Origin of the sequence: Leptospira weilii serovar Ranarum str. ICFT (genome assembly GCF_000332415.1) — a bacterium.
GTDB lineage: Bacteria > Spirochaetota > Leptospiria > Leptospirales > Leptospiraceae > Leptospira > Leptospira weilii_A.
The window spans coordinates 57,305-101,185 of sequence record NZ_AOHC02000035.1 but is presented as its reverse complement, the minus strand read 5'-3'; the positions used below and the strand labels follow the sequence as shown (position 1 = coordinate 101,185).

The window sequence follows — 43,881 nt, the reverse complement described above, 5'->3', positions numbered from 1 at the left end:
ACACCTAGTATTACATCGGTCTTACGATTTTTTTGGGATCGGACGCGGCCAATCTTATCAATTTAGGATCCAGGGTCGGCGGGGAAATTCTCACCTTAGCCAACAGTCGTTCGGCGGAAGCGGAAGCGGACTCGACGAGTTTTGAATATTTGAAATCCACGAAATACTATCCGGGAGCCTTGGAATCTTTTTTTGTTCTCATCGAAAAAAAGGAAAAAGAGGAAGGGGGAACGGGACCGGATAAGCGTATTATAAAATTCTTATCCACCCATCCTTTGAACGAAGAAAGAATCGAAGAAAACGCCAAAAGACTGAAGACCATAGGGAATCCGAAACCGACTCCGGAAAATCTCTACACGGAACGTTATCAGGCTGCGATGAAAAAAGCGTTCGGGGATGAGGACTGACGAACTCGTTTACGGGAAATTTGAGAACCTACTCTTTAAAATCGAATTGAGTGAGGGAAAATAACATGAAAAAAGGTTTCAAGATATTATCTTTTGTATTTGTCACACTGACAATCATACCGGTTATTTTAGGCGCCGAGGCAGGTTTGAATTTTACGGAAATCGAAAAAGTTACGGCCATGAAAGGGCACAGGATGGGAAACGCAATGGGTGTCAATACATGGGCGGCTTTTGTCGGCAGTGATACGCAGGCTGTTGTAGACGGAGATTTTGCGATGTTGGAAAATGAACTTCAAGGAGTTTTGAAAACGCTCTTAGCGGCAAAAATCCGTATCGTCGCCATTCATAATCACATGACAACTGAAAATCCTAGAATCCTATTTTTGCATTTCTGGGGCGCGGGTAAAACGACTGACTTGGCGCGTGGGCTAAAAGCGGCTTTAGCCACACAGACAAAAGAATAAAAAAGAAGGACCTTAAACATGCGCTTGGAACAAAAACTAAAAAGATGGGTGGAGGCGGGGCTGATCCGGTCCGAACAATCGGACGCGATTCTGAACTTCGAAGGAACCCGAAAAACTCCGTATCTCTATTATTCGTTTCTCATTTTAGGTGTGATCGTCGTCGGAATCGGTGTGATCGCAATCATCGCCGCCAATTGGGAAGAAATTCATGATCTTGTAAAGTTAGGCGCCGGTCTTTCGGTTCTGGCGTTTGTCGCCGGACTTGCTTTTTGGAAAAGAGAAAATCCGAACTTGCTCACGGTCTTGATCGTTCTCAATTCGATTTTGATTTTGGGAATGATCGGACTTGTATCGCAGGTCTATAACTTGGAAGGTAAATATTACGAAGCGGCGATGCTTTGGTGTATTCTCACCTTTTTATTTTTGATCGCGACGGATTCCAAAACATTTCTCCATCTTTGGATCGTCGGATTTCAAATCTTTATAACGGGTTGGATCACGGATCAGAATTCCTTTTGGGAAAAAGAATATGTAATCAATTATTTCTATTTTTCTGCGGCGGTTTATTTGGGAATTTGGTTGGCTGCCGAGAAGTTTGTTTTAGAATCCAGAAAGGGGACTTTGTTTTTTTGGGCCGTATTGTTTTTGATCGCCGCAAGTTCTTTCCGAGGATTTTTTGCGGGTATGATTCCGGAGTTACCCGAAAATTTAGGATTCGTTCATTATACGGCCCCGTTCCCTTGGATGGTTCTCGGTTGTAGAATTTTGATTTTGGTTCCTGTGTTTTATCTTTTGATTTCGAACGCCGATTTTTCAAAGAACCAAAAGAAGTCCTTGGGTTTTAGTTTGTTCTTTATGTTTTTATTGTATTTTCCGCATCCGTTTCGATATGTTCCGATCGTTTCGCTTGGTTCTCAGATTTGGAATTATTTCGTTACTTTGATTCCTTCTTTTTTGTTTATCTGCTTCTGGTTGGGAATGGCCTCCGCGTTTCGAAATCACAAAAGAATTTTCGATCTTTCTTTGGCGATCATCGGAATTCGATTCTTATTCTTTTACTTCGACTTGTTCGGTAGTCTGACTTACACAGGATTCGGGCTTATCGTTTCCGGGCTGCTCATCATAGGACTTACGATCGGATACTTAAAATACAAATCCAAGGTAAGAAGTTTGTTAGGTGGTGAAGAATGAAATTTCTAAAACGAATCCTTCCGGTCGCATTGCTCCTTCCGATCGCATTTTTCGGTTCGGAAATCGTATATTTGGAATTTATAAAGAAGTCGGGAAAAGAATTGATTCTGCCGATTACCGGCTACGATCCAAGAGATCTTTTGGCGGGACATTATCTGCGTTACAATATAAACTACCAGGCGGATTCTCTGTGTACGTATTCTCAAACGGCCAATTCTTTCTCTAAGTTCAATAAAACCGAACAACACTGCGTATGTTATCCGTACTCGGGGAAAATGGAAACGGATGCGGGAACCTTTGTCGAAAGCTGCGATCCTGAGACGTTAAAAAATCGACTCCTTTGTAAGTTGTATCTTCGCGGTTACTGCCAGTATGGAAGATTCCAAATCGGTAATGAACGTTTTTATGTGAACGAAACAAAAGCGTTGGAATACGAAAAAAGGCTTCGGAAAGAAAAAGTGCATATTCGTTTGAAGGTCGATCGCGAAGGAAAGGCGATTACGGATTCTCTGATTTGGGAGGACGGATCTTCGCTGTGACTTCGTTTAAACTACAAAAGTCGTTTTCTCCAAAACCCGCATTCATTCCCGCGTCGTAGATCGCGGGAAGATTTTTACAAAGAGAAAGGTTCGTCTTGTTTTCTTTGGCGAGTTCCATCGCGTGGTAGACGTCCTTTCTCATGTTCTTCAACGAGAAGTGAGTTTCATAGTTTTCCGAAAAAACAAACGGAAACTTAAATTCTGCGATTCCGGATTTTGCGGCGGATTGCAGAAGAATGTCTTTTAAGATTCCCGGTTCTATTCCGCCATTTTTTGCGAGTTCAAAACCTTCCATATAAACCTGAAAGATTCCCGCTTGGATCAGGTTGAGCGCGAGTTTTGCCTTTTGTCCTCCGCCTAAAAAGCCGCAATAAACGACGTTCTTTCCGCATATATTAAAAAAGTATTGTATATCGGCTACTTCTTCTTTTTTCGCTCCCACCATAAACAAAATCTGACCGTCTCTCGCCGCGTTTTTGGAACCGGTCATCGGAGAATCGTAAAATCGAATTTTACGTTTGGAACATTCTTCGGCGAGTTGAAAGGTGAGTGCAAGAGAAGTGGTTCCACAATCCAGGATCATCGGAGGTTTTACTTCCAGAAGTCCGGATGTAACGACTTCTTTTTCGATGATCGTATCTTCGGTTAAACACAAAACAACGAGATCCGCGGTTTTGGCCGCTTCGACGGGCGAATCAAAAATTTGTACGTTATCTTTTTTTAAATCTTGGATTTTAGAAACGTTTCTTGCGTAGAGTCGAAGATTGTGGCCTTCTTTTGCGAGGTTGGCTGCGATTCCCCGGCCCATGATTCCGGTTCCTATGACAGATATGGTATATTGTTTCATTAGAATATAGAATTAAATTAATTTACAGCGCGTCCAAAACTTTAATTAACGTGAGTTCGACGTAAGAAATCTTGGGCGAATCGCTCGCGAATTTCATAGCTAAAATAGCTCGCGACCGCGCTTTTCGTTCCAATTCCTTCGGAATTTCCACTACAATCGCTTTCGCATTTGTTATACCGAATTCACGTTAATTAAACTTTATCAGAAAAATCAAGCTGGAAGAATCTGTCCCAATATTGGGACAGGTTTTTATAATATTAAAAAGCGCTTAAGGCCGCTCGGATAAAGCTCGTAACCGGGGTCTGTTCCCTCGTGTCTTCGAGTCCTTCTCTGAGTTCCCTTAGGACGATCTGTGCGTCGGTTAGAACCGTGTTTACGTTTTTATGAACGTCGTCGTTGTTGATGAGTCTACCTAAACTTCCGTCGCCCGTGTTGATTTTGGTCGTGATGTCCGCGATATTCGAAAATGTCTTACGAATGTCTCCCCTGTTTTCGGAAATCAATTCCGACAAACTCACCAAAGGATCTTGTAAGACCCTTCCTTTGAGAGCTCCGGCGGCTTTGTAGTCCACCATCGTAACGGGGGTGGATCTTGTCTTTAATTGTCTCGATTCGGGGTCCGTAGTGCCGGGGTCGATGGAAATCACACGTCCCGTCAAAAGACTTTCGTTTTTGATAATGATATCGTAGTTGTCGTAGAGATTGATTTTTTCCCTGAGAAGCATCGTGATTTCCACCCTGGTTCCGATTCCCGCTTCTCCGGCTTGAACCTCGATTCCGTTTTCGTCGATTTGGATCAACCGAATCGCGGAAACATAACCGAATGGAACTCCCTGAACCGTCACTTTATTTCCGACTTTGATTCCTTCCGCGTTTCGGAAGGTGGCCTTCATAAACTCGCCCTTTTTTTTAACCGGGCCGCCTTCGGTAATGATCGTAAAATAACCGACCACGGCGATGGCCGCGGTAAAAATGACTCCGACGAGCAGGTAACGTAACGAATTCATATTAGATTCTCCTCATATAATTACGATTTTACTCTTTGGTTTCCAGAATCATCGGCCCGGTCGTTTTTCCGTGTATGAATTGCTGGATCAACTCGTTGTCCGAGTTTTGAATCTCTTCCGGCGTTCCCGTAAACACGATCTTTCCTTTATAAACGAAGCTGATCCGATCCGCGATCCTATAAGCGCTGGACATGTCGTGTGTGACTACGACTTGTGCGGCGCCGGTTTCTTTTTGAATTTTGAGAACCAGTTCGTTGATCACGTTAGACATCACTGGATCCAGTCCGGAAGTAGGTTCGTCGTAGAGAATGATTTCGGGATTGGTCGCTATCGCCCTTGCAATTCCCGCCCTTTTTTTCATACCCCCGGAAATATCGTTCGGAAAATTATCCTTAGCGATCACCATATCCACCAATTTTAATTTTTGCATAACGATTTCTTGAATCTTTTCTTCCGAAGCCAATTTGTGTTCTCTCAAAGGAAGGGCCACGTTGTCGAAAACCGTCAGCCAGTTGATGAGTGCGCCGGATTGAAATAGAACTCCCATCCTGGCTCTCAATTTCTTTTTTACTTGGATGCCCACTCTGGAAATACTTTCCCCGAAGATAAAACAATCTCCCGCGTCGGGTTCCAAAAGCCCGGTGATATGTTTGAGAGTGACCGACTTTCCGGTTCCCGAAGGTCCGAGTATTACGAGTGTTTCTCCTTTTTTTACGTGGAGATTCATACCCGTCAAAATCTTTCTTTTGCCGAAAGTTTTATGGACGTTTTTGAGTTCGATTGCAAAAGATTCCATCGTTTAATCTCTGTAAAATAGGGCGGTGATCATATAACCCGTAAAGATCACCATCAAAAACGAAGTCACCACGGATTCTCTCGTAGCTCGTCCGACTCCGATCGCACCTCCCGAAGTTCTAAGTCCGTGGGAACAGGAAATCGCAGAAACGATGATTCCGAATATAAAACCTTTTAGGATTCCCACATACAAATCTTTCAGACCCGGAATCGACGCGATTCGATCGAACACATCTCTGAAATAGGTGATGTAATCGATTCCAAGTTGGAAATAACCGACGATCGCTCCGCCTAAAATTCCGAGAACGGTGGAATAAACGCATAACACCGGAACCATGACTGAAAAACCTAAAATTCTGGGAAAGATCAAATAACGCACCGGATCGATGGACATTACTTCGAGCGCGTCCACTTCCTCCGAAACCTTCATCGTTCCGATCTCCGCAGCCATCGCCGAGCCGATCGAAGCCGCGAGAATTAGCGCCGTCATAAACGGAGACATTTCTCTTGTCAGAGTGATCGTCATCAAAAGACCGATTTGGCCTTCGGCGCCGAAGTCTTTTAATCCCAGTCCGGTGTTAAGCGACATGATCATACCCGTAAAAACCGCGACGATCGAAACCACGGATATACTTCCGACTCCTGTGATGTACATCTGATCCAGGATTTCTTTTCTTTTAAAAAAACCGTAAGGGATGTTTAGAATACTCTCATATACCAAAAGGATCGTAAAACCGCTCGCATAAAAAAATTCGGTGAGTTTTTCTTGAATCGATCCGATCATATTTTGATAAACCAGAGGAGTTGTAGACTCCGGTTCGTTTCGATTCTTTCATAGCCGATGAGACCGTAAAGGAATTTCCAGGAAGTTTTTTCCGGAGTCAATGAAAGCTCCAAAACGAAGGGAATACTCGCGTGAAATTCGGTCTCCGTCCATCTCTGCGTATAAACTCTCATCAAAACCGAAACCCTTTTTTCTCCGTTCGAAAGTTTCTGATATTCCACGATCGACCAAAGAGGATCCCAGATTCGATCCACAACTTCGGATTTGATCGGAAATAAAGACAATACGTTCCAGACCACGTTTCCCTCTCTGTCCTTTTGGTATTTAAAAATGGGCCAGAGTTTCAGATAACTTTCGTCCCGATCCCATTGAACGTATTTTCTTTTGGAATGGAAAAAGAACGGAATCAAAAACGTATCGTCGGACTGGATATGATACGTGTCCGTTTGCAGATGAAAGTATAACGGAGTGATGAACGTCGTCTGTTTGGAAGCGAATCTATAATGCCCGAAAAAAGGAAAGAATATGAGTTTTCCGTAATCTTCGTCCTGGTTAGTTCCGTATTGAAACAGAAAGAATAACGCGTTGAAGTCTTTTTCTCCCGTTCGTTTATCGTATCCGTAACCTATAAACGAACCGAGTAAGGGAAGGATCAAAAGACCTCTGGACTTCATGTTTCCCGCTTCCGAATCCTTAAATCCGAACAAGGGAAAGAAAAGTTTGTAATGAACCGGTTCTTTTTTATCCTGAAACATGGTACCCCACTGAAAGATAGGCCACAAAATGGAATATCGTTCATACTTACCTCGGTGCACCTTTTTGGAATACAAAGGGAAGATCCTAAATTCTTCTCTGGTTTCGGATGACGCGGACAAGAACAAAGGCCAGAGAATCGCGGTCGCGTCGTAGTCCTTATACTTCCAGTTGGTATAAAGGGGGAATAGAATAAAACTCAATTCGGAATAACCGATCTTGTTTCTTAACTTTCCGGCGATCGGAAAAAAACCGAAGTATTTCTCTCTCGCGGTATCACCCCAACCCCAAAATAAAAGAGGAGTTAAAACGTCCGAATCCTCGCCCGCATCTTCGTGTAAGGTGGAAGTTCCCGAAAAAAAGAAGAGAAAGGTCCAGACCTTCCAGTATTTGGTTTCTTCGCTGTAATAGATCGGATAAAGAACGGTTTGAAATCGATACGCCGATTTTTCTTCTCTGTAACTCGAGTAGAAGGGACGGAAGATAACTTCCGATTCTCCGGCTCTCAGTTCTTTTTGATACAAAAACCAGAACTGATCATACGAGGATTTGAATTCTCCCACGGGTTTGGAAGGATATTCCGAAAAGATGTTTTCAGAGGAGAAGAGAAGAATTACGATGCAAAAGATTCTAAACTTCTTTAGGAAGTTGGAAACGAACCCATTCCTTTTGGAGAATTTCTTTTGTATAAGATCGCAGTTTTTTTTGGGGGTAGTTCTACGGAACACAGTATTTCGATTCGGACCGGATGTTTTATTTGTAAGACTCTGCATACGATGGGACATTCGGTCAAACCCATTCTCTGGACCAAGGACGGAGATTGGGTGGTTCCCTTAGAATATCGGATGTCGATCCCGTTTGAGTCAGCGAATTCTCCGGATTTGTTTCGGGAAGAATTTCAAAAAAGGAACGGCGTTTCGAAAACGGATTTTATTTCCGGTTTGGACGCGGACATCGTTTTTCTCGGACTTCACGGAGGTAAGGGAGAAGACGGAACGATCCAGGGTTTTCTAAGAGTTTTGGGAATTCCTTACACGGGTTCCGGAGTCGCTGCGTCCGCGATCGCGATGGATAAAACCAGAGCCAATCGGATTTTTTTGCAATCCGGTCAGAAGGTGGCTCCTTTTTTTGAAATCGGTAAGTTGGAATATATGAATTCTCCCGAGGCTGCCGTTCACAAATTAACCGACTTAGGTTTTCCTCAGTTTTTAAAACCGGTGGAAGGAGGATCGAGCGTTTCCACACATAAGATTACAAACAAGGAACAACTTTCCAAACAACTCGCTCTTATGTACGAATCCGACTTTAAGGTGATGAGTCAGTCCTTTTTAGAAGGAACCGAAGTTTCCTGCGGAGTTTTGGAACGATACAGAAACGAAAGATTGACAAGAATCGCGTTACCCGCAACCGAGATCGTGCCCGGTGGAGAATTTTTCGACTTCGAATCCAAATATAAACAAGGCGGCTCCCGCGAAATCACACCCGCAAGAATTTCCGAACAAGAGATGAAAAAAGTCCAAGAACTTGCGATAGCCGCGCACGAATCCCTCGGTTGCCGAGGATATTCCAGAACCGATTTTATCATCGTAAACGGGGAACCTCATATCTTGGAAACCAACACGTTACCCGGAATGACGGAGACGAGTTTGATTCCGCAACAGGCAAAGACCGCCGGAATTCCTATGGAGGAAGTTTTGACCGATCTGATCGAAATCGGACTCAAACACTCTCTGTATTAGAAAATTAGGATATTACAAAAAGCGCAAGTTTGGAAAAGAAATTGGGGCGGAACCGAACTTGGGAAAGATCCCGGAAATACGCCCTGTTTTCGATTTTAAATTTTTGAATCTCGCAAAATTCTATAAAATCCAAAACGGAAAGAAAGTGAAGGTTCGGAGTATTGAACCAACGATAGGGAAGCAGATCCGTAACCGGAGTTTTACCCGTGGTTAAGATCGTCCAACGAACGTTCCAATGACCGAAATTCGGAAACGCGACGATGACCTTCTTACCGATCCGCAGGGATTCCTTTAAAATTTCTCCAGGGTTTCTTGTTTCTTGAATCGTTTGGTTGAGAACCACAAAATCAAAACGTTTGTCCTGGTGATGTTCGAGACCTTCGTCGATATCCCCGTGATGAACGTAAACCCCTCGTTGGATACATTCCACGATACAGTCTTCGTCCTTTTCGATTCCCTGACCTCGGATTCCTTTTTCTTTTAAAAGATAGAGTAACGTTCCGTTTCCACAACCCAGATCCAGAACTCTGGAACCGGCGGGAATCAAATTGAGAATATAAGCGAAGTCGGGTCTTTCTTTCAAAACCAGATCGATGGACGTTTTTTTTTCAAGAGGAGTCATGAATTAATTCGGATTTTCCAAAAATCCTTTTAGGATTTCGATTTGTTTCGAATTTTTCAAAAGAAAAGAATCGTGACCTTCTCCGGATTGAAGTTCCAAGTAGAACACTCGTTTGTCCGCGGCTTCCAGAGACTTTACGATTTCCCTAGATTGAAACGGAGGATATAACCAATCCGAACTGTAAGACACGACTAAAAATCTGCAAGTCGCCGGTGAAAGAGCGGCGGTCAATTCTTTTCCTTTTCCAAGGCTGTAATGATCCAACGCTTTCGTAACGTAGATATAAGAGTTTGCGTCAAAACGATCCACAAAACTTTCTCCTTGATAGATGAGATAACTTCCCACCGCAAAGTCCGTGGTTAGGATGTTACCGCGAGGAGGATTCCTACCGAACTTCTCCCTCATTTTGTCGTCCGAAAGATACGTGATATGACCGACCATTCTCGCGAGAGCCAATCCTTTGCGCGGGGAATTTTCATCGTAGAGGCCGTTGTTCCAATTCGGATCGGAGAGGATCGCCTGTCTTCCCACTTCGTTGAAGGCGATTTGCATCGCCGAATGTTCCGATGTGGAAGCCATCACGATACAGTTCGAAAGGGAATCGGGATAGGCGATGCTCCACTCCAAGGCTTGCATTCCGCCCATAGAACCGCCCGCGACGCAGAAAAGTTTTTCGATGCCTAAAAATTCCACCAAAAGTTTTTGGGCTCTTACCATGTCTTGGATCGAAACGAAAGGAAAACGAGAACCGTACGAAGTGCCCGTTTCGGGATGGATCGAAAGAGGGCCCGAGGAACCCTTACAACCTCCGATTACGTTCGAGCAGATGATGAAATATTGATTCGTGTCGAAGGATTTTCCGGGACCTATGTAATCGTCCCACCAACCGGGTTTTTTATCCGACTCGGAATGATAACCGGCGGCGTGTGCGTCTCCCGACAAAGCGTGACAGATTAAGATGGCGTTGTTTTTAGAAGGAGAAAGAGAGCCGTATGTTTCATAGGCGACGACAAACGGAGATAAGACGGAACCGTTGTCCAAAGGAAGTTCCTTGAACTCTGCGTATTTGGTTTCAATGATTCCGATGGATCCAGATTCATTCATAAGATTTGGTAGCCACTTTTTTTCTCATCGTATAACTTTTCAGTATCTTTCTTCGACGAGAAATGAAAAGAAAAGTAGCTTCCCTGAAATATCAAAAAAGGCAAATCGGCCGAACCTTTAAATTTTCTTCAGAGCTTCATCCAGATCGAATAAAATATCTTCGATGTTTTCCAGACCTACGGAAAGACGAACGAAGTCCGGGGTCACACCGGCGGAAACTTGTTCTTCCGGAGTCAATTGTTGGTGCGTTGTGGATGCGGGATGAATCGCCAAAGATTTTGCGTCTCCTACGTTAGCAAGAAGCGAAAATAATTCCAGCCCGTCGATGAACTTTTTCGCTTCCGTAGCGCCGCCCTTGATTCCGAAACCAAGGATCGCTCCGTAAAGATCTCGTTTGTGATACTTTTTTGCAAGGGAAAAGTTTTTATCCGTTTTTAAACCCGGGTAGTTTACCCAGGAAACTTTTTTATGTTTACTTAAGTGTTGTGCAACCGCAAGCGCATTCTCGGAATGTTTGTACATTCTCAGAGGAAGGGTTTCCACACCTTGTAGAATTTGCCAAGCGTTAAAAGGAGAAAGGGATGCGCCCGTATCACGAAGGCCTTGCACTTTTGCTTTGATGATGTAAGCGATGTTCACTCCGCCGAACGGTTCGAACTTTCCGAACACGTCCCAGAACTTTAAACCGTGATAACTCGGATCGGGTTCCGTAAAATTTTTAAACTTTCCGTTGCCCCAATTGAATTTACCGGAGTCGACGATGATTCCACCGACGGAAGTTCCGTGTCCGCCTAAGAACTTAGTCAAGGAGTGGACCACGATGTCCGCGCCGTGTTCGATCGGGTTGACTAAGTACGGAGAAGGTAATGTGTTGTCGACTACGAAAGGAACGCCGGATTCGTGAGCGACCTTTGCGATCGTTTCCAGATCCAAGGTATCTAATTTAGGATTTCCTAATGTTTCCGCGTAAAAGGCTCTGGTTTTATCGTTCACTGCCTTACGAAAATTCTCCGGATCGGAAGGATCCACAAAGTGAACCTTAATTCCGAATTTCGGAAACGTGTAGTGAAGGAGGTTATAAGTTCCGCCGTAGAGAGAGGAGGACGCGACGATTTCTTGACCGGTTTCTACGATATTCAGAAGTGCGAGGGTTTCCGCAGCCTGACCCGACGCGGTGGCGAGTGCGGCGACCCCACCTTCCAAAGCCGCCACTCTCTGTTCGAGAACGTCCGTGGTCGGATTCATGATTCTTGTATAGATATTTCCGAATTCTTGCAGGCCGAAAAGTCTGGCTGCGTGGTCCGCGTCTTTGAACACATAGGATGTGGTTTGATAAATCGGTACGGCTCTGGAGGCGGTCGTGGGGTCCGGAGATTGACCTCCATGAAGAGCGATTGTCTCGGGTTTATAATTTCTGGGCATTCGATTTGTTTCTCCTTTTTGTATCCTGCGAATTTTGGCATAGAAGTCAAACGAAAATCCGTTATATTGAAATTTGGATCTGTTTATACGGATGGGATTGTAAAAAATTTCCTTTGCAATTTATTGAGCTTTCTGATTCCATTTAACCCCAAAACCGTAAGTCGTTTTATGCCCGGTTTTTTGGGCATATTCATTCCGATAATTGAGTGAAGCTTACGATGAGGAGAGTGTAGCGGGATTTCTAAGGAATCTTCTGTGTATATCAAATTCGACATGACCAAACGTTCGAAATACCTTTTCCTATTTCTTTTTCTATTCTTCGCGGTTCAAACGGGAATTCAGGCTCAGCTCTGGATTCCGCCCGGAAGACAGTATATGCATCCCACCGATCCGTTTACTTACGATCTTGGAATCAATAAATATCAGAAAGATTACTACCTTTATGTCGCTCCGACCGTCAATCTAAACTTCGGAGGGGATTTTGGGGCTTCGCTTACGTTGCCTTTGAACTTTTTGATCTACGACGCGGACCCTAAACAGGAAAATTCCAAGATCGGAAAGTTACGGTCTTTCGATTACAATGAAAAGAGCGATTATCTAAGATTGATCAATAATATTTGGTTCGGTCAATTCGGAAAATATACTCCCGGAGAAATTACGTATTCCGCTTATTTGGGAAAGTTGTTCGACGGTTATATCGGACACGGAACCATCGTGAACCGATACGTAAACAATCAACGTTTGGATGTGTATAACGTAGGTCTTCATGCGGATATGAACAGCGATTACGGAGGAGTGCAGGTATTTACGAATTCGATTTATACGAGAGAAGTCAGTTCCGCGCGGGTTTATATCCGACCTTTTGCGATTGGATTCAAACTTTTCGATATCATCACGGGTCGTTCCAAATTCTTAACGATGTTAACGGTCGGGCAGGGAAACGTAGCCGACGAAGCTGGAAGGACAAAGGTCTACGAGGAGGTGGGCGCGGAGGAAAAAGAATCGTATCGAGCTTTGATTGAGGACCAAAAGACAAAGGAAAAAAAAGAAGAAATGATTCCCGAGGATAAAAAACCGGAAAAGCCTCAAAATTTAAAAGAACTCTTCAATCAGGATAATTTTGCAAATCGATTTGCGATCGGTTATACGACTGCTTTCGATAACAAGGCTCCACTGGAACTTAAGTTCGATACCGTGGGAAAACTAAAGGTGGACGATAACAATAATCCGCTCGTCAAATCCACGGAAAAACTAACGATCAGCGGTTTTGACTTCGAATACAAACTACTGAGTGCGAAATACATAGAACTGACTCCTTACTACGACGTGAACAAAATCAAACAGATTGAGAACGCCAAAGGAACCCATTATGGGGCCATTCTTCGGTTGGGCGGAAAAGACATTTATGTACAGATAAAACCGGAGTATAGAAATATGTCCGCCACGTACATTCCGATGTATTTCGACAGTTTTTACGAATTGGAAAGATATCAGAGTAATTTGCAGAGTCATATTCCGCAGACAAAACTCGAGGCCGCTAAGTTGGCCGATCCCGACGGCGCGAAGGTCAAAGGACATTTTACCACGGTTTTATTCAGTTTTTACAGATTTGCAATCGAGTCGAATTACGAAAATTATTCCGGACCCGATAATTCCAGGGTGTTTTTGGGGATTTACATTCCGATCGGAAGTTTGTTCCTCGTAAACGGGTATTATATGAAGAAGGGTTTTGACCAAAATAAGGAAGCTTTCAAATTGGATGATCGTTCTCAGGGAGCGATCGAATTGGCGATCAATCTTGGATTTGCGGCAATCAGACTTCAGAACGTCCGTAAATGGGTTTATGATACGACTTCCGGCCAGTACGAAGCTCAGGACGAACAGAAAGTATTGTTCTCCAGTAATTTAACTTTTTAAAAATAGATTTTTTTCTTCGAGCCTTGCAAGAAAAAACGCAACCGCGGTTTCGGTGCGTAAGACCCGAGTGGAAAGGTTCAGGGTTTTGAAATCGAAACGTTTCCAAAAGTCGATTTCATTTCGAACAAAACCGCTCTCCGGACCGACGGCGACTAAGATCCGAGTCGAAGAAGACATTCCAAAATTTGAATCTGATTTTTTATTTTCTACGATTTCGGGAAGAGTGAAACCCTTTCGATCCAAGACAAAACGAAACGTAAACTCGAACTCCTTCAGTTTCTCCTCAAGAACCGTTTCGGTAGAATTCTTAAAATCGAAACGAACCTTCGGAAGAAAGATATTCTTTCCCTGTTCCATACCCTCTATGAGTTCCGATTCGATTTCATCGGGTCGCCAAACGGGGGAGGTCAGGTATTCTTTTCTAGAATTCTTGCTAATAAAAAAATGGATGGAAGCGATTCCCCAGGTTCCCGCCAACTGAAGAATTTTTCGGACCGTCGGGGGTCGGTTGATTGCGAGTAGGATATGGACTTCCGGAAAACGAGATTTGGGAGTTAGGATCGGTTTATACGTGCCGATGATTTTTTCAGAATCCATTTCTTCTAAAACCAATTTTCCAAGACTTTTGTTTATCAGTCCGGCTTTTAAACGAGTTCCTTCTCGTTTATTCAAAATATTGCATATATGTCGGATCTTATCGGGATCATTGATGGAAAATCGATTCGATTTTGCGATTCTCCATTCTTCTTTACAAATCAGTAGATTCAAGATGGAAAGAACGGCTTAGATTTCAAACTTAGGTTCGGATTGTTCCCGAGGCGGCGGGGACGGTTCTTTCGGCATGATTTCCGGAGGAGAAGTTGAGCCGGGGGAATTCTGCAAATCTTGAAATGGAGAAAAAAAACAGGTACGAACGATTCCGATCGCCAAGAGGATCAATAAAAGATTTCTTGCGAGTTTTTTTCCGGGAGTTTGGCCCTGCAAACCTTGTAGTCGGGATCCGAGATTGGAAATGTTTTGTTTGAAATTTTCCCAAAACGTACGAAAGGAACTTGTACGGTAAGGGTTTTCTTTTTTAGAATTCTCTTCAAAGCGACCGTCGCCGTATTGACGGGTGGTTTCCGGGTCGAACAAAAACGATTCGTAACACCTCGGACACCGAACGGTCAGTTTTCCCAAATCTGTGGGAATCCTGAGCTCCGTCCGGCATCGGGGACAGGGGAGAATGTAGCGCACTTTTTTAGTAGCGGAGAGATTCCTTCAGCGCGTCTACGTTCTCTTTATAATTTTCGTTTCCTAACTGATCGTTGTAATCGAAAATTTTCGTAAAGAGTCTGTCAAATTGGTCCAAGTGTTTGATGTAGAATTCTTTTTTGAATGAATTCCGGATCGGGTGGGTTTTCGTATTTTCAACTCCTGCAAGTATGTATTTGCCCACGCCTTTTTCGGCGGGAGTTTCAGGACGGCCATAATCCGGATAGTTGTCTTTTTGGAAGAAGATTTCCACCTTATCGTTGTGAGACGGTTGAGTATTCGCTCCTCTGTCCATCACTTCGGATATGATTTTATCTTCCAAAACCATATTGTTTTTATAGATTTTGGATTTCAGTTTATTGATGTTTCTTGGAGGTTCCGATCTTGGTTCCGGATCGTTGCTATTCTGGCCTTCGAAGAAAAGCTCCATATATTTCGCGAGTGACCCTTGTACGGTTTTGTTTAAACCTCTTTCCTCGTCGCGAATAAAGTCGTAAACTTCGACGCGGATACAATTGTTCGCGGGATCTTCCTGGTTGATCGCCGGAGCACATTCGTCGTTGTTTGCCTTTCCTTTAAACAGAACCGTTCTGAAAGGAAGCACTCGAACTTTCATTTTCATAAGAACCGTATGACGTGTCAGTCTTTGGTTCAGTTCGAAAATTTTTTCATCGAGTTTTCTCTCCGTTTCCAGGATGGACTGGCCTAACTGAGCGTCTGAAGGCTGTGATTTCTGATCTGACCCGGAATTTTGCTGAGAAAACACCGCGGTCGAAATTGCGACTAAAACGGCTAAAAATAGCTTTTGAAGTTTCATTTCCCCTTGTCCTTTAGTGAAGCGGATATTTGAATTTTACTAATCAGACGTATATTACACAAACGCTGATCGTAAAATCCTATGTTTAATATCGGGAACAATAGACTCCACATTGAATGAACGCATCATTTTTTATTCAAAAATCCGAGATTATTTCTCAGGTTTGGAGGTATTTTCCAGATACAGCTCATAGGGAGGCGGGACTGGTTTCAATCCTTTTTCGATCAGATAAGAAGCCCATTTTCTTTCCACTAAATCACAGAAATCACGAATGGTTCTTCCGGAATTCCCGTTTAAACCTTCTGAAATCCGCGTTCTCTCCGTTTCCGAGAGATGGATCGCGTAGGTCTCCAGAATCTTGGCTCTTTCCGACAAATCGGGTAATGGAAAATACACCGTTCGATCAAATCTGGAAAGAAGCGCGTGGTCCAGATCCTGCTTTCGGTTTGTGGCTCCGATTGTGACCGAATTTCTCTGGCTACTGAAACCGTCGATTTTACGCAAAAGAACCGAAAGAATTTTACGAGTGGCCTCGAACATTCCTTCTTCTCTACTTCCCGCAAGAGAATCGATTTCATCCAAAAAAATAAGACAGGCCGGAAACAGTGCGGCCGCGTCAAATACATAGGCCATATTCTGAGCGCTTTCTCCGTAGTATTTACTCATAATGGATTCCACCGGAACGTAGATGAGAGGGAGTCCGGTTATACAGGAAACAACTCGGGCCATTGTGGTTTTTCCGACACCGGGATCTCCTTCAAAGAGGACGGCTCTGGGCCGAGTGTCGCTTGGAAATTTTCGGGTCAATTTGGAAAGTTCGGAGAGCATTTCGGGGTTTTTTAAGGGGAGAATGATGGATTCTAAAATCTGCTGTTTGACACCTTCGTATCCCGCTATTTGGTCGAAAGTGATCGATTTTCCGTTCTTCTCCGCTTCGAACGGTCGGAAAACCTCCACTCCCAGGGAGGTTAAAAGTTCTTCGGGGTTTGCCGTTTCGGTTCCTTTTTCCGATTTCAAGAATTGAAAGAGGGCAACGATTGCAAATAATTCTTCTCTAGTGAAATCTCCCTTTTTTGTAATTTCGACTCGATTTTTGGTTCTTCCGGAATAGAATCGAAAGCGGACCGTATCTAAAAGATTTTTTGTCTCGAATAGGTTTTCATTCAAAGCTTGGATACAGTAATAACCGGGTTCAAACGTATGGATTCTTAAATTTTCGATATGGTTTTTGAGAATCTGAAGGCAATCCAAAAGGGCAGCCTTGGAAATCGAAGTAACTGGAAATTCAATCTTGAGATCTTTTTTTTCCGAAGTTACCGCAGGAAGATCGAGATTGGAAAAACCGAGGGCGCTCAATTCTCCGTGAAGAAAACTCTTTGTTTTTGTAAAATCAACTTCGGAAAGGATGGATTTTCCGGAAGCGGATTCCGATGGGATGGGGGAACTCAAAACTTAAAGTACCTCGTTTGGATCTGAAAATACTCTTGTAGGAATCTAAGATTCTGTCGATTTCTTTACTATCGGATTTGTGAAGGAGAAAGAAAAATGGGAGAAGGGTCACTCTCACAGGATGACATAGACGCCCTTTTAACGGGGGGAGGCGGCGAAGCCTCGTCAGCTACCGGAGTCGAAAGCGGGTCCGATTTCAATTTAAGCGGAGAACTCGATTCTCTTTTGGGCGGAGCCGGTGGAGAAACGGGGGGAGGCGGCGAAAGTTCGGGAACGGATTCTCCATCTTTCGCGGACATTTCTGCCGCGCTTGGACCTTCCTCAACTCCCGCGCCTTCCGCTCCGAGGCCGACGTCTCGTCAGTCTTCACCAACCCAGTCGACAAACCTAAATTTGCTCATGGACGTAAACCTGGCGCTCACAGTGGAGTTGGGTAGAACGAACATGTACATCAAAGACGTAAACGGTCTGAACGAAGGTGTGGTTGTCGAGTTGGATAAGAATGTGGGAGAAGACCTGGACATTCTTGCAAACGGTCGTTTGGTCGGAAGAGGAAAACTGGTTGCAATGGAGGATTTTTACGGAGTTCAAATCACCGAAATTGTGGATCAGAGTCGAAGGCTCTGATCTGTAACTTGTCCCAAAAACGATCGAACGACCCGCGTAACTCAAGTGGCGCTGTTCCCTATGAGTTACGGCGCGAAGGAGTGAGACTTTCGTGTCTTCGAACGAGCAGCGTTACCGAGCGACCCTTAGGAAACGAGGTTGAGTTTTGCGTTGCGGGTTGTTAGGGACTTTACAAGGATGAATATACGATTGTAACGTAAAATCGGAATCCCTAAGTTCAAAAAAAGAAAACCCGGATGTTCACCGGGTTTTTATATGCAAGAATCGTTTTGTTCGATTTAAAAAAACGATTTCTTCCTTTCCATCAAAATCAGAAATTTCTATTTTTTGAATCTGCCCCAAAATCATACGATTTTATCGGAGTTCCGACGAACAAATTCTCTGCATACGATTTGAAAAGAATTGATTCGTAGTAGTTCCGCCCAAAACTACATTCAACTTTTCTGATCTACGTTTCCTAAAACCGATTTTAAGATGGAACGAAAGTTCGTCAGATTGAGAGGTAAAACGATCTCCGTTTTTTTACCCGAAATTTTTTCAAATTCTTTGATAAACTTTTGACCGATCCGAAGTTTGACCGCATCCTTTCCGCCTTTTACGCTGATGGAACCCGCGAGTAGTTCGATTCCCTTTGCAGTGGCGATTGCGATTGCTTCCACTTCTTTGGCGACCCCTTCGGCTTCGTTGATTCTTTTTTGTTTTTCGCCCTCGGACTTGTTGATCGCTTCTTCCTTAAAACCGAGGGATCGATTGATCCTTGCGTCCCTATCTCCTTCCGAAAGAGAGATTTGCGCTTTCTTGGTGATTTGCGCTTTCTTCTCTTTTTCCATCGCTTCTAAGATGGACTTAGGAGGAGTGATATTTACGATCTCGTATCGATTGACCTTGATTCCCCAAGATTCGGTGGCTAAGTCTAAAACCTCTAAGATCTTACTGTTGATCGCGTCTCTGGTTTCAAACGTGACATCCAAATCCATAGTTCCGATGATCGCGCGCATCGTGGTTTGCGCGAGTTGAGAGGAAGCAAACTGATAGTCGTTGATTCCGTAACTCGCCTTATGCGGATCCAAAACCTTTAAGTAAAGAATTCCGTCCATGTCCACTTGTACGTTGTCTTTTGTGATACAAGTTTGAGGAGGAACGTCCGTTGCTTGTTCTTTCAACGTATGATAGTACGCGTCCTTTTCGATAAAGGGCCAAAGAAGATGCAGACCCGCGTGTAAGGTTCTGCTGTATTTTCCGAACTTTTCCACCACGATACAATCCTGAGCGGAAACGATTCGGATGGAACGATAGAGTTTATATGCGAAGTAAATTCCGAACAGAGTCCAGAATATCATCACGAATATGGTTTGAAACGTTTCCATCTTACTGCGCCTCCTTCTCTTTGGGGGTTCTGATTTCCGGTAACTTTCCGGTCACCTTGGAAAGTCCTTCAAATACTCCGGCGATGTTTGCAAGTTCCGCGGGAAGAATGGTGGTTTTAGAAACGCTTAGAATTCCTCCCAGTCCGGTGAGATAATCTTCTGTGATTTGCAGATTGACCGCTTCTCCTCCGCCTTCTCTGGAAATCGATTCCGCGATCATCTGGATTCCTTTCGCTTTCGCAGCGGCGATGAGTTCTATCTCCAAGGCCTTACCGTCTGCTTCGTTGATTCTCTTTTGTTTTTCGCCCTCGGAGATATTGATCGCTTCTTCTCTTTCTCCGACGGAACGATTGATCCGGGAAAGTTTTTCTCCTTCCGAAATCGTAATCTCGGCTCTTTTGACTCGTTCCGCTTTTACCTGTTCTTGCATCTCATGAAGAATTTCTTTCGGAGGAGAAATGTTTTTGATTTCGTATCTCGTAACCTTGATTCCCCAGGGATCGGTGGCCTCATCCAAAGCGCGCACAACGTGGGAATTGATATCGTCCCTTTCCGCAAACGTCTGATCGAGAATCAGTTTACCGATTTCGGAACGAAGAGTGGTCTGAGCGAGTTGTTGTGTGGCGAGCATATAGTTTTCGATCGCATAAGACGCCTTATACGCATCGACGACTTTCAGATAAAGAATTCCGTCCACCGCGATGGAAACGTTGTCCTTTGTGATACACATCTGAGGAGGGATGTCGATCGCGATCTCTTTCAGATTCTGTCTGTATTTTACGACTTCGATGACGGGCCAGAGAAAATGAAACCCGGCTTCCAAAGCGCCATTGAATACCCCCACACGTTCCACGACGAAACAATACTGTTGCGGAACGATGATAAATGTTTTTCGAATCAGATAAATCAACGCTATGAAGAATAACGTGAATATAAATCCTACGGACATAAAATCTCCTTTTTTATTTTAAAATCAAAAGTCACTCTTCCGGAAGTTCCAAAGGTTCCACAAGAAAGGTGAGATTGTCACGACTCAAAATTCTCGCCTTACTTCCTTTGGGAATTCTGGACTTTTTGGAAACTGCGTCCCACTCGACTCCTTGAAAAAGAATTCTTCCGCCTTTTCTTTCCACAAGGACGTCTTTGACCACGGAAACGAGTCTTCCGATTTGGTCGTTTTCCGGAACCGTGTGTTCGGTCTGAGCGGGAAAAATTTTTCGAATCGTCGTACTTCCTACGTAGATCAGAAGAGTGGAAAGAGAGGCCCAGAGACCGAGTTGCCAGCCGATGGAAATATCGAAAAAATAAACCACAATCCCGGTGATAATTCCGGATGTTCCTAAAAAGGCGACAAAGGTTCCCGGGATAAAAAATTCGGCGAGAATCAAAAAAACACCGCCGCCGATCCAAATCGTTACGGGTAGATTGGAAAAAAAATCAGGCATGAAAGACGCATTCTCCCGAAGGGAATAGATTCGTAAATTTTTTTCAAAGTTCAATCCGTTTTTTCTATTTTAAAAAAAAGGGAAAGGAAACGAACTATCCGGAAGAAAGACATGAAAAAAAAACTTTTCTTCTCGTTTGTAGCGGTGATTTTGTTTCTTCAATTTCTACCTTTCCATCCTCCCGAAGGAAAAAATCAAAACGAAATCCTAACCTCCGAGGAAGTCAAAAAAATATTGAGGAAGTCCTGTTACGATTGTCACTCCGATCTGACCGAATGGCCTTGGTATTCCAAAATTTTTCCGGTCAACGTATATCTCTATCGTCACGTAGAGGAAGGAAAGGCCGAACTCAATTTTTCAGAGTGGGGTCTCTTAAGTAAAAGGGAAAAATCGTCCAAAGGAGATTCGATTGTAGAAACTTTGGAAGAATCTGAAATGCCTCCGGGAGATTATATTCTTTTGCATCCGTCCGCAAAAATTACGAAAGAAGAATCGGAAGTTTTGAAAAACTGGATTTATGGTTTGGAAGAAGAGTATCGGAAAGAAGAATAAAAAAATAATCTGGCAAAGAATCGTAATGACTGAAAAAGAAAAAAAACTCTGGGGCGGAAGATTTCAAGAAAAGGCCGCTTCAATTTTGGAACGTATCGGCGAATCGGTATCCTTCGATCATAAACTCTACAAAGAAGATATTCAAGGAAGTATCGCACACGCGAAAATGTTGAAACAAATCGGCATCTTAAACGAAGAAGAATTGTCGAAAATCGAAAGCTCTCTCGCGCAAATTCGTAAAGAACTCGAAGAAGGAAAGTTGGAGTTCAAATCGGAACTCGAAGACATTCACATGCACATCGAGTTTCGCCTAACGGAACTCATCGGAGAAACCGGAAAAAAACTACATACCGCGAGATCCAGAAACGATCAGGTCGCTCAAGACGTGCGGCTTTATATTTTAAATCAAGGAAAAGAAATTCTTAGATCCGTCGTAAACCTCCGATTTTCTTTGTTTGAAAAAGCGAAAAGAAGCGTGGACGTTATCATACCGGGGTACACACATCTTCAAGTCGCACAACCCATACGGGCGTCTCAGTATTTGCTTTCTTGGTTTTGGGCTTTGGAAAGAGATCAGGAATTCTTTCGTTTTGCTTTAAAAGCCTCGGATGAATTGGCTCTCGGCGGCGGAGCGATGGCGGGAGTCAATTATCCGACCGACAGGGAATTTCTTAAAAAAGAATTAGGACTTTCTAAAGTATCTCCGAACTCGATGGACGGAGTTTCAAGTCGGGATCATATTCTGGAATTCTTATTTGCTTGTACTCAGTTGATGATTCACGCTTCTCGAATTTGCGAGGACATCATTCTTTATTCTTCCCAAGAATTCGGAATTTTAAAACTGCCGGATTCACTGACGACCGGTTCATCCATCATGCCTCAGAAAAAAAATCCGGATATCGCGGAACTCATCCGAGGAAAAGCGGGAAGGGTGATCGGAAATCTGAATCATCTTCTCGTGATGTTGAAGGGTTTGCCTTCGACTTACAACCGGGATCTTCAGGAAGACAAGTTGGCTCTTTTTGATTCGATCGAAACCGTACAAATCAGTTTGGAGGGAATCCGAGAAATGATCGAAGGTTGGGTCTGGGTTCCGGAAAAAGCGGAATCTTCCTTAAAAAACGGATTTGCGACCGCGACGGACCTTGCGGATTTTTTAGTCGGTGAAAAGAAAATTCCGTTCCGAACCGCTCACGAACTTGTCGGAACCCTTGTCGGGGTTTGTGTGGAGCAAAAAAAGACCTTGTTTGATTTGCCCGAGTCGGATCGAATTTCGATTTCGGAACACTTTACGGGAAAGGAATACGAGGATGCGGTTTCTCTTTCCCTTTCCGCGGACAAAAAAATTTCTTACGGAGGAACTTCTAAAAAAAGACAGGAAGAACAGTTAAAAATTGCGCTGGAATCTTTGAAGGAAGTTGAAACATTGTTTTTATGAGAATCATTTCTGTAATTTTAGGATTCGTTTGTTTTTTTGCGTGTAACCGAAGTCCGTTTGCACAAACCAAGTATCAGCCTGAAGTTTATACGGTATCTTCCGTCGTAGTTCCTAGACCGGATACGGCCGTAGTTCCGCTGCCGGAAAAACCCGCGATTTATGCGATCTTTTTGACTACTCAAGGAACGATGACGGTCGAGTTGTTCGATCAAGACGCTCCTAAAACGGTTCAGAACTTTATCGATTTGGCGCAAGGCGAAAAAGAATTCTTATCCAGAAACGGTCAAAAGGTGAAAAAACCTTTTTATGACGGTCTGACCTTTCATAGAGTGATCGAAAATTTTATGATTCAAGGGGGTTGTCCGAACGGAGACGGAACCGGCGGTCCCGGATATCGTTTTGACGACGAGATCAACGGAAAATCTCTCGGTCTCGATCAGATCAAAGCCGGAGAGGCTCCGTATTATCAGTATCAACTCCAAAGAGCCGTTGCGGGCGAACTTCAGATTAAAAACAGAGAGGAATGGGAGGCAAAAAGGGAATTGATCGAAAAAACATTTGAGGACGCGAAAAAATTATCGGTTCTTGAAATTCTTTTCAGAATCGGGTACAAATATAACGAAACCTTAAAGTCTCATAAAGCGATCAAGGGTTCTCTCGCGATGGCAAACGCCGGACCGAATACGAACGGTTCTCAATTTTTCATCAACCAAGTGGACACCCCTCATTTGGACGGCCTTCATACCGTTTTCGGTCAATTGGTGGGCGGAGTCGATGTTGTGGACAAAATCGTAAAGGTGGGAAACGCGAAAACTACGATCAAAAAAGTCCTCATCATAGACAAAAGAACGGTGGCAACAGCGGCACAATGACGGTGGATAAAACACAGGCGAGAAATTATCTCGCGGTGATTCAGGAACTCGCCAATTACTCTTCCGGTTCCAGCACGAATCTTATTTTAGAGCGTTTATCCGTGCTTCCGGCACACGATCAGGAATCCAGGACCTCGATTTTGGAAACCAAAGGAGGCAAGAACATTCCGGACCGTTTGGTCGGAATCATAAAACTTTTTCGGATCATCCATTCCAAAAGACAGGAAGTGAATTCTTTTTACGAGACCGCGATGTCGAAATACGGAACGATTAATTCTCTGACCGCAAAAAGAAAACCGACCGACGACGAGGCGCGGATCAAACAGATTCTTACGGATTATATTCTAAAAATTGAATCCTTTTTCGAAAAAAACGACAAAGGTGACGAGGCTCTCATCAAAGAAATCAGTCGATTTTTAAACGAACTCGAATCCTTGAATTTGTTAAACGAAGTCAATCTTACCGCATTGCTTCTTTCCTCAAAGGCGGTTTCGCTCATTCAACCTCCGATGGAAAAACTGGTTTCTTGTTACGATGACTACGATAAGGTAGAGAATATCCTCAAACGATTGATCCGAATTGCGGAGATGATCATTGAGGATGCCAAAGCGCCGGGTTGACCTAAAATCCGTATTTTTTCGCGGGTTTTGGAAGAATTTGCCGAAAATAAACCAGAATGATCCGGCTTCTCTTCATCGCAATCCTACTGACTCCTTCGATTCTTTTTGCGTTTCCAAAACGAGACTCAAGAGGTTCCGTTTCGGAAAATTATCTCAAACAACAGGGAATCATTACGTTGGATTTGAAAAAAATCCATTATCGCGAAAACGATAAAATTCCCGTAAAGATGTCCATAACGAACACCGGAAACGAGGTCGTTAGAATTTTTCCGTCCGGCAGGGATTTAGAGTCGTATCGAATCGTAGTTCGAGACGAGGATGGAAATCAGATTCCGGAAAGAGACGAGGAAAGAAGAATCGATCTCGCGTTAAAACGAAGAAATACGATCGAATCCCTGGAAGGCAAAGAGATCAAAGAAATCATTCTTCATAAAGACGAAGTTTTTTCCAAAGAGATCGATCTGAATTCCCGTTTTGATCTGAATCCCGGAAGGAAATATTTCGTAACCGCGTACTTTCATCCGAATGTTCACGAAATGCCCGCGCTTTTTATCCGTTCTCGCAACCAACCGTATTTTTTTTACGAAGAAAAACACAACGAACCGGTTCTTTCATCCATCCCCGAAAAGGATCCGACGGTGGACGGATTGGAACCCGAGGAAGTGATTCATTTGTTCTTAGGTTCCGAAAAGAAAAAAAATTGGGCGCATCATTTCAAATGGATCTATTTTCCGGAATACGTTCAAGCCTACGATCAATATTCGGAAGAATACAATCGTGCGGAAGAATCCGAAAGGGATTTTCTAATGGAGAATTTCAAACGATATCTTACGGAGTCCAGAGCGGGGCTTCTTCATTCTTATAGAATTTTGAACACGGAATCCGTTTCCCCCGGTTTGGCGAGGGTGACCGTTTTTGTGGAAAGAAGGTTGAATCGTCTGCGTTCCAAATACGAATATACTTACACTCTCAGAAGAGTTCCCGACGAACAAGGAGGCTTTTGGAAAGTGTCTAACTTAGTGGCGAAGGTAAAAAAATGACAGAGATTTTATCGCAGGATGAAATTGACGCGCTACTCAGCGCCATCAGTTCCGGTGAGGTCAACGAAGCGGATTACGCTTCCGTCTCCGAACAAAAAAAAGTAAAAATCTACGACTTCAAACGCCCCGATAAATTTTCAAAGGATCAGATCCGCACCTTGCAGATGATGCACGAAACCTTTGCGCGCCTTGCGACCACAGGTCTTTCGGCTCAACTTCGTGCGCTCGTTTCCGTTCACGTGGCTTCCGTGGATCAGTTGACATACGAAGAATTCATTCGTTCGATTCCGAACCCGACCACTCTCGCCGTGATCAATATGGACCCTTTGAGAGGTTCCGCGATTTTAGAGATCGATCCTTCGATTTCGTTTACGATCATTGATCGTCTGTTTGGCGGTAAGGGAGAACAGGCAAAAATCTCCAGGGAACTTTCGGAGATCGAGATGAGCGTTATGGAAGGGATCATCGTGAGAATTCTCGGAAACATGAGAGAATCTTGGTCCACCGTAATCGACTTAAGACCGCGACTCGGGAACATCGAAACCAATCCTCAATTTGCTCAGGTGGTTCCTCCGAACGACATGGTGGTTTTGATCACACTCGAAACCAAAATCGGGGAAGTGGAAGGGATGACGAACCTTTGTATTCCTTATATCACGATCGAACCGATCATCAACAAGTTATCCGCGCAATACTGGTATTCGTCCATTCGAAAGGGAGAATTGGATGAGAACCGCGCCGTGATTCAAGAACGACTGGATCAGGTGGCGATTCCTCTGATTGCGGAAGTGGGATCGGTCGACGTTTCCATCAACGACTTTATGAATCTTTCGATCGGGGACGTCGTGAAGTTGGAAAACACTTCCACAAGATCCGAGATGATCGTTAAGGTCGGGGAAAGAAAAAAATTCAAATGTCTTCCCGGAAGAGTGGGAAGCAGGCTTGCGATTCAGATTGGGGATAGGGTGGAAGACATTCCGGACGAGCTTTTGGGTTCGACAAGATCAGAACAGGAATATTAAAATTTTCTTAATTTCCTTTTAGGTCGAATTTAAAAATCTTTGCTAAAAAGTTCTGGAATCGTTTTTTAATCCTACCTGTAAATATATAATAAATACCGAATATTTTGTATTGAAACAGTATTTTGCGATAAAAATTAACGGTACTCGATTTTATAGAAATCAGTGACAAATCAAACTCATGTTGAAATGAACACTAAAGTTCGAACGAGATTCTTAAAATAAAAAAGGCGGTTGATCGACCGCCTTTAGAATTTTGACACGGCAACTATCGAACGAGCTGAATTGCGATCTAAAACTCGAGAGCATTTTGCCGAGTGAAGCGAACAATTCGCTAGAGTTTCGAAAGCGAGATATTGAGTTTAGAGAGCCGTGGCGTTTGAGTTTATAAGAATTATTTTTTCCACTGGATACATTCGCCGGGGCATTCGTCCATTTCTTTCTGAACGATTTTCCAGTCTTCTTCCGGAATCGCAGCGTTGTTGACGGTCTCTCCTCCGATATGAGTTTCCGAAGTGTCGTTGTCGTCCATTTGAAAGTATTTCGGAAGATTGTCCGCACATTGATTGCAGGAAGTGCAGTTGTCCTTGTCTACATACGCAATTTTAGTCGCCATAGGTCTTGATTCTCCTGGGTTGGTTTCTCCCGGTCGCTTAAAAAACAGGTTCCAAGATCAATTTTCTAATCATTGTTTAGACAGCAAGTTCTTTTCTTAGGTTCTGATTCGGCTACTGAACCCGTTAGAGACCGATTTGGGAAGAATCGGATGAACTCCGAAAACAAAAATAGGGAAAACTGTGGACTTGAAATAAATTTCATGTTACTTTGCCCGGAAAGAATTTATCAATAGGAGAATCGGAATGATTCAGAAAAGTTTATACCTCGCGTTGATCGTCTTAATTGCAATCCACTGTGGGAAATCTAAAAAGGAGGATTTGCAAGGTGGAGTTTTTACTTTTATCAAAGGAACCGTTAAACTTTCGGATAAGGCGGGTAAGGTAAAAAAAGTAGGGCTTTCTGAGTTTGTTTTTGCGGAAGATAAAATCGAAACTACGAAGGATTCCTACGCGGACATTCAACTGATGGACGGAGTGATCATTCGTATCAAGGAGAATACGAGTCTTACATTGAATAAGATTTATGTGGATTCTAAAAATGCGGAAATTTATTCCGATATCAGTCTGAACAAGGGAAGGATCTTTTCCAAGGTTGGAAAGAAGTTGACCAAGTCCTCCGGATTTAAGGTTACAACTCCTACTTCCACCGCCGCGGTGCGTGGTACCGATTTTCAAGTCGAAGTGGAAGGAAATACAACCGAAACTCTCGTCTCCGAAGGCGCCGTGGAAGTTGTAAACAACGATAACCCGGATCAAACAAACGTTGCGGACGCGGGCGAAAAGGTCGTTTCCGACGGTAAAAACCAGAAGGAAGAAAAACTTTCCGAAGACGAATTGAAAGAACTTCAAGAAGATGCGGCTACCGTTCAATCCGTAACGGAAGAACAAAGACAAAGGATCGAAGAGATTCTAAAAGACTTTAAAGAAAACAAGGAAAAAATTCTTCAAGGTTTGGAAGAACAAAAACAAAGAAATCAAGAACTGATCAACGCTACGAAAGAGGAAAATCGTAAGATGATCGACGAGGTCAAAGAGTCGGGCAAAGCGGAAAGAGAAGCGATCAAAAATGCCGCGGACGAAGAAATTAAAAACGTTAAGTCGGGAATTGATAAGGATAAGGAAGCCCTCGAAAATTCCAGGAAATCCCTGAAGGATCAGGTGAAACCGCAGTAAAAGAAACCTAAAAAACCTTTGATGACTTTATGAAACTATTCCTTATTTGTATGATAGTTTTAATCTTATCATTACCGGTTTATCGAACCGCTTCTAAGAAAACAGATTTTTACCGGACAGAAGAAACATTTCCCTTTACGCCGACCCATCTTGAAATTCTTCGAAAGATGATCGTTATTGGGGATTCTTCTGAATCCGGGGCTCCTGTTATAGATATTTATAATTTCCCTTTTATTTATGAAAAAATATGCAGTCTGCTGGGATTGGCGATAAAAGAAAATGATTTTGAAAATCCAACGGAAGAGTTGGAGTAATGTCGTACGACCCTCAGCGCTATTTTTGAAATTAGTATTCAACACGGAAGTCTGAAACCTGGTAGACATACGTATAAAAATCCATTCAGCGGTTTAAAAGGTTTTAAATGGTGTTTGAATGCCTATGGTAATAAACCTTTTCCCATGCCACCAGTGATTCCATAACGTTTGATGTCACGGAAGAACATATAAAACTTTTGAAGAAGAGTAATGCTTACACTATTGGGAATTAGCTGGAATCGATTCAAAACGTCCTTATGAAAATATGACCTGTTTCTATTTGGATATGGCTAATATACTCGAAATAGAAATTTCGACAAAGGATGCGGAATCTTGTGAGGATTTTTTTTTACAAAAGAGCAAATAAAAACCTTCGATAAACTTCACCAGGAAATGTTCTATAGGCTGCAAACTTATCTCTTGTTTGTTGAAATGAATCCGGGCGATTATTCCCGAAAAAATGATTACGACGAATGGTATAAACTTCCGTAAAAAAGTTTATTTTTTAAAAAGAAGGAAGATTGAAATTTGTTTTCGCTCTCGGCGGGCGATGATATATATAAATTTTATTATATTATAAAATAATATTTTTATAAGTGAGTTTTTAGATTTTCATGACGGTGTTTTACTTTCTGCGAGTTCTCGAAAAAGCTAGGCTTTGCCTTGATTTTGAATCGATTGAACGTGTATTTTGAGAATTTTGATTGAAAAAAAGAACAACAGAATTGATCTGGTTTAAAAAGAATAGGGAAACTTAATAAGGAAAAATATGAAACAGTTTATTGCGTTAGTCATCGCTTCCATTGCTATTGGTTGTGTGTCTTTGCCGGAGAATTTGAAAAAGAAATCTGTTCCGGAGTCTTCGATTTTGGCAATTGCAGTTGATTTAAAGCCCCCAATTGGAATTTTTTCACAGAGTGCTACAGAGGTTTTATTTGTAAAACTACCGGATCCGAAAGATAAAAAGTCTGTTGCAAAGAAGATTCATGGTAATTTTTCGGCAAACGGTTATGTTTATCTCATAAACGCAGAGCCTGGGATTTACTCCATTCTTCTTTCAGGAAAACAACGGGAAGGAGGTAAAAGGGATTCTTGCGCTTTTTTACTGGACATTGACTCGATTCAAAAGATCAAAATCAAAATCAATAAGAATGAAATGGTCTATGCGGGTAAATATGTAATTCAATCTCGTACAAGTTTAGTGGGTGGCGAAGCGGATTGGGCAAACATTCCAAAAGAAAATCTCAATGATGAACTCAATATTTTTGACGGGGATTCTTATTCCGGAGATTTTCGATATCCCGCTTCCTTAGAAAAAGTGGAATCGGATGCGGCTGATAAACAAAAATTCTTGGAAAAGGCGAAAGCAATTTTCTCAGAATCCGAATGGATATCTCTCGTGAAATAAAAACAAGACAATCTTTTTCAAGTGTTGTGTCTTTACGGATTTCGGCACTTGAGAAAAAAATTTCGCCGCGTGGCTTTTTCCTTTCAAACAAGTTCAGACCTGGAGAGTTTTATAACTCGGTTTCAAATCTTGTTTTTTCTCAGAAACTCTAAAAAATAAAAAATCAATACAACACGCCATTTTTAGATGGGACGCGACTTGGGTTTGGTTCTTTCTACTGATCTCTATGAATGAGTGCCTCTATTTTTATCACAAGATGCCGTTTCGGTAGAACATTAGACACTCATTATATAGTTATGAGGTAGAACGTTTTTTATTTGTTTCGAGAGTCTTCCCGCAACTTGAAAAACAAAATAATAGAGGTAAAAATAAACGTGAAAGTATTCGCAAGAATGATCGGAAAGTCTTGTTTGAAACAACCATAGATCAACCAAAGAAACACTCCGACCACGAGTACAATATACATGTTTCTGGAAATGTCTTTTGTACTTCCGCCCATAACGATACGAATGAGCTGAGGCAAAAAAGAAACCGTCGTGAGTAAGGAAGCGATATAACCTAAAAATGTAATGGAGTCCATGTCGGTTTAAATTCCGATTATACTTTTGTGTATTCTCGAGTCACGATCGTTTTGATTCCGCCTCGAGCGTTGTAGTCTCCGATCACTTTGAGATATTTCGGATCGATTGCTTTGATTAAGTCTTCCAGAATTTTGTTTACTAAAAATTCGTGAAAGATTCCAACGTTACGATAACTGAGAATGTATTCTTTGAAAGATTTAAGTTCGATACAACGACCGGTTGGAACGTAAGAAATAAAAATCACACCGAAATCCGGAAGCCCTGTCTTAGGACAAACCGCCGTAAACTCTGGAACCGTAAAATCGATTGTATAATCCTTTCCTTCGTAAACATTGGTGAAAGATTCGATTTCGGGAGTTTGCAGCGCCGGGATATGGTCCTGTCTTCCGTCATAAGTCTCTGGATGATTCGTTTCCATGGATAGTTCCTTGATGACCAGACTTTTCAATCTCTCTCTTAGGGAAAATTCTTTTTCCTAAATTCGGATCCGTATCAAAAACTCCTTATAGAAGGGTGGAATGGAAATTCGGAAAAAAATTGCAGTCGTTGATTTCGGCGGACAATACGCTCATTTGATCGCGTCTAGAATTCGAAGACTCGGAGCCTACACGGAAATTCTCTCCAACGAAGAACCACTTTCCAACTATAAAAAATATTCGGGTATCATTCTTTCCGGAGGACCGGAAAGCGTCTACGAACTCGATTCTCCAACGATCACTGCGGACATTTTCGAGTTAGGAATTCCGGTTCTAGGAATTTGTTACGGCCACCAACTCATCATGAAACTCTTAGGCGGAGTCGTAGAACGTTCCGGCACGGGAGAATACGGTCCCGCTTCCTTACAACTCCACACTTCCGACGGAAATTCTCTCTTGAAGAATTTTGTAGGCGGGGAACAGGTTTGGATGAACCACGCGGACGAAGTCGTTAAACTTCCGAAAGGTTTTTCCGGAATCGCTTCTTCGAAAGATTGCGGTTATGCGGTGGTTGAAAATTCTTCCCAGAAAATTTTCGGGATTCAGTTTCATGCGGAAGTCAGTCACAGTGAAAAGGGTTCCGTCTTACTCGATAATTTCATTCAGATCTGTGGAGCTTCGAGGACTTGGGGAATCGATCGGTTCTTAAAAGAAAAGATCCAAGAGATCCAAGAGACGGTAAAACCGGAACAAAAGATTTTCATGCTCGTTTCGGGCGGGGTCGATTCTACGGTTTCGTATTTACTTTTGTGTAAGGCTCTTGGAACGGAAAGAGTCCTTGGTTTTTTAATCGATACCGGTTTTATGAGAAAGGGAGAAGTTCTTCCTCTTCAGGAAAAACTCACTCTTCAAAACATTCACCTAACGGTGAGAGACGAATCCTCTCTTTTTTACGAAAGCCTCCAAGGTAAATCCGATCCGGAAGAAAAAAGAAAGATCGTTGGAAATTTATTTCTGGAAGCTCGGGATAGAGCCGTAAAAGATTTGGATCTGGAACACGGGGATTGGCTCCTCGGTCAAGGAACGATCTATCCGGATACGATCGAATCCGGTGGAACCAAACATTCTCATACAATCAAAACGCATCACAATCGTGTGGAAGCGATTCAAAAACTCATCGAAGAAGGAAAGGTAATCGAACCGATTCGAGATCTTTACAAGGACGAAGTGAGAGATCTCGGAGTTCTTCTCGGCTTGGAACCGGAATGGGTGGGACGTCATCCTTTTCCAGGCCCTGGGCTTGTGGTTCGTATGCTCGCCGTTGAAAAAAAGGGAACGGCTGAGAATCAGAAGGAGATCGATTCTTACCTTGCGACTCAAAACGGACTGGAAGGAAAAATTCTTCCGGTCGCAAGCGTTGGCGTAAAAGGGGACAGAAGGTCTTACGCCAACTGCGCGGTGTTAAACGACATCGGAACGGATTGGAAAACTTTGGATCGGGTTGCGACTCATCTTTCCAATCGTTTTTCTTTTATCAACCGTGTGGTTCTATTGCCCTTCGAATCCGAACTCAAAAAACTAACCTTTCAATTTACGGGAATGCAGTTGGATAAAAGAGGCTCCGACTTACTCCGTGAAGCGGACTCCGTTGTGGAATCCGTGATTCGTAAGGCCGATCTCTACGATAAGATCTGGCAGATGCCGGTGGTTCTTTTGCCGATCGGTGAAAGAGAAAATGAAAAAAGTATCGTTCTACGCCCGGTCGAATCTCAGGAAGCGATGACGGCTAACTTCTTTCCGATGGAACGTTCTCTTTTGCGGGAAATCAAAAACGAGGTTTCCAAGATTTCCGGAATTCGTTACGTGTTCTTCGATCTTACCAACAAACCGCCCGGTACGATCGAGTGGGAATGAAATCCTTGTAATTGACCCAATCAATTTACTGGACTCAATCGATTATTTTCGAATCATATGCTGAAAATATTTTGATTGAGAGAATTCATGAAGAATGTTTCTGTATTTCTGATTTTAGCAGCGCTCTTCTTCTGAGGATGCACTTCGTATAAACCTAGTTTTGTGAAAACGAAAGTTTCCAATTTTCCGGCTAAACCGGATACTTGCGATTTTACCATACTCACCCTACTTCCGAATAAACCATTCGAGGAAATCGGTGTAGTTGAAAATCAATCCTACGTACCCAATATCTCAGATTTTAAAACCATGTACTACGGTATGTTTGCAGTCAGGGTGGAGACACTGTTGTTGCTTTTGTAAATGGGCATGGGGATTTACACCAAAGATACGATCATCAAATTCAAAACAAAATAGAATGGATCCAGGGAGGGTTCGATGTTACGGATCGCGCTCCAAACATTTTTTTACAAAGGATGAATCGTTACGCTTTCGATGAAAGGAACTTCTCCAGACGGCTTAAAGGTCTATCCCAATACTTATTTCTCTTTCGAAATTAAAAATTCTTTTCCGAGATACTCGAATACAAGGTCGTTTTCTCTTTGAAAAATTTTCTTGGAAAAATCCAAAAGAAGTTCGCTGGAAAAAGAACCCCATTCCTCAAGTGGGGCCGGATGCGCCAAAGATTCTTGAAAGATTTTTAAGTTCTCGGGTTGAAAGGGAAGGGCCAAACCTGGAGAATAAAATAATCTTTCATTTTCGAGTTTTCGAAAAATAAAAATCGAGGTTGTGGGTTGAATGAAATTCCATTCTCCGTTGCAGATGGAAAGATAAGGAAACTCGGAATGTTCTCCCGTATCGTTCTTACGAATCCTTGCGATAAAAAAATCCAAAAATTCCGGATCCTTTAACTCCGAAAAATCGTGATAGAGTCTTCCTCTTCCGTCGAGTTGATAAAAATAAGTTCTTCTCGATCTCATAAGAACCTGTCCCAAAAGAAACTCAATGATGCTACTTCCTATGGGTCGTAGCGTGAGAACAGAATCTTGCAGCCGATCCACTCGATAAAGCAAAACTAAATTTGGAATCACTGTAAAGACTTTTCTATTGACACTGATCTTTCTCTCAAAATCATACCTTATAACGGCGTCGTGGCCAAGTGGTAAGGCATGGCTCTGCAAAAGCTTGATCCCCGGTTCGAATCCGGGCGACGCCTGTGTAATAGTGGTTAGGTTTTAGGAGTTAGATGTTAGGAGATTTACAGAATAGAAAAATCTTGCTTTGTTAGAGTTTGATTCTTTTTATACTGAAAAGTAACTAAACCTGATTTCTAATATAGTGGCTAGGTTTTAGGAGTTAGATGTTAGGAGATTTACAGAATAGAAAAATCTTGCTTTGTTAGAGTTTGATTCTTTTTATACTGAAAAGTAACTAAACCTGATTTCTAATATAGTGGCTAGGAGTTAGATGTTAGGAGAATTGTACTTTGTTGAAGCCCAATCGCCCTATTCGGAAAAAGTAACTACCCACTAATATCTAAAACGCCTGGATGGTGGAATGGTAGACACCCAGGACTTAAAATCCTGTGAGAGCAATCTCGTGCGAGTTCGAGTCTCGCTCCAGGTACCATTGGATTCTCTGACGTATCTACCGCGTCAGATGAATCATCGTATCGCATATTTTCCCAAAATACAATTTCGGAAAATCGATTTTTTTTCCTTCCTCAAAACCCGAATATTTGATTTTAAAATCGCGAAAAAATACTCCTTCCGGAAATGCGTTCGGAGTCGTGTCCAAAAGAAAATCCGGAATCAAAATCGGATTTTTTCCTTTTTGTAAATCGACTTGAATCGTTCCCAAATCGTTCTCTCCGTGCGCCCAATAGAGCTGATCCTGATCGAAAGAATCCCTGGAAACGACGGTAATCGTCGCGTTTTTCGGAGCGTTTACGGAATTTTCCGGAATATAAATCGTAAAACTAAACGGTGTCCGTCTCGGTTGCGGAGGTTGGCGATAACGATGCGTTAGACATCCTTCGACCTGAAAAGGAAAAGACGCTTGTTCGATCGTGAGCCGTGACGGAAGCAACTTGGATAAAGATTCCGGAGTTTGCCTGATGTTTGACCGAGATCGAATCTGTGACAAAGGAGCCTGCATTTTTCCGGGAAGTTCGGATTCATCGGAAACGATTTCGTACTTTAGAATGTTCTTTTGCACTTCTTTGGTGAGCGCGAGATCGGAAGATCGGACTCTTCGATTGTAAACTTCCAAAGGTTCCAAATCGAGTCTTGGAATCCAAAAAAGCCAATAGAGTAAAATCGGAATTACGATCGCAACGACGACTTGTAAAGTTACGATCCAACCCTGTTTCAAGTTAGACAAAATCCTAAAAAAGATAAAAAAGATAGGATTCGTTTTTGTATTCGGATCGTTTTTTGTTTGGAAAGAATCTTTGTCGTTTGAAAAAGAATTTTCAGAAACTGGAATATTCTGCGCGCGATTGGACGAATCTAAACCGTCGTTCTCTTTTGATTGCAAAGGTTGTAAAGAATTCCAGATTCCTCCCAAAAAAATTCCGCAGAATGCGAAAAAAGGAAGCGCCACTTCGTCGTCCAAAAGATAACACTGAAAAAAACCGGCCGGAAATAAACCGAAAACCCCGATCGCAAAGATCGGAATTCCTTCTCCGGAACTAAAATCTTTTTGAAACAGAGATCGAAACAACTTTCCCCAAAAAAGTAAAAATAAAATTCCCGCAAAAATTCCCCCCGTAACTAAAAAGTGGAGAAGATCGTTGTGAGCGTGTCCTCTCGGAGTGATATAAAGTTCGTACCAGAGTTGTTCCTCTTTTTCTATCATCTTGGAGGATTCTTTCCAATGAAACTCCTTGTAGTTTCCGCCCCCGATTCCAGTCAGCCAGTGTTCTTGGATGAGTGGAATCGTATTTTTGTAGATATAGTATCTCTGATTTTCCGTATTATGAACTTCGAATATTTGAGAAACGGATCTTTGGATGAGCCAGTTGTTTCGAAATAAATATCCCGCCGACAAAAAAATACAAATCAATACAAAACCCGCAATCATCCTTGTTTTTAAGGAGATTTCGGGAAAATTTCCTCGAAAAGAAAAAGTTCCTCGAATTGTAAGTAAAAATAAAACGAACGCGACTCCGAGCCAAATCGATCGACTCTGGTTGAAAAAGAGTATGATAAATCCTGCAAATACCAAAAACGTTTTGAGAACAAAGACGAAATCCTTTTTTTTCTTTGCGGATACGAACCAATCCACGAGAAGTCCGGGCAGGAACAGACCCAAAAGTCCTCCGAACGTTAGGTGTGTGTTCATCATTCCGATCGGAAGATAGAGTTTGATCGGGCCTACGTTGCCGGAAAAATGTTGGAGTCGGTCTCCGGGTGCGTAGCGAAATCCGTTGGCGACGAACTTTCCGACGCGCACTTCGGAAAAGAGGCTGAACCAACCGAGTACGATCGTGATCGTAGCGGACGCGATGAGAATTTTTTTTAAGATCGTTTGATTCGTTTCTTTCGACGCTACGAGAAAGGATGCGGGAAAAAGGAGGAACATCCAAAAATCTCCGAACTCGGATTGTTTCAGAAATTTCTTAAAAAAAGGAGAATAAGTTTCTGCGTGCAACAAAGAAGACAAAAAAAGAAGGATGTAAATTCCGAAGAAGATGAGAAAAGGACTTTGAATTTTTTTCCAAACGTTTTTGGATTCTTCCTCTAAAAAAAACAAAGGATAACAGGTCGCGATTGTGAGCGCCCCGAAGACTTGGGACACGCTTACGGACTGAGGAAAACTTAAGAGAAACAATCCGAAGGAAAAGTGGGACGCGGTTTTAAGTCCGTTTATGATTCGATCTTTCAATTTGTTTTCCCTCAAAGTTCGTTCAAATCCCCTCAAAAAACCAATGACAGAGAAAGAATTCATTCTACCATTAGAAAAAAGAACTGAGAATCAATGGGAAAATCAATTCCAAACAAGAAAAAGAAAATAGAAAAAAAACAGGGAACTCTTTCAACGGGAAAAAAGTTATCCGTCGCGATCATCACATACAACGAAGAAAGAAACATCGGAGCTTGTATCGAATCCTGTTTGGACGTGGCCGATGAAATTGTGGTTCTGGACTCGATCAGCACGGACAAAACCGAAAAGATCTCCAAATCGTTTCCTTCCGTAAAATTTTATAAACAGAGATTCAAAGGTCATATCGAACAAAAAAACGACGCGATCGCCCTTTGTAAACACGAGTGGATCTTTTCTTTGGACGCGGACGAAAGAATTTCACCCGAGTTGAAAAACGCAATTCTTACGTTCAAACAAGAACCGGAAGACGAATCCTTAAGCGGTCTCCAGGTTTCTCGTCTTACCTTTCACATGGGAAGATTCATCCGTTATTCCGGTTGGTATCCTCAATATCGTTACCGAATTTTTAAAAAAGGAAAAGCCGTTTGGGTCGGCGAAAATCCGCACGATTATATCAGCATCCAAGGAAAAGGAAACAAGATTCACGGAGATATCCTTCACTATAGTTTTCGCGACCTGTCCCAACAGGTAAATACGATCAATCAATTCTCTTCGATTGTCGCTTTAACGAGACAAAAAAAGGGAAAGAAATTTTCGTTTCTTCGAACGATCTACAAACCGTTTTCTAAGTTTATGGAAACGTATTTTTTCAAGTTCGGATTTTTGGACGGCTTTCCGGGTTGGGTCATCGCGGTATCTTCCGCATATTCCACTTTTTTAAAGGACGCAAAACAATACGAACTCGAAAACGGAATGATGGAACGTCCTTCCAACGTGAAAGAAGACTATGGCAATTGAGTCTTTTTTCGGCAGATTTTTTTCCTTTTTTAAAAGAAAAAAACGAAAGCAGGTTTTAGCCGAAGAAGCTCCTCCGGTTCGGGAAAGTTTCGGTTATAAGAGAGAACTGGCCGACCTCAGAGAAAAAGCGGATCGTTTTTTTGTGACTCGAAAAAAAAGCGGCGGGCTCGTGCATGAAACAAAATATTATAAAATTCTAAAGAACGGTCCGAAACTTTTCAGACTGGAAGGAAAAGAAAAATCAGGAAGAGAATACTCTCTCGTGGTCAGTACGGGAAATTTTCTCAGTCAACAAGGGGATAAAATCTCCGGAGTTGTATTTATTCCGGAAGCGGAACTCAACCGAATTCTTTCTTACGAACATTCCGATCTCAAAAGTATCTTTTCCAGATTTCAACCCGAAGGAATCGAAGAAGACATCCAGGTTTTATACGGTGAATCCGGCTCTTCCCAGGAATCTTGGAAGGATTTTTATAACTGGGAACCGTTCTGGAAACAACAGATTTTCATTCGTCTAAAACCGAACATTCTTTGTATTTTGCTCGTGTATATGGGAACCGATTTCGAACAATTCTTTCAGTCCCACTCTACGAAAAGACTTAAAAAGATCGTCTCGGACGAATTGTATTTTTTAAACGTGAGCGGAAATCAAAAAGAAAATTCTCCGTATACGGAAAATCTTTCTCTGCAAGATTTTGAAAAAGCAAAGAAAGAATTCTTTCAAGTACTCGAACAGATTCGAAAAAAAAGAGGAAGAACTTAAGATGGATACTAAGGAAATCGCTCTCGGTCAGATCCGGGATTCCATAACCACCAAACAGAAATTGATCGATTCGATTTTAGACGATATCACGAAAGCGGGGGAAATGGTTTCCAAGGTTTTACAAACCGGAAACACGGTGTATCTCTGTGGAAACGGGGGTTCTTCCTGCGACGCTTCCCATATCGCGGCGGAACTCGTGGTTCGTTACAAATCCGGAAACGAAAGAAAGGCTCTTCCTGCGCTTTCTCTTTCCGCGGACTCCGCGGTTTTGACCGCTTGTTCCAACGACTACGGTTACGAAGAAGTGTTTGCGAGACAGATCGAAGCCTTTGGTAGAAAGGGAGATTTGCTCATCGGACTTTCCACGAGCGGAAATTCCAAGAACGTTTTATTAGCCCTGGAAAAAGCCAAAACCAGAGGGGTCAAAACCATATCGTTGTTAGGTGGAGACGGCGGAAAGATGAAAAACCTTTCGGATCTCGACGTGATCGTTCCGAGTAACGTGACCGCGAGAATTCAAGAGTCTCATATTTTAATCGGACATATCCTTTGTAGTATCGTAGAATTCAATCTTTTTATGATGGAATAATCGCACTTTGTGAATTCTTCCGTTGTCGAAATTTCCAATCTCAAGGTTTCCACACCCGGTCATCCCATTCTCAAAGGAATTGATTTCACTCTTCGTGCGGGAGAAGTGCATTGTATCGTAGGAGAGTCCGGGAGCGGAAAGTCCACATTTGTGTCTTGTCTTTTGGGAATGTGCGATCCGGAACTTTTTCAGAGATCCGATCGTTTTTCTCTGTTAGGTCAAGACGCTCGTTATTTTACCGAAAGGGAGTGGCAGATCCTGCGGGGAAAAAAAATCGCTCTCATTCCTCAAAACCCGATCTGGGGTTTTCATCCGTATCGCAAAACGGGCTCTCAAATCATCGAAGCCTTCTCTCTTTCCAATCCGGAAATCGCGGATAAAAAAAAGATTTTACCTTTGCTCGAATCGATCCGAATCCATGATCCCGCAAAGGCATTTGATTCTTTGCCGGATCGTCTTTCGGGTGGGGAAAGGCAGAGAATTCTGATTCTTCTAGCCGTTTATTCCGGCGCTCAAATTGTAATCGCGGACGAACCGACGGCGGCCTTGGATTCTATCAGCGAGGCGGAAGTCCTCAAACTTCTGATGAAATTTAGAAAAGAAAAAGGACTTTCCCTCGTTTTTATCACACACGAAATCTCCATCGTCAAAGCTTTAGCCGATACTATAAGCATTCTGTATCAAGGAGATTGGACCGAAATTCTCACAAGACCCGTCCGGGAAGAATGGACTCCTAAATCCGAGTATGGAAAAAAACTGTTTGAACAAGGGAGCTGATCTCAGATAGTCGAGTGCGAATGATGGGTTATGCGGTTCTCCTAACACTGATTTTATTTTCTTCCCCCCTTTTTTCACAAAAGTCGCCGTTTATCCTGGAGGACGCGGACTCTTCTTCCTTTCCCTCCGTTCGACTTTTCATTCTGGATAAAAAACAATTTCCGTTGGAAAGAGAAAATTTTCTGATCCGGGAATATCGAGGTCAGGAAACCCGTACGGTTCTTCGGCCCAAAGTTCTTCGTAAGGAAGGAAGTCGTCCCGTTCATTCCGTTTTTTTAATTCAATCCGGCGCCTCGCTCGAAGAGAATAACCTCAATACGAGATTTTTACAAAAGGTCGTTCAGACTTCCGGCGATGAAGATCATTTTAGTTTTATCTTTTTTTCGGACGATTTGCTTGTGGTCGAAAAGGACTTGAACAGACAGGCCGCACTTTCCAAGGCAAGAGTTCCCGGATCACTTAGCAATCGCAATACCGGAACGAATTTGGATCTAGTATTCCAAAAATTGAATTCAATTTTAACGAGGGAATCCTATCTTTCTCTTTTAGTGTCCGACGTAGATTATAAATTGCCTCCGGGACTCAGACAAGGGTTGTCCACAGCCGGACTTCCGATTCAGGTCATCGGCAAACGTAACTTTTCCAACTTAGAACTCGTTCGAATCTACGGTGGAGAATTTTACGACCTCGATTCTCAGGATTTTATTTCTAAGTATTTAACCGATTTGGAATACTTTCACAAACATCCCGCGGAGATACGATACGATTCTCCCTTTCAAAACGATTTTTGGAAAGGGGAAGGGGACTTCATTCGAGGCGATTGGGAATCTTTCCGGGGCGGAAAGATCCCATATACTTACAAACCGGGAGTCGCCAAACAACTTAAGTTTGTTCTTTTCAGTCCGGAAGTGTTTCTTCCTACGATCGGTTTTTTACTCATTCTCACCTTGATCGGACTTCTTCTTTTATTCCGAAGGGAACGAGGGGACTTGGAGGAATTTTCCGACTCGTCCGTTGGGGAAGCGCAAAAAAGATCTCACGCAAGAGGAGAAGAAAGGGAAGTGTATCAGAGAATGTATGGGGATCAGTTTCATTCTTCACCGTATGCAAATCCGGAAGGAGTGCATGTTTCTCGTTCTTTGCCGGTGAGCGAATCCGAATTCGAAGCCGCAGAAGCCTACGACCTTGCGACTTTGATTCAAAAAGAAGGTAGGTCTCCCGGTAAACAGGTTCCCATTCGAAAAGCGGAAACTACTCTCGGAAACGGAGAATTTTCGGACGTGTTGGTCGCGGATCCGACAGTCAGCAAACTGCACGCAAGAATTCGTAAGATCAAAAATCGTTTCGTATTATACGATCTGATTTCCGACGGAGGAACGTACTTAAACGGTAAGAAAATTCTAAGACCGCGGGTTCTGTACGATTTCGACGAGATCAGCCTTGGAAAGACGGTCTACGTTTTTCGCGCGAAATAGGTATGAGCGGATCGTTGATTTGCAGAATAGGAAAAATCATAATTAACGTGAGTTTAGTATAACAAACATACTTTCTTATAGCGAACTCACGTTAATTAGAGTCTGATTTCTTTCCTACTAAAAATAGGAGATACACTGCCAAAGTCAACGTCTCCTAGGCAAGGTCATCCTAAAACCTAACCCCTAATAATGTGGACGAAAATACCTGATATCCGAACGATGGAAATTTAAGCGGATCTTTTCTCTTTTCGAGAAACAAATCCAATCCACAAAGTCCGAAAGATTTTTTTCGGGGGTATGAGAATCCAATGAAGACAATGTTCGAAAAAATCTGGGAAGATCATCTGGTGGGAGAACTGGATGCGGGATCGTATTTAATTTATATCGATCGCCATCTCATTCACGAAGTTACAAGTCCCCAGGCTTTCGAAGGACTTAAAATTGCCGGCAGAAAGGTTCGCCGTCCCGAGGCGACCTTTGCCACAATGGATCATAACGTTTCCACTCGTACTCGGGATTTAAGTTTAGCCGATCCGATTTCCGCGATTCAGATGCAGACTCTGAAAAAGAACTGCGATGAAAACGGAATCCGTCTTTATGATTTTCAAAATCCGGATCAAGGTATCATCCACGTAATCGCTCCGGAAATGGGTCTGACTCATCCGGGGATGACAATCGTATGCGGAGATTCTCATACGTCTACCCACGGCGCTTTTGGCGCTCTCGCTTTCGGTATCGGAACGAGCGAAGTAGAACACGTTCTTGCAACTCAGACTCTCGTTCAAAAAAGAGCGAAGACGATGGAAATCGTAGTCGATGGAAAACTTTCCGATAAGGTAACCGCGAAAGACATCATTCTCGCGATCATCGGTAAGATCGGAACCGCCGGAGCCACCGGCTACGTTATCGAGTATCGCGGTTCTGCGATCCAAGCTCTGAGCATGGAAGCAAGAATGACGATCTGCAACATGTCGATCGAAGCGGGTGCGAGAGCGGGACTCATCGCTCCGGACGAAATCACATTCAATTATATCCAAGGAAAAGACTTCGCTCCGAAAGGAGCCGAATGGGATCTCGCCGTAAAGAAGTGGAAACACTACGTGACCGACGAGGGCGCAAAGTTTGACACGACCGTAATTCTCCACGCGGACGAAATCGCTCCTATGGTAACTTGGGGAACTTCTCCGAGCCAAGTTGTATCGGTCAAAGGAGTTGTTCCCAGTCCGAACGATGCGACAAGTCCCATTGATAAAATCGGAATTTCATCCGCTCTCAAATACATGGATTTGAAACCCGGAGAGAAAATCGAAGATATTCCTATCAACAAGGTTTTTATCGGTTCTTGCACCAATTCCAGAATCGAAGACCTAAGAGCCGCCGCCGCTACCATCCAAGGAAAAAAAGTTTCCTCTAAGGTGCAAGCGATCGTGGTTCCGGGATCGGGAAGAGTCAAACGTCAGGCGGAAGAAGAAGGATTGGATAAAATTTTTATCGCGGCCGGTTTTGAATGGAGAAATCCGGGTTGTTCCATGTGTCTCGCGATGAACGACGACGTACTCGAACCGGGAGATCGTTGCGCTTCCACGTCCAATCGAAACTTCGAAGGTCGTCAAGGAAAGGGCGGAAGAACTCATCTCGTCGGGCCTGAGATGGCCGCGGCCGCGGCCGTAGAAGGTCGTTTCGTGGATATCCGAAACTGGAAATAATCGAAAGGCAAATTAGAATATTATGAAAGCATTTACAATCTTAAGCGGAGTCGCAGCTTTACTCGACAAACCGAACGTCGATACGGATCAAATCATTCCGAAACAGTTTTTAAGAAAGATCGAAAGAACCGGATTCGGAATTCATCTATTCCATGATTGGAGATATCTGGACGACGCCGGAACCAAACCCAATCCCGAATTTTCCCTCAATCAGGAAAGATATAAGGGCGCCACCGTACTTTTGACAAGAGACAACTTCGGTTGTGGATCTTCCAGAGAACACGCTCCTTGGGCCTTGGAAGACTACGGTTTCCGTTCCATCATCGCCCCTTCTTACGCGGATATTTTTTTCAATAACTGCTTTAAGAACGGAATGCTCCCCGTCGTTTTAAAATCCGAGGAAGTGGAAGAACTGTTCCAAGCGGTTTCCGCTAACGTGGGTGCGAAAGTAACGGTCGATCTGGACAAACAAACCGTGACCGGACCGTCTGGAAAAATATATCACTTCGACGTGGATTCTTTTCGTAAATACTGTCTTTACAACGGGCTTGATGATATCGGTCTCACTCTCAAACAGGAAAGTAAGATCGGAGAGTTTGAAAAAAAGCAGAAAGAAGTTGAACCTTGGTTGTACGCAGTATAATTCTGCCCGAAACCTATGTTTGATGAAATATCCCGTTCGATAGACGAGTTTGGAAACAGTTTCCTTGGCGCGCTGAATAACATTCAGAAATCTTTTGGACGGGAACTCAGCGTCGCAAAACCCGTAAAAGAGACGATTTTGCAGATGATCGGAAACACTCCGCTCATCCGACTGAACCAAATCGGTTCTCACATTCCCAATGTAGAATTTTATCTCAAAGCGGAGTTCTGCAATCCTACCGGTTCCGTAAAAGATAGAACCGCCTTATCGATGTTACTTTCTTCCGAAAGAAGAGGAGAGTTAAAACCGGGCGGACAAGTCATCCAACCCGGTTACAATACGACCGCGCTCAGCCTCGCTTGGATTTGTACGATTCGTCAATATAAATTTCGTTGTTTGGTGGCGGGGGATACGGATCCTCAAAAGATCAAGGACCTTCAGACGTTCGGCGCTCATGTGGAAGTTGCTCCAACGGCAAAGGGAAACTGGGACGACGCTCTTTTAAAGAGAGCGAAGGAAATTAAGGAAAAAGAAAAGAACACAGTCGTCTTAAACGAGTATAAGGATATGGC

The 43,881-nt window shown here is 43.0% G+C and carries 44 protein-coding genes, 2 tRNA genes and 1 pseudogene (1 of these 47 running past the window's edge); 27 read left to right on the top strand and 20 right to left on the bottom strand.

Translation table 11 applies throughout. The annotated features are described in order from the left end of the window. Positions 1-11 precede the first annotated feature (11 nt). The 4 genes and pseudogenes from LEP1GSC060_RS10635 to LEP1GSC060_RS10620 all read left to right on the top strand — a co-directional run. Positions 12-407: pseudogene (locus tag LEP1GSC060_RS10635) on the top strand (M48 family metalloprotease); the annotation flags it as partial. A gap of 65 nt (positions 408-472) precedes the next feature. Then, a complete protein-coding gene (locus tag LEP1GSC060_RS10630; protein WP_003003308.1) occupies positions 473-871 on the top strand; it encodes a DUF1259 domain-containing protein in 399 nt (132 codons plus the stop codon). 18 nt (positions 872-889) lie between these two features. Then, positions 890-2,062: a DUF2157 domain-containing protein gene (locus LEP1GSC060_RS10625; RefSeq protein ID WP_003003550.1), complete on the top strand. Its 1,173-nt coding sequence runs from the start codon at positions 890-892 to the stop codon at positions 2,060-2,062. Continuing rightward, positions 2,059-2,601, top strand: coding sequence for a GDYXXLXY domain-containing protein (locus LEP1GSC060_RS10620; protein ID WP_003003512.1), 543 nt, complete (start codon positions 2,059-2,061; stop codon positions 2,599-2,601). Before LEP1GSC060_RS10625 ends, LEP1GSC060_RS10620 begins: the two co-directional genes overlap by 4 nt. On the opposite strand, the gene LEP1GSC060_RS10615 is transcribed toward LEP1GSC060_RS10620, so the two are convergent. The 5 genes from LEP1GSC060_RS10615 to LEP1GSC060_RS10595 all read right to left on the bottom strand — a co-directional run bounded on the left by LEP1GSC060_RS10615 (position 2,561) and on the right by LEP1GSC060_RS10595 (position 7,515). Further along, positions 2,561-3,448: an NAD(P)-dependent oxidoreductase gene (locus LEP1GSC060_RS10615; RefSeq protein WP_080634548.1), complete on the bottom strand. Its 888-nt coding sequence runs from the start codon at positions 3,446-3,448 to the stop codon at positions 2,561-2,563. The two genes, LEP1GSC060_RS10620 and LEP1GSC060_RS10615, sit on opposite strands and share 41 nt — an antisense overlap. Before the next feature lie 257 nt (positions 3,449-3,705). Next, a complete protein-coding gene (gene mce / locus LEP1GSC060_RS10610) occupies positions 3,706-4,455 on the bottom strand; it encodes a mammalian cell entry protein Mce (protein WP_003003540.1) in 750 nt (249 codons plus the stop codon). 28 nt (positions 4,456-4,483) lie between these two features. Further along, positions 4,484-5,251 (bottom strand): ABC transporter ATP-binding protein, encoded by a 768-nt coding sequence (locus LEP1GSC060_RS10605; protein ID WP_003003518.1) that lies wholly within the window; start codon positions 5,249-5,251, stop codon positions 4,484-4,486. Between the two features lie 3 nt (positions 5,252-5,254). Then, positions 5,255-6,034, bottom strand: coding sequence for an MlaE family ABC transporter permease (locus LEP1GSC060_RS10600; protein ID WP_003003559.1), 780 nt, complete (start codon positions 6,032-6,034; stop codon positions 5,255-5,257). Continuing rightward, the gene (locus tag LEP1GSC060_RS10595) at positions 6,031-7,515 is read right to left on the bottom strand and encodes a hypothetical protein (RefSeq protein ID WP_003003537.1); all 1,485 of its coding nucleotides are present in this window, start codon (positions 7,513-7,515) and stop codon (positions 6,031-6,033) included. Before LEP1GSC060_RS10595 ends, LEP1GSC060_RS10600 begins: the two co-directional genes overlap by 4 nt. On the opposite strand from LEP1GSC060_RS10595, the gene LEP1GSC060_RS10590 reads away from it, so the two are divergent. Further along, a complete protein-coding gene (locus LEP1GSC060_RS10590; protein ID WP_003003335.1) occupies positions 7,471-8,526 on the top strand; it encodes a D-alanine--D-alanine ligase in 1,056 nt (351 codons plus the stop codon). The two genes, LEP1GSC060_RS10595 and LEP1GSC060_RS10590, sit on opposite strands and share 45 nt — an antisense overlap. A gap of 4 nt (positions 8,527-8,530) precedes the next feature. On the opposite strand, the gene metW is transcribed toward LEP1GSC060_RS10590, so the two are convergent. From metW to LEP1GSC060_RS10575, 3 genes are all read right to left on the bottom strand, one after another. Further along, positions 8,531-9,148 (bottom strand): methionine biosynthesis protein MetW, encoded by a 618-nt coding sequence (gene metW, locus LEP1GSC060_RS10585; protein ID WP_003003311.1) that lies wholly within the window; start codon positions 9,146-9,148, stop codon positions 8,531-8,533. Between the two features lie 3 nt (positions 9,149-9,151). Further along, positions 9,152-10,252: a homoserine O-acetyltransferase MetX gene (metX, locus tag LEP1GSC060_RS10580; RefSeq protein ID WP_003003567.1), complete on the bottom strand. Its 1,101-nt coding sequence runs from the start codon at positions 10,250-10,252 to the stop codon at positions 9,152-9,154. 117 nt (positions 10,253-10,369) lie between these two features. After that, positions 10,370-11,674, bottom strand: coding sequence for an O-acetylhomoserine aminocarboxypropyltransferase/cysteine synthase family protein (locus LEP1GSC060_RS10575; RefSeq protein WP_003003426.1), 1,305 nt, complete (start codon positions 11,672-11,674; stop codon positions 10,370-10,372). Between the two features lie 273 nt (positions 11,675-11,947). Here LEP1GSC060_RS10575 and impL63 point away from each other — a divergent pair, with 273 nt between their 5' ends. After that, positions 11,948-13,591 carry a cytoplasmic membrane protein ImpL63 gene (impL63, locus tag LEP1GSC060_RS10565; protein ID WP_036096121.1) on the top strand — a complete coding sequence of 548 codons (1,644 nt, stop codon included), beginning with the start codon at positions 11,948-11,950 and terminating at the stop codon, positions 13,589-13,591. Here impL63 and LEP1GSC060_RS10560 read toward each other — a convergent pair. The 4 genes from LEP1GSC060_RS10560 to LEP1GSC060_RS10545 all read right to left on the bottom strand — a co-directional run bounded on the left by LEP1GSC060_RS10560 (position 13,580) and on the right by LEP1GSC060_RS10545 (position 17,111). Continuing rightward, entirely contained in the window at positions 13,580-14,359 is a 780-nt protein-coding gene (locus LEP1GSC060_RS10560) for a 16S rRNA (uracil(1498)-N(3))-methyltransferase (protein WP_003003467.1), read from the bottom strand. The two genes, impL63 and LEP1GSC060_RS10560, sit on opposite strands and share 12 nt — an antisense overlap. A 15-nt stretch (positions 14,360-14,374) precedes the next feature. Continuing rightward, on the bottom strand, positions 14,375-14,770 hold the full coding sequence (locus LEP1GSC060_RS10555; RefSeq protein ID WP_003003556.1) for a hypothetical protein: 396 nt from the start codon (positions 14,768-14,770) through the stop codon (positions 14,375-14,377). 61 nt (positions 14,771-14,831) lie between these two features. Next, on the bottom strand, positions 14,832-15,662 hold the full coding sequence (gene fcpB, locus LEP1GSC060_RS10550; protein WP_003003590.1) for a flagellar-coiling protein FcpB: 831 nt from the start codon (positions 15,660-15,662) through the stop codon (positions 14,832-14,834). A 150-nt stretch (positions 15,663-15,812) separates the two neighbouring features. Continuing rightward, positions 15,813-17,111, bottom strand: coding sequence for an AAA family ATPase (locus LEP1GSC060_RS10545; protein WP_003003376.1), 1,299 nt, complete (start codon positions 17,109-17,111; stop codon positions 15,813-15,815). A gap of 96 nt (positions 17,112-17,207) precedes the next feature. On the opposite strand from LEP1GSC060_RS10545, the gene fliN reads away from it, so the two are divergent. After that, positions 17,208-17,738 (top strand): flagellar motor switch protein FliN, encoded by a 531-nt coding sequence (fliN, locus tag LEP1GSC060_RS10540; protein WP_003003576.1) that lies wholly within the window; start codon positions 17,208-17,210, stop codon positions 17,736-17,738. A 434-nt stretch (positions 17,739-18,172) separates the two neighbouring features. Here the strand turns inward: fliN and LEP1GSC060_RS10535 are convergent, their stop codons facing one another. From LEP1GSC060_RS10535 to LEP1GSC060_RS10525, 3 genes are read right to left on the bottom strand one after another with little or no spacing between them, the layout of a single operon-like run. Beyond that, on the bottom strand, positions 18,173-19,105 hold the full coding sequence (locus LEP1GSC060_RS10535) for an SPFH domain-containing protein (RefSeq protein WP_003003329.1): 933 nt from the start codon (positions 19,103-19,105) through the stop codon (positions 18,173-18,175). Position 19,106: 1 nt separating this feature from the next. Further along, positions 19,107-20,054: an SPFH domain-containing protein gene (locus LEP1GSC060_RS10530; protein ID WP_003003380.1), complete on the bottom strand. Its 948-nt coding sequence runs from the start codon at positions 20,052-20,054 to the stop codon at positions 19,107-19,109. Positions 20,055-20,085: 31 nt separating this feature from the next. After that, the gene (locus LEP1GSC060_RS10525) at positions 20,086-20,550 is read right to left on the bottom strand and encodes an NfeD family protein (protein ID WP_036096136.1); all 465 of its coding nucleotides are present in this window, start codon (positions 20,548-20,550) and stop codon (positions 20,086-20,088) included. Positions 20,551-20,661: 111 nt separating this feature from the next. Between LEP1GSC060_RS10525 and LEP1GSC060_RS10520 the strand changes: the two genes are divergently transcribed. The 6 genes from LEP1GSC060_RS10520 to fliM are packed head-to-tail and all read left to right on the top strand — an operon-like array spanning position 20,662 to position 26,094. Continuing rightward, positions 20,662-21,102 (top strand): heme-binding domain-containing protein, encoded by a 441-nt coding sequence (locus LEP1GSC060_RS10520; protein ID WP_003003283.1) that lies wholly within the window; start codon positions 20,662-20,664, stop codon positions 21,100-21,102. A 25-nt stretch (positions 21,103-21,127) separates the two neighbouring features. Next, positions 21,128-22,540 (top strand): argininosuccinate lyase, encoded by a 1,413-nt coding sequence (gene argH, locus LEP1GSC060_RS10515; RefSeq protein WP_036096134.1) that lies wholly within the window; start codon positions 21,128-21,130, stop codon positions 22,538-22,540. Beyond that, the gene (locus LEP1GSC060_RS10510) at positions 22,537-23,412 is read left to right on the top strand and encodes a peptidylprolyl isomerase (protein ID WP_003003316.1); all 876 of its coding nucleotides are present in this window, start codon (positions 22,537-22,539) and stop codon (positions 23,410-23,412) included. The genes argH and LEP1GSC060_RS10510 overlap by 4 nt, the downstream gene beginning before the upstream one ends. Next, a complete protein-coding gene (locus tag LEP1GSC060_RS10505) occupies positions 23,409-24,032 on the top strand; it encodes a hypothetical protein (protein WP_003003399.1) in 624 nt (207 codons plus the stop codon). Before LEP1GSC060_RS10510 ends, LEP1GSC060_RS10505 begins: the two co-directional genes overlap by 4 nt. A 56-nt stretch (positions 24,033-24,088) precedes the next feature. Further along, on the top strand, positions 24,089-25,072 hold the full coding sequence (locus LEP1GSC060_RS10500; protein WP_003003465.1) for a hypothetical protein: 984 nt from the start codon (positions 24,089-24,091) through the stop codon (positions 25,070-25,072). Further along, positions 25,069-26,094: a flagellar motor switch protein FliM gene (gene fliM, locus LEP1GSC060_RS10495; protein WP_003003570.1), complete on the top strand. Its 1,026-nt coding sequence runs from the start codon at positions 25,069-25,071 to the stop codon at positions 26,092-26,094. Before LEP1GSC060_RS10500 ends, fliM begins: the two co-directional genes overlap by 4 nt. Before the next feature lie 391 nt (positions 26,095-26,485). Here fliM and LEP1GSC060_RS10490 read toward each other — a convergent pair whose 3' ends face one another. After that, complete coding sequence (locus tag LEP1GSC060_RS10490; protein ID WP_003003490.1) at positions 26,486-26,707, bottom strand: ferredoxin; 222 nt, start codon at positions 26,705-26,707, stop codon at positions 26,486-26,488. 244 nt (positions 26,708-26,951) lie between these two features. On the opposite strand from LEP1GSC060_RS10490, the gene lsa33 reads away from it, so the two are divergent. The 3 genes from lsa33 (at position 26,952) to LEP1GSC060_RS20340 (ending at position 29,603) form a co-directional block, all read left to right on the top strand. Beyond that, positions 26,952-27,881, top strand: coding sequence for a surface adhesin Lsa33 (lsa33, locus tag LEP1GSC060_RS10485; protein ID WP_003003485.1), 930 nt, complete (start codon positions 26,952-26,954; stop codon positions 27,879-27,881). 50 nt (positions 27,882-27,931) lie between these two features. Continuing rightward, positions 27,932-28,195 (top strand): hypothetical protein, encoded by a 264-nt coding sequence (locus tag LEP1GSC060_RS20565; protein WP_230458318.1) that lies wholly within the window; start codon positions 27,932-27,934, stop codon positions 28,193-28,195. Between the two features lie 769 nt (positions 28,196-28,964). Next, positions 28,965-29,603, top strand: coding sequence for a hypothetical protein (locus LEP1GSC060_RS20340; RefSeq protein WP_003003505.1), 639 nt, complete (start codon positions 28,965-28,967; stop codon positions 29,601-29,603). A gap of 313 nt (positions 29,604-29,916) precedes the next feature. Here LEP1GSC060_RS20340 and LEP1GSC060_RS10470 read toward each other — a convergent pair whose 3' ends face one another. Next, positions 29,917-30,183, bottom strand: a complete 267-nt coding sequence (locus LEP1GSC060_RS10470; protein ID WP_003003412.1) for a SemiSWEET transporter — start codon at positions 30,181-30,183, stop codon at positions 29,917-29,919. A gap of 17 nt (positions 30,184-30,200) precedes the next feature. Then, positions 30,201-30,632 carry a preQ(1) synthase gene (gene queF / locus LEP1GSC060_RS10465; protein WP_420805480.1) on the bottom strand — a complete coding sequence of 144 codons (432 nt, stop codon included), beginning with the start codon at positions 30,630-30,632 and terminating at the stop codon, positions 30,201-30,203. A gap of 70 nt (positions 30,633-30,702) precedes the next feature. Here queF and guaA point away from each other — a divergent pair, with 70 nt between their 5' ends. After that, positions 30,703-32,514, top strand: a complete 1,812-nt coding sequence (guaA, locus tag LEP1GSC060_RS10460) for a glutamine-hydrolyzing GMP synthase (RefSeq protein WP_003003359.1) — start codon at positions 30,703-30,705, stop codon at positions 32,512-32,514. Positions 32,515-33,050: 536 nt separating this feature from the next. Here the strand turns inward: guaA and LEP1GSC060_RS10455 are convergent. Then, positions 33,051-33,491 carry a DUF4505 family protein gene (locus tag LEP1GSC060_RS10455; protein ID WP_003003497.1) on the bottom strand — a complete coding sequence of 147 codons (441 nt, stop codon included), beginning with the start codon at positions 33,489-33,491 and terminating at the stop codon, positions 33,051-33,053. Between the two features lie 165 nt (positions 33,492-33,656). On the opposite strand from LEP1GSC060_RS10455, the gene LEP1GSC060_RS10450 reads away from it, so the two are divergent. Both LEP1GSC060_RS10450 and LEP1GSC060_RS10445 read left to right on the top strand, forming a co-directional pair. Beyond that, positions 33,657-33,727, top strand: a tRNA-Cys gene (locus tag LEP1GSC060_RS10450). 327 nt (positions 33,728-34,054) lie between these two features. Next, positions 34,055-34,140, top strand: a tRNA-Leu gene (locus LEP1GSC060_RS10445). An 18-nt stretch (positions 34,141-34,158) separates the two neighbouring features. On the opposite strand, the gene LEP1GSC060_RS10440 is transcribed toward LEP1GSC060_RS10445, so the two are convergent. Continuing rightward, positions 34,159-36,399, bottom strand: a complete 2,241-nt coding sequence (locus LEP1GSC060_RS10440) for an O-antigen ligase family protein (protein ID WP_036096132.1) — start codon at positions 36,397-36,399, stop codon at positions 34,159-34,161. A 93-nt stretch (positions 36,400-36,492) separates the two neighbouring features. Here LEP1GSC060_RS10440 and LEP1GSC060_RS10435 point away from each other — a divergent pair, with 93 nt between their 5' ends. The 8 genes from LEP1GSC060_RS10435 to LEP1GSC060_RS10400 form a co-directional block, all read left to right on the top strand. Then, positions 36,493-37,356: a glycosyltransferase family 2 protein gene (locus tag LEP1GSC060_RS10435; protein WP_003003526.1), complete on the top strand. Its 864-nt coding sequence runs from the start codon at positions 36,493-36,495 to the stop codon at positions 37,354-37,356. Continuing rightward, the gene (locus LEP1GSC060_RS10430; RefSeq protein ID WP_003003544.1) at positions 37,346-38,119 is read left to right on the top strand and encodes an LBBP_01157 family protein; all 774 of its coding nucleotides are present in this window, start codon (positions 37,346-37,348) and stop codon (positions 38,117-38,119) included. The genes LEP1GSC060_RS10435 and LEP1GSC060_RS10430 overlap by 11 nt, the downstream gene beginning before the upstream one ends. A gap of 1 nt (position 38,120) precedes the next feature. Further along, positions 38,121-38,708, top strand: a complete 588-nt coding sequence (gene gmhA / locus LEP1GSC060_RS10425; RefSeq protein WP_003003461.1) for a D-sedoheptulose 7-phosphate isomerase — start codon at positions 38,121-38,123, stop codon at positions 38,706-38,708. A gap of 9 nt (positions 38,709-38,717) precedes the next feature. Continuing rightward, positions 38,718-39,485: an ATP-binding cassette domain-containing protein gene (locus LEP1GSC060_RS10420; protein WP_003003367.1), complete on the top strand. Its 768-nt coding sequence runs from the start codon at positions 38,718-38,720 to the stop codon at positions 39,483-39,485. 23 nt (positions 39,486-39,508) lie between these two features. After that, positions 39,509-40,960: an FHA domain-containing protein gene (locus tag LEP1GSC060_RS10415; RefSeq protein WP_036096118.1), complete on the top strand. Its 1,452-nt coding sequence runs from the start codon at positions 39,509-39,511 to the stop codon at positions 40,958-40,960. A 308-nt stretch (positions 40,961-41,268) separates the two neighbouring features. Next, positions 41,269-42,666, top strand: coding sequence for a 3-isopropylmalate dehydratase large subunit (gene leuC / locus LEP1GSC060_RS10410; RefSeq protein ID WP_036096116.1), 1,398 nt, complete (start codon positions 41,269-41,271; stop codon positions 42,664-42,666). Positions 42,667-42,688: 22 nt separating this feature from the next. Continuing rightward, positions 42,689-43,309: a 3-isopropylmalate dehydratase small subunit gene (leuD, locus tag LEP1GSC060_RS10405; protein ID WP_003003473.1), complete on the top strand. Its 621-nt coding sequence runs from the start codon at positions 42,689-42,691 to the stop codon at positions 43,307-43,309. A gap of 15 nt (positions 43,310-43,324) precedes the next feature. Continuing rightward, positions 43,325-43,881 carry the 5' portion of a PLP-dependent cysteine synthase family protein gene (locus LEP1GSC060_RS10400; RefSeq protein WP_003003402.1) on the top strand. The gene runs 445 nt beyond the window's last position, so 557 of the gene's 1,002 nt are visible here — the first part of the coding sequence; the start codon lies at positions 43,325-43,327; the stop codon falls past the right edge of the window.

Excerpts from the sequence above, each read along its gene's own strand:
- LEP1GSC060_RS20565 (WP_230458318.1), top strand. The coding sequence starts at position 27,932 with ATGATAGTTTTAATCTTATCATTACCGGTTTATCGAACCGCTTCTAAG.
- LEP1GSC060_RS10525 (WP_036096136.1), bottom strand. The coding sequence starts at position 20,550 with ATGCCTGATTTTTTTTCCAATCTACCCGTAACGATTTGGATCGGCGGC.
- LEP1GSC060_RS10470 (WP_003003412.1), bottom strand. The coding sequence starts at position 30,183 with ATGGACTCCATTACATTTTTAGGTTATATCGCTTCCTTACTCACGACG.
- LEP1GSC060_RS10600 (WP_003003559.1), bottom strand. The coding sequence starts at position 6,034 with ATGATCGGATCGATTCAAGAAAAACTCACCGAATTTTTTTATGCGAGC.
- LEP1GSC060_RS10530 (WP_003003380.1), bottom strand. The coding sequence starts at position 20,054 with ATGTCCGTAGGATTTATATTCACGTTATTCTTCATAGCGTTGATTTAT.
- LEP1GSC060_RS10520 (WP_003003283.1), top strand. The coding sequence starts at position 20,662 with ATGAAAAAAAAACTTTTCTTCTCGTTTGTAGCGGTGATTTTGTTTCTT.
- leuD (WP_003003473.1), top strand. The coding sequence starts at position 42,689 with ATGAAAGCATTTACAATCTTAAGCGGAGTCGCAGCTTTACTCGACAAA.
- metW (WP_003003311.1), bottom strand. The coding sequence starts at position 9,148 with ATGACTCCTCTTGAAAAAAAAACGTCCATCGATCTGGTTTTGAAAGAA.
- LEP1GSC060_RS10490 (WP_003003490.1), bottom strand. The coding sequence starts at position 26,707 with ATGGCGACTAAAATTGCGTATGTAGACAAGGACAACTGCACTTCCTGC.
- gmhA (WP_003003461.1), top strand. The coding sequence starts at position 38,121 with ATGGATACTAAGGAAATCGCTCTCGGTCAGATCCGGGATTCCATAACC.
- LEP1GSC060_RS10430 (WP_003003544.1), top strand. The coding sequence starts at position 37,346 with ATGGCAATTGAGTCTTTTTTCGGCAGATTTTTTTCCTTTTTTAAAAGA.
- leuC (WP_036096116.1), top strand. The coding sequence starts at position 41,269 with ATGAAGACAATGTTCGAAAAAATCTGGGAAGATCATCTGGTGGGAGAA.
- LEP1GSC060_RS10620 (WP_003003512.1), top strand. The coding sequence starts at position 2,059 with ATGAAATTTCTAAAACGAATCCTTCCGGTCGCATTGCTCCTTCCGATC.
- LEP1GSC060_RS10630 (WP_003003308.1), top strand. The coding sequence starts at position 473 with ATGAAAAAAGGTTTCAAGATATTATCTTTTGTATTTGTCACACTGACA.
- LEP1GSC060_RS10415 (WP_036096118.1), top strand. The coding sequence starts at position 39,509 with ATGGGTTATGCGGTTCTCCTAACACTGATTTTATTTTCTTCCCCCCTT.
- LEP1GSC060_RS10575 (WP_003003426.1), bottom strand. The coding sequence starts at position 11,674 with ATGCCCAGAAATTATAAACCCGAGACAATCGCTCTTCATGGAGGTCAA.
- guaA (WP_003003359.1), top strand. The coding sequence starts at position 30,703 with ATGGAAATTCGGAAAAAAATTGCAGTCGTTGATTTCGGCGGACAATAC.
- fcpB (WP_003003590.1), bottom strand. The coding sequence starts at position 15,662 with ATGAAACTTCAAAAGCTATTTTTAGCCGTTTTAGTCGCAATTTCGACC.
- metX (WP_003003567.1), bottom strand. The coding sequence starts at position 10,252 with ATGAATGAATCTGGATCCATCGGAATCATTGAAACCAAATACGCAGAG.
- argH (WP_036096134.1), top strand. The coding sequence starts at position 21,128 with ATGACTGAAAAAGAAAAAAAACTCTGGGGCGGAAGATTTCAAGAAAAG.
- LEP1GSC060_RS10510 (WP_003003316.1), top strand. The coding sequence starts at position 22,537 with ATGAGAATCATTTCTGTAATTTTAGGATTCGTTTGTTTTTTTGCGTGT.
- LEP1GSC060_RS10605 (WP_003003518.1), bottom strand. The coding sequence starts at position 5,251 with ATGGAATCTTTTGCAATCGAACTCAAAAACGTCCATAAAACTTTCGGC.
- LEP1GSC060_RS10500 (WP_003003465.1), top strand. The coding sequence starts at position 24,089 with ATGATCCGGCTTCTCTTCATCGCAATCCTACTGACTCCTTCGATTCTT.
- mce (WP_003003540.1), bottom strand. The coding sequence starts at position 4,455 with ATGAATTCGTTACGTTACCTGCTCGTCGGAGTCATTTTTACCGCGGCC.
- impL63 (WP_036096121.1), top strand. The coding sequence starts at position 11,948 with ATGACCAAACGTTCGAAATACCTTTTCCTATTTCTTTTTCTATTCTTC.
- LEP1GSC060_RS10615 (WP_080634548.1), bottom strand. The coding sequence starts at position 3,448 with ATGAAACAATATACCATATCTGTCATAGGAACCGGAATCATGGGCCGG.
- LEP1GSC060_RS10625 (WP_003003550.1), top strand. The coding sequence starts at position 890 with ATGCGCTTGGAACAAAAACTAAAAAGATGGGTGGAGGCGGGGCTGATC.
- lsa33 (WP_003003485.1), top strand. The coding sequence starts at position 26,952 with ATGATTCAGAAAAGTTTATACCTCGCGTTGATCGTCTTAATTGCAATC.
- LEP1GSC060_RS10505 (WP_003003399.1), top strand. The coding sequence starts at position 23,409 with ATGACGGTGGATAAAACACAGGCGAGAAATTATCTCGCGGTGATTCAG.
- fliN (WP_003003576.1), top strand. The coding sequence starts at position 17,208 with ATGGGAGAAGGGTCACTCTCACAGGATGACATAGACGCCCTTTTAACG.
- fliM (WP_003003570.1), top strand. The coding sequence starts at position 25,069 with ATGACAGAGATTTTATCGCAGGATGAAATTGACGCGCTACTCAGCGCC.
- LEP1GSC060_RS10435 (WP_003003526.1), top strand. The coding sequence starts at position 36,493 with ATGGGAAAATCAATTCCAAACAAGAAAAAGAAAATAGAAAAAAAACAG.
- LEP1GSC060_RS10535 (WP_003003329.1), bottom strand. The coding sequence starts at position 19,105 with ATGGAAACGTTTCAAACCATATTCGTGATGATATTCTGGACTCTGTTC.
- LEP1GSC060_RS10455 (WP_003003497.1), bottom strand. The coding sequence starts at position 33,491 with ATGAGATCGAGAAGAACTTATTTTTATCAACTCGACGGAAGAGGAAGA.
- LEP1GSC060_RS20340 (WP_003003505.1), top strand. The coding sequence starts at position 28,965 with ATGAAACAGTTTATTGCGTTAGTCATCGCTTCCATTGCTATTGGTTGT.